General features: G+C 64.3%; 47 protein-coding genes (2 of these 47 only partly in view). 32 read left to right on the top strand and 15 right to left on the bottom strand.

The annotated features are described in order from the left end of the window. The 5 genes from E8L03_RS10475 to pyk form a co-directional block, all read right to left on the bottom strand. A protein-coding gene (locus E8L03_RS10475) for an AMP-binding protein (protein ID WP_171267311.1) crosses the window boundary here: on the bottom strand, positions 1–1154 show its start. It extends 1621 nt beyond the left edge of the window; only the first 1154 of its 2775 coding nucleotides appear in the window; the start codon lies at positions 1152–1154; the stop codon falls past the left edge of the window. 85 nt (positions 1155–1239) lie between these two features. Further along, positions 1240–2604: a YhjD/YihY/BrkB family envelope integrity protein gene (locus E8L03_RS10470; RefSeq protein WP_171267310.1), complete on the bottom strand. Its 1365-nt coding sequence runs from the start codon at positions 2602–2604 to the stop codon at positions 1240–1242. Between the two features lie 58 nt (positions 2605–2662). Continuing rightward, positions 2663–4414, bottom strand: a complete 1752-nt coding sequence (locus E8L03_RS10465) for an aldehyde ferredoxin oxidoreductase N-terminal domain-containing protein (protein WP_171267309.1) — start codon at positions 4412–4414, stop codon at positions 2663–2665. A 2-nt stretch (positions 4415–4416) separates the two neighbouring features. Next, positions 4417–4872, bottom strand: coding sequence for a 4Fe-4S binding protein (locus tag E8L03_RS10460; protein ID WP_144306002.1), 456 nt, complete (start codon positions 4870–4872; stop codon positions 4417–4419). A 12-nt stretch (positions 4873–4884) separates the two neighbouring features. Continuing rightward, positions 4885–6306, bottom strand: coding sequence for a pyruvate kinase (gene pyk / locus E8L03_RS10455; protein ID WP_144306067.1), 1422 nt, complete (start codon positions 6304–6306; stop codon positions 4885–4887). A gap of 310 nt (positions 6307–6616) precedes the next feature. Between pyk and E8L03_RS10450 the strand changes: the two genes are divergently transcribed. The 4 genes from E8L03_RS10450 to E8L03_RS10435 all read left to right on the top strand — a co-directional run bounded on the left by E8L03_RS10450 (position 6617) and on the right by E8L03_RS10435 (position 15029). Further along, positions 6617–9709: a PEP/pyruvate-binding domain-containing protein gene (locus tag E8L03_RS10450; RefSeq protein ID WP_171267308.1), complete on the top strand. Its 3093-nt coding sequence runs from the start codon at positions 6617–6619 to the stop codon at positions 9707–9709. Further along, positions 9700–11403: a hypothetical protein gene (locus E8L03_RS10445; RefSeq protein WP_171267307.1), complete on the top strand. Its 1704-nt coding sequence runs from the start codon at positions 9700–9702 to the stop codon at positions 11401–11403. Before E8L03_RS10450 ends, E8L03_RS10445 begins: the two co-directional genes overlap by 10 nt. Positions 11404–11626: 223 nt before the next feature. After that, positions 11627–13516, top strand: a complete 1890-nt coding sequence (locus E8L03_RS10440) for a hypothetical protein (protein WP_144305999.1) — start codon at positions 11627–11629, stop codon at positions 13514–13516. 202 nt (positions 13517–13718) lie between these two features. Continuing rightward, positions 13719–15029 carry an NTP/NDP exchange transporter gene (locus E8L03_RS10435; RefSeq protein WP_144305998.1) on the top strand — a complete coding sequence of 437 codons (1311 nt, stop codon included), beginning with the start codon at positions 13719–13721 and terminating at the stop codon, positions 15027–15029. Between the two features lie 339 nt (positions 15030–15368). Here E8L03_RS10435 and E8L03_RS10430 read toward each other — a convergent pair whose 3' ends face one another. Continuing rightward, positions 15369–15977 carry a DUF445 domain-containing protein gene (locus E8L03_RS10430; protein ID WP_144305997.1) on the bottom strand — a complete coding sequence of 203 codons (609 nt, stop codon included), beginning with the start codon at positions 15975–15977 and terminating at the stop codon, positions 15369–15371. Positions 15978–16099: 122 nt separating this feature from the next. On the opposite strand from E8L03_RS10430, the gene E8L03_RS10425 reads away from it, so the two are divergent. The 9 genes from E8L03_RS10425 to E8L03_RS10385 all read left to right on the top strand — a co-directional run bounded on the left by E8L03_RS10425 (position 16100) and on the right by E8L03_RS10385 (position 23727). Beyond that, complete coding sequence (locus E8L03_RS10425) at positions 16100–16336, top strand: hypothetical protein (protein ID WP_171267306.1); 237 nt, start codon at positions 16100–16102, stop codon at positions 16334–16336. Positions 16337–16341: 5 nt separating this feature from the next. Beyond that, on the top strand, positions 16342–16608 hold the full coding sequence (locus E8L03_RS10420; protein ID WP_235896678.1) for a DUF493 family protein: 267 nt from the start codon (positions 16342–16344) through the stop codon (positions 16606–16608). A 38-nt stretch (positions 16609–16646) separates the two neighbouring features. Continuing rightward, positions 16647–18182 (top strand): cobyrinic acid a,c-diamide synthase CobB, encoded by a 1536-nt coding sequence (locus E8L03_RS10415; protein WP_171267305.1) that lies wholly within the window; start codon positions 16647–16649, stop codon positions 18180–18182. After that, positions 18172–18855, top strand: coding sequence for a precorrin-8X methylmutase (locus E8L03_RS10410; protein WP_171267304.1), 684 nt, complete (start codon positions 18172–18174; stop codon positions 18853–18855). The genes E8L03_RS10415 and E8L03_RS10410 overlap by 11 nt, the downstream gene beginning before the upstream one ends. A 3-nt stretch (positions 18856–18858) precedes the next feature. Continuing rightward, a complete protein-coding gene (locus E8L03_RS10405; protein WP_171267303.1) occupies positions 18859–19974 on the top strand; it encodes an FUSC family protein in 1116 nt (371 codons plus the stop codon). Beyond that, positions 19971–21134 (top strand): cobalt-precorrin-5B (C(1))-methyltransferase CbiD, encoded by a 1164-nt coding sequence (gene cbiD, locus E8L03_RS10400; protein WP_235896677.1) that lies wholly within the window; start codon positions 19971–19973, stop codon positions 21132–21134. Before E8L03_RS10405 ends, cbiD begins: the two co-directional genes overlap by 4 nt. A 10-nt stretch (positions 21135–21144) precedes the next feature. Then, positions 21145–22377 (top strand): precorrin-6y C5,15-methyltransferase (decarboxylating) subunit CbiE, encoded by a 1233-nt coding sequence (gene cbiE / locus E8L03_RS10395; RefSeq protein ID WP_167512522.1) that lies wholly within the window; start codon positions 21145–21147, stop codon positions 22375–22377. 4 nt (positions 22378–22381) lie between these two features. Further along, positions 22382–23170, top strand: coding sequence for a precorrin-4 C(11)-methyltransferase (gene cobM / locus E8L03_RS10390; RefSeq protein WP_171267302.1), 789 nt, complete (start codon positions 22382–22384; stop codon positions 23168–23170). A 158-nt stretch (positions 23171–23328) separates the two neighbouring features. Further along, entirely contained in the window at positions 23329–23727 is a 399-nt protein-coding gene (locus tag E8L03_RS10385) for a secondary thiamine-phosphate synthase enzyme YjbQ (protein WP_144305990.1), read from the top strand. Between the two features lie 115 nt (positions 23728–23842). Here E8L03_RS10385 and E8L03_RS10380 read toward each other — a convergent pair whose 3' ends face one another. Continuing rightward, the gene (locus E8L03_RS10380; protein ID WP_171267301.1) at positions 23843–24835 is read right to left on the bottom strand and encodes an NAD(P)H-dependent glycerol-3-phosphate dehydrogenase; all 993 of its coding nucleotides are present in this window, start codon (positions 24833–24835) and stop codon (positions 23843–23845) included. A 203-nt stretch (positions 24836–25038) separates the two neighbouring features. On the opposite strand from E8L03_RS10380, the gene ahbB reads away from it, so the two are divergent. The 7 genes from ahbB (at position 25039) to E8L03_RS10345 (ending at position 34390) form a co-directional block, all read left to right on the top strand. After that, positions 25039–25530, top strand: coding sequence for a siroheme decarboxylase subunit beta (ahbB, locus tag E8L03_RS10375; RefSeq protein WP_235896676.1), 492 nt, complete (start codon positions 25039–25041; stop codon positions 25528–25530). A 136-nt stretch (positions 25531–25666) separates the two neighbouring features. After that, entirely contained in the window at positions 25667–26935 is a 1269-nt protein-coding gene (hemL, locus tag E8L03_RS10370; protein WP_144305987.1) for a glutamate-1-semialdehyde 2,1-aminomutase, read from the top strand. 6 nt (positions 26936–26941) lie between these two features. Continuing rightward, positions 26942–28036, top strand: a complete 1095-nt coding sequence (locus tag E8L03_RS10365) for a cobalt-precorrin 5A hydrolase (protein WP_171267300.1) — start codon at positions 26942–26944, stop codon at positions 28034–28036. After that, entirely contained in the window at positions 28033–28803 is a 771-nt protein-coding gene (gene cobJ / locus E8L03_RS10360; protein WP_171267299.1) for a precorrin-3B C(17)-methyltransferase, read from the top strand. Before E8L03_RS10365 ends, cobJ begins: the two co-directional genes overlap by 4 nt. Before the next feature lie 322 nt (positions 28804–29125). Next, on the top strand, positions 29126–33169 hold the full coding sequence (locus E8L03_RS10355; protein WP_171267298.1) for a coiled-coil domain-containing protein: 4044 nt from the start codon (positions 29126–29128) through the stop codon (positions 33167–33169). A gap of 296 nt (positions 33170–33465) precedes the next feature. Continuing rightward, complete coding sequence (locus tag E8L03_RS10350; RefSeq protein ID WP_144305983.1) at positions 33466–33645, top strand: hypothetical protein; 180 nt, start codon at positions 33466–33468, stop codon at positions 33643–33645. Further along, on the top strand, positions 33638–34390 hold the full coding sequence (locus E8L03_RS10345) for a ubiquinone/menaquinone biosynthesis methyltransferase (RefSeq protein ID WP_235896675.1): 753 nt from the start codon (positions 33638–33640) through the stop codon (positions 34388–34390). Before E8L03_RS10350 ends, E8L03_RS10345 begins: the two co-directional genes overlap by 8 nt. Here the strand turns inward: E8L03_RS10345 and E8L03_RS10340 are convergent. Then, positions 34387–34584: a DUF2065 domain-containing protein gene (locus E8L03_RS10340; protein ID WP_144305982.1), complete on the bottom strand. Its 198-nt coding sequence runs from the start codon at positions 34582–34584 to the stop codon at positions 34387–34389. The two genes, E8L03_RS10345 and E8L03_RS10340, sit on opposite strands and share 4 nt — an antisense overlap. Before the next feature lie 59 nt (positions 34585–34643). On the opposite strand from E8L03_RS10340, the gene E8L03_RS10335 reads away from it, so the two are divergent. From E8L03_RS10335 to cydB, 10 genes are all read left to right on the top strand, one after another. Continuing rightward, positions 34644–35960: a nucleotide sugar dehydrogenase gene (locus tag E8L03_RS10335; RefSeq protein WP_144305981.1), complete on the top strand. Its 1317-nt coding sequence runs from the start codon at positions 34644–34646 to the stop codon at positions 35958–35960. Positions 35961–35964: 4 nt separating this feature from the next. Further along, positions 35965–36684 (top strand): futalosine hydrolase, encoded by a 720-nt coding sequence (gene mqnB, locus E8L03_RS10330; protein ID WP_171267297.1) that lies wholly within the window; start codon positions 35965–35967, stop codon positions 36682–36684. 20 nt (positions 36685–36704) lie between these two features. Further along, positions 36705–37748: a polyprenyl synthetase family protein gene (locus E8L03_RS10325; protein ID WP_171267296.1), complete on the top strand. Its 1044-nt coding sequence runs from the start codon at positions 36705–36707 to the stop codon at positions 37746–37748. A gap of 20 nt (positions 37749–37768) precedes the next feature. Continuing rightward, positions 37769–40771, top strand: coding sequence for an AIR synthase-related protein (locus E8L03_RS10320; RefSeq protein WP_171267295.1), 3003 nt, complete (start codon positions 37769–37771; stop codon positions 40769–40771). Between the two features lie 66 nt (positions 40772–40837). After that, the gene (locus E8L03_RS10315) at positions 40838–43189 is read left to right on the top strand and encodes a methyl-accepting chemotaxis protein (protein WP_144305977.1); all 2352 of its coding nucleotides are present in this window, start codon (positions 40838–40840) and stop codon (positions 43187–43189) included. Positions 43190–43392: 203 nt separating this feature from the next. Further along, the gene (rd, locus tag E8L03_RS10310) at positions 43393–43554 is read left to right on the top strand and encodes a rubredoxin (protein ID WP_144305976.1); all 162 of its coding nucleotides are present in this window, start codon (positions 43393–43395) and stop codon (positions 43552–43554) included. 176 nt (positions 43555–43730) lie between these two features. After that, positions 43731–44942 (top strand): FprA family A-type flavoprotein, encoded by a 1212-nt coding sequence (locus tag E8L03_RS10305; protein ID WP_144305975.1) that lies wholly within the window; start codon positions 43731–43733, stop codon positions 44940–44942. 214 nt (positions 44943–45156) lie between these two features. Next, positions 45157–46131: a quinone oxidoreductase family protein gene (locus tag E8L03_RS10300; RefSeq protein WP_171267294.1), complete on the top strand. Its 975-nt coding sequence runs from the start codon at positions 45157–45159 to the stop codon at positions 46129–46131. Positions 46132–46467: 336 nt separating this feature from the next. After that, positions 46468–47772: a cytochrome ubiquinol oxidase subunit I gene (locus E8L03_RS10295; RefSeq protein WP_171267293.1), complete on the top strand. Its 1305-nt coding sequence runs from the start codon at positions 46468–46470 to the stop codon at positions 47770–47772. Between the two features lie 30 nt (positions 47773–47802). After that, positions 47803–48819: a cytochrome d ubiquinol oxidase subunit II gene (gene cydB, locus E8L03_RS10290; RefSeq protein WP_171267292.1), complete on the top strand. Its 1017-nt coding sequence runs from the start codon at positions 47803–47805 to the stop codon at positions 48817–48819. Positions 48820–48932: 113 nt separating this feature from the next. Here cydB and E8L03_RS10285 read toward each other — a convergent pair whose 3' ends face one another. Beyond that, complete coding sequence (locus E8L03_RS10285) at positions 48933–49544, bottom strand: MerR family transcriptional regulator (protein WP_171267291.1); 612 nt, start codon at positions 49542–49544, stop codon at positions 48933–48935. Positions 49545–49796: 252 nt separating this feature from the next. Between E8L03_RS10285 and E8L03_RS10280 the strand changes: the two genes are divergently transcribed. Further along, complete coding sequence (locus tag E8L03_RS10280) at positions 49797–50084, top strand: HU family DNA-binding protein (RefSeq protein WP_144305970.1); 288 nt, start codon at positions 49797–49799, stop codon at positions 50082–50084. Between the two features lie 152 nt (positions 50085–50236). Next, positions 50237–50608 carry a hypothetical protein gene (locus E8L03_RS10275; protein WP_144305969.1) on the top strand — a complete coding sequence of 124 codons (372 nt, stop codon included), beginning with the start codon at positions 50237–50239 and terminating at the stop codon, positions 50606–50608. A 200-nt stretch (positions 50609–50808) separates the two neighbouring features. Here the strand turns inward: E8L03_RS10275 and E8L03_RS10270 are convergent, their stop codons facing one another. The 6 genes from E8L03_RS10270 to E8L03_RS10245 form a co-directional block, all read right to left on the bottom strand. Next, positions 50809–52620, bottom strand: a complete 1812-nt coding sequence (locus tag E8L03_RS10270; RefSeq protein ID WP_171267290.1) for an ABC transporter ATP-binding protein — start codon at positions 52618–52620, stop codon at positions 50809–50811. A 181-nt stretch (positions 52621–52801) separates the two neighbouring features. Next, on the bottom strand, positions 52802–53641 hold the full coding sequence (locus E8L03_RS10265; protein WP_171267289.1) for an MBL fold metallo-hydrolase: 840 nt from the start codon (positions 53639–53641) through the stop codon (positions 52802–52804). An 11-nt stretch (positions 53642–53652) separates the two neighbouring features. After that, on the bottom strand, positions 53653–54474 hold the full coding sequence (locus tag E8L03_RS10260) for an EFR1 family ferrodoxin (RefSeq protein ID WP_171267288.1): 822 nt from the start codon (positions 54472–54474) through the stop codon (positions 53653–53655). A 44-nt stretch (positions 54475–54518) separates the two neighbouring features. Next, positions 54519–54986: a MarR family winged helix-turn-helix transcriptional regulator gene (locus E8L03_RS10255; protein ID WP_171267287.1), complete on the bottom strand. Its 468-nt coding sequence runs from the start codon at positions 54984–54986 to the stop codon at positions 54519–54521. A 215-nt stretch (positions 54987–55201) separates the two neighbouring features. Then, positions 55202–57601, bottom strand: a complete 2400-nt coding sequence (locus tag E8L03_RS10250) for a sensor domain-containing protein (protein ID WP_171267286.1) — start codon at positions 57599–57601, stop codon at positions 55202–55204. Beyond that, positions 57601–57671: the end of an HDOD domain-containing protein gene (locus tag E8L03_RS10245; RefSeq protein ID WP_171267285.1), read on the bottom strand. 1156 nt of this gene lie beyond the right edge of the window; the window shows 71 of its 1227 coding nt (coding positions 1157–1227); its start codon lies off the right edge, out of view; its stop codon occupies positions 57601–57603. Before E8L03_RS10245 ends, E8L03_RS10250 begins: the two co-directional genes overlap by 1 nt.

Raw genomic sequence — 57671 nt, 5'->3', positions numbered from 1 at the left:
TGCGCGCCCATGGGCACTATGCGCAGGGTCACGCCCGGAATGGCCTGGCCCACGGTATCCAGCCGGCCGGCGCCGGGCCGGTTGATGGCGAGAATGGGCGAGGTTTCGGTGAGGCCGTAGCCGATGGCCACGCGCCAGCCCAGGCCTTCCATGGTTTTTGCGAGCTGGGGGTCCAGGGCCGAGCCGCCCGAGGCTGTGATGCGCACGTTCTTGCCGAAGCGCTCGTGCAGAGACTTGAAGAGCACCTTGCCGAGGTAGACGCCGGTCTTTTCCCGCGTCCAGATGGAGAGGGCCAGGAGCTTGTCGAACATGGCCTTGGCAATGATGCCGCGCTCGCGCACGCGGGCTTCTACGCCGGAGATGAGCGCGGCGTAGAGCCGGGGCACGCCGATGACCACGGTGACGCCGCCTTCGCTCATGGCGCGTACGAGCTGCGGCCCGGTGAACGCGCCGGGCAGCACAGTGGTCAGCCCCAGGGAGAACGGCGCAAAGATGCCGATGACAAAGGGGTAGACGTGGTGGAGCGGCAGCGGCAGCAGCAGCCGGTCACCCGGACCGATGAGGCCGGTGTGGGCCACGGCGTTCATCTGGAAGGCGAGGTTGGCGTGGGTCAGGGGCACGCCCTTGGGCGGGCCAGTGGTGCCGGAGGTGTAGAAGAGGGCGGCCGTATCCTCCGGCTGGATATGGGGAGGCTCAGGAGCATTTTCGTCGGCCAGGGCGAAGAAGGAGTCCGGGTGGTCTTCCGGAACATCGAGCCGCAGGATGCGCGGCGGGTTTTCCAGCTCCAGAGCGTCGAGGTGCGCGGCGGATTCCTCCACGCACACGGCCATGATCGGCTTGGCGTCGGACAAAACGTGGAGAAGCTGCATCTCGCCGAACTGCATGTCCACGGGCATGGCCGTGGCGCCGCAGGACATGACGGCCAGCACGGCAGCCAGGGTTTCCCAGCGGGTGGGGGCCAGCAGGGCGACGTGCGTTCCTTCCACGGCGCCGGCGGCGCGCAGGCCGCGGGACAGGGCGTCCACGCGGGCGGCGAATTCGTTGTAGCTCACGGAGGTGGAGTCGTCCTCGCCGAATGCGAGAATGGCCTCGGTCTCTCCGTAGTGCGGCATGGCCTGCACGAGCTCCTGCATGGTGGCAAGCGTTCGGGTCACTGCGTCTGGCTCCTTGGGCGCGTGTGGCGAAAGAGTATGGAGTGCGAGAGTACGGGCGGAGCGGAACGGGCCGGCCGGATCGATCTCAGCCGGCGTTCTTCGCGGTGGACTCGCTGTGCATGGCGGCGAGCTCCTTCAGCGTCACGTTGTGCTCGCTTTCGGCAAGGCAACCGTGCAGAGAGGTGAACGCATCCATGAGGTTCGGGAACTTCTCGTGCACGGCCTCGTCGCTGCCGGCGTAGTTGCGTCGGGTAAAATAGTCAACAACATCCTGTATCCTGATGTTGTCCGGGGACTTGATGAGGCTCACGGTCTCGTCGGAGCCGTTTTCGAGCCGGCCCACGTACCCGGCCTCCACCAGGATGTAGAGGATCTCCTCCACCAGAAAGCGCGGCAGCTCCAGCCTGTCGGCAAGGTCGCGCATGCTGGGCGGCTTGTCCTTGGACAGGAAGTTCTGGGCAAGGGCGATGAGCAGGGCGAGGCCCACGCGCTGGCGCTCCTCCTCGGAAAGGGTCTCGTACTTGGATTCCTTGTCCTGGAGGCGGAAGTTCTGGAAGGTGAAGCACATCTCCGCGCCCAGCAGCACAATGACCCAGCTGGCGTAGAGCCAGACCAGGAAGATGGGAAGCTGGGCAAAGCTGCCGTAGATGGCGTTGGAGCGCGCCACGCCCACCTGGAACTCTACGTAGAACCATTGGGCGATCTGCCAGATGGTGCCGGCCAGGACCGCGCCCATCAGGCTGGGCAGGAGCCGCACCTTGGTGTTGGGGAAGAAGCTGTAGAGGAACGCGAGAGCCGCCCAGACGGCGAAGTACGGCAGCGCCTTGAGGAAGAGCAGGTAGAGCCTGCTCATGATCGAGTAGGAGAGGATGGACTGGACGAACTCGTTGTTCTGCAGGGTGGCGGTCACGCTGATGGCCACCACGATAAGCACCGGGAAGACGAGGCTCACAGAGACGTAGTCGGCGATCTTGCGGCCGATGGGCCGGGCGCGCTTGGCCCCCCAGATGAGATTGAAGGAGTTCTCGATGTTGGAGAGCAGGCTGATGACCGTAAAGAAAAGAAAGCCCGTGCCCACGGCGCCCAGCGTGCTCACGTTGGTCTTGTTGATGTACTCGATGATCGTGTCCACGATCTGCTCGCGGCCGGCGGCCACCTCCAGCAGGATCTCGCGGATATAGGTCGTGTTCTGGAAGCCCAGGCCCTTCAATACGGAGAAGGCCACGGCCAGGAAGGGCACGATGGAGAGGATGGTGGTGTAGGTGAGAGCCGAGGCGCGCAGGAAGAGCTTGTCCTTGTTCACGCCGTCAAAGAGGATGATCAGCCACTTGAGGGTGGCGATGGCGGCGCGTTTCCAGCGCGAGTCCTCCGTGGTGTCGCGCGACCACATATCATAGCGGATGAAGCGTTCGGCGCGGAGCAGGTTGCGTGAGACAAGACCTTTGGGCATGGGCGTCTCGTGGTGGCCGCCGGCCGGCGCGGACCGGCGGGCGGATTTCGGCTCAGGGTCACGAAGCCGCGAGCTTTTTCACGGCAGTGGCGTAGCGTTGCTGCACATCGCGCATGAAGTCCATGTCGATCTTGCCGCGCCAGGTTTCCACCTCGGTAAATCGTTTGGGTATCTTCACCTTGTCCGGGTCGAACCCGGTGGCGATCTTCAGCTTCCAGCGTTTCTGCTGCACGTTGGTCGATGCCTGGGCCAGGTTGTCGGCCATCTCGGTAAGCTCCAGAGAAGCAAGCGCCTCCTGCAGCGCCTCCTGCTTGTATACGGACCGGGCGAAGAGGCACGAGACCATGGAGCACAGCTCCAGGCGGCCCCGCTCGTCCTCCACCAGGAAGTCGATTGCGGCCTCGGCGTTCTGGTCCTTGCGCTTCTGGTCGTAGGAGTACGCGCCGGTGTCCAGGTGCGAGTGGCGGAAGGACGTGGCCTGGGACACGAAGTAGACCTCGCCGGTGGCGTAGCCGGCCATCTCCTGGCCGAGCACGCAGGCGAAGTCCTCGCCGCCGTATTTGGCCGCGGCGACCAGCGAGCCCTGGGCCAGAGTCTTGTAGAACTCGTTGTCGGCGAACCCCAGATGGCGGATGGCCTGGGCATAGCCCATGACGTCGCCGAACTTGAGCGGCACCAGAGTCTCCTCCTGGGAGATAACGCCCTTTTCCAGCGCTTCCGTGGCCCAGGCCAGGGCAACGCCGGCGCTCATCACGTCCAGGCCCACTTTCTCCGTCTCTTCTAGCAGCACCAGCACGTTGGAAGCCGTATCCAGCCCCAGCATGGAGCCCATGGCGAAGATGGGTTCGTAGTCGTAGCTCACCTGGCGGTAGAGGAACTCGTGGTCCTTGGCGAACTGCTGGCGCAGCAGGCCGATGTGGATGCAACCCACCGGGCAGCCGGAGCACGCGGTCTGGCGCAGCAGCAGTTCCTCGGCAAAGGTTTCGCCGGATATCTTGTCCACGGCCTTGTCGCTGGTGGCCTGCAGGTTGCGCCACGGCAGGGACTTCAGCTCGTTGAGCGGAATGATGTTCTGCGGCGTACCCAGGTCGTGGTACTTGCGCATCATGTCCGTGGCCGTGACCTGTTGGAAGAAGTCTTTGTACAGCTTGGCGTAGTTCGTGCCGGCGGGCAGATCGAAGTCCGCGTCACCCTCTACGGCAACGGCCTTGAGGTTCTTGTTGCCCATCACGGCGCCGGCGCCCAGCCGGCCAAAGTGGCGGTATGTATCCACGTTGATGCAGGCATAGCTGGAGAGCTTCTCGCCGGCCGGGCCGATGCGGATGATGGAGCGGTGGCCGCGGGAGTCGGAGCTGCGGGTCAGCGTGCGCAGCAGCTTGCCTGTGGAGAAGACGTCCTTGCCGCGCAGGTAGTGCACGTCCACGATGTTCATGGCGCGTGAGCCTACGTGCAGCACAGAGAGGGTGGACGCTCGGCCGGTGATCATCAGCGCGTGGTAGCCGGCAAAACGCAGGGCAAGGGCCATGCGGCCGCCGGCGTGGCTTTCGGCGTATTGCTCGTGATAGGGCGACTTGAAGGCGCAGACCACCTTGCTCATCAGCGGAAAGCTGCCGGTGAGCGGGCCGATGGCGAAGATCAGGGGCTGGTCTGGATGGTGCGCCGGCTCGGTCGGCAGGCCGTACTCCTCGTACAAGGCGGCGGCCAGGCCGGAGCCGCCCAGCACGTCCACCGGGCTGCCGAACTCCAGAACCTTTGACTTGCGCGCCGTGAGGTCCACATGCAGGACGCGGAAATGCTCTTTGGTCCACATGGCTACTTCTCCTCCATGTGGCCCATGGTGTAGCTCTCTGGCGCCAGGGCGGCTTCCCGTTCCGGTTCGTCAGCGAGCTCCAGGCAGCCCTGCGGGCAAAACGGCACGCAGCGGCCGCAATGAATGCACAGATACGGCAGACCCTCGCCCAGGTAGATGGCCTCCACCGGGCAGGCCTCGGCGCAGGCCCCGCACCTGATGCACAGGGAGTGCTTGACCTTCACGCCGCCGCCGTTGCGCTGGGTCAGGGCGTCGGTGGGGCAGGCCAGGGCGCATGGGGCCGGGTTGCAGGCCACGCAGAGCTTGGCCTCGAATCCGGTGGTCATGCCGCCGGACGAATGGATGCGGATTCCGGCCATGGACCAGGAGAACCGCTTGTGAACTTGCCGCGCGCAGGCCAGCGAGCAGGAATGGCATCCTATGCATCGCTCCATGCGGTTGGCGAGCAGTACTTTCATGGGGGTACGTCCTTACTTCGTGTAAATCTTTATTTCGTTGGTTGATGTGGACTTCTGGCCCGGCGTGGGCTGGCCCGAGGTAATGACGACGCGGTCGCCGGGGCGGAACTCGTCGCACGACTGGATGAACTCCTCCACGCGGTCCACGTGGTCGCGGCCGTTGCCCGGGAAGTACACGGGCCGGATGCCCCAGAAGTAGTTGAGGTACCGCGCCACCTGCTGCTCCGGCGTGACGGCGTAGACCATGTGCGCCGGCCGGCGGCTGGAGATGAGCCGCGCCGTGGAGCCCAGCTGCGAGTGCGAGGCGATGGCCCGTGCGCCGGAGTTCTGGGCGATGAGCGCCGCGGAGTAGGCCAGGTACTTGGCCGAGGACGACGCGTCCGCCGGGAAGTAGGGCTGCTTGAGCCGCTCCCGGAAGTACTGCTCCGCGTGCTTGGCCACCTCGTCGATGAACTTGACCGCGGCAACCGGGTGCTCGCCGGCCGCAGTTTCCTCGGAGAGCATCACGCAGTCGGCTCCGTCGAGTATGGCGTTGGCCACGTCCGTGGCTTCCGCCCGAGTGGGGATGGGGTTGCGGACCATGGAGAGCAGCATCTGCGTGGCCACAATGGAGGCCTTCTGGGCGTGGCGAGCGGCGCGGATGATGCGTTTCTGGATGATGGGCACCTCGCTCAGGGGGCACTCCAGGCCCAGGTCGCCACGGGCGACCATCACCGCATCGGCCAGCTTCAGGATGTCGTCCAGTGTGTCCACGGCGTTGCGGCGTTCCAGCTTGGCCACCAGAGGGACGGTCTTGCCGTGGGCCTTGAGCTCGCGCAGGGCGTCCTCGATATCCTCTGGCCCCTGCACGAAGCTGATGGCCAGAGCGTCCACTCCTGCGTCCACACCGGCCCTGAGGTCGACGCGATCCTTGTCCGTGAGCGCGGGCAGGCGGTGGCGCTTGCCGGGAAAGGCGATGCCTTTGCGCGAGGTGAGCGGTCCGCCGGCCAGGGCGCGCAGCTCATACAGCTTGTTGGTCTCAATGACGCGGGTGACTTCGTACTGCAGCAGGCCGTCGGACAAGGTGACCTGCATGCCGGGCTCCAGGTCCTCCAGCAGCTCGGGCACGTCCAGGGGGATGAACACGCCGTCGCCGGACTTTTCGCGCATCCCCGGCAGGCCGAGGAAAGAATGCTCGTCCTGGTGGATGGTCAGCGGGGAGTTTTCGATGGCTCCGATGCGGGTCTTGGGTCCGCACAGATCGCCCATGATGGTCAGCGGGTGGTCCATCTCCTGCTCCACCTCGCGGATATAGCGGATGACCGGGGCGAAGGAGGCGGCGTCACCATGGGAGAAGTTCAGCCGGAAAACTCGCACGCCATGGGTGGCCATGGCTTTGATGGTTTCCTTGTTATTGGACGCCGGTCCGATGGTTGCGACGATTTTCGTACGCATGTCGAGCAGCATGGCTGGGTTTCTCCTGTGCCTGGGTTCTATAAAGGGTTCGACAATTGCTCAAGATATCGGCTTTCGTTTCCCAAGTCCACACGGGCCGGGATATTATGGAAAATACGGCGAATTGAAGTCAGGGCAGGGATACACTGTATCGTGATGCGAAATATTCGACGCGGCTTGCATATTCTGTAAGAGGTGTCATAGTAAAAGATAATCCCGAATGGTGCCCATTGCCGGCCGCAACGCAAGGTTTGATACGCGAGTTGACCGGTATATGCCAAAAAACATGACACACGAGGTGCTCATTCATATGCCGGATTCCTGGCGGTCCACGCCGTTCCGCACACTCATATCCCTGGCGATGCTCGTTGCCCTGGCCGCCGGCCTCACCCTTGCACCGGCGTCATCCCTTGCCGCAGAAGACGGCGGGCTGGACACCGGGCAGCTCGCATCGCTCAAGAAGCACTGGGCCCAGGTTCGGTCCACCTTCAAGGGACCGTACACCATCAACTACTGTACCTGCACCAACGGCGAGCGCGCTCCGGTGGCGGACAAGGATCTCAACGTGCGCGCCGATCCCTGCGCGTTGGTCTACGGCGCGGGCGAGCTCTTCTGCTCGGCCTACCGCACCGACCTGGCCCAGGAGATGGGCGAGAAGTACGGCCTGTGGGTGGCCAACATCTTTGCCAACGAGGTCTACACCTGGGACGCGCAGCAGGACCACGACAAGATCGCCAAGGGGTTCATTCTCGAGCGCTACTACATGAACACCAACCCGGACAAGCCGCTCACCGTGTTCAAGTCCACGGGGGGCATCTCCGGCGCGGAGTTCGAGGCGCGCTACGCCCCGCAGTTCTTCGCCAGATACTACGCCATGCCGGGCTGGAAGGACTTCACCAACTACCTGGTGCAGTACGAGCTGCAACGGCGGTTCTTCCTGGGCGGCGACGAGAGCGCCATCCACCAGGTGCGCAACATCTCCTCGGCCATCCGCAACAGCTACGAGGACTTCAAGCCCCTGCGCGACCTCATCCACAATCAGATGTCGCCGGGCCTGGTGCCCGTAATCGAGGACTTTCAGCGCAGCCATCCCCAGGCAGGCCAGCAGCAGCGCTTCGAGCAGCTGAAGGACGCCCTGCGCAGGCTCACCTCCGTGGATGTGGGTTCCCTGGCCCGGTACGGCCAGGGCGTCGCCTCGCCCATGGTGCAGACCCTGCTCAAGCAGGCCCTGGCCGCGCCGGCCGGCATCTCCAGGGCCGGAGCGCTGGGCAAGCTCGTGGCCGCCTGCCGCAGCGCGGTGGCTCCGGGCAACATCGCGCCGGAGCAGGCCGTGCGCCTGGTGAACCTGGCGGTGGCCGCCAACGGCGTGCTCACGGCCGAGGCCCTGGCTATGACCCAGGAAAAATCCACGGGTAAATCCCGGCACACCGTGCGCGAGACTCTGGAGCTCATGGAGGCCTTGGCCGACGGCGGCTATGGCGCCGGGCTCATCTCTTCGCGGGAGCATGCTGAGGCCCAGCGCATCTTCGGCGAGCTGTTGGCGCGGGAGTCGCTGACAGTCGGTGATTTCTCCCGCGGGCTGGACCGCGCAGGGCGGCTCGTGGAGTGGGCGCAGTCGACCATCCGCGGCGAGTTCGGCGATGTGCTGGGCGCGTGGGTCGCCGTGTTCCCGGAGGTTGCGCGCTTTCCGGACGACGTCATCCGCTCCTCGCCCCTCTTTGTCTACGCCCGGCTGACCAACGCACTGACCGGCGACGTGCAGGAGGCCATGGGCATGAGCCACATGATTCTGGGCCAGCGCATGAGCGGCGGGGTGCGGCCCCTGAACCCGGGCCTGGCGTACGGGACATTCGAGTTCTTCAAGGAAGGGCGGGCTTACTCGCGCGACACTATCCTGGCGCTGGAGTCCACCAGCGAGAAGCTGGACCCGGTGGCCGGCATCATCACCCGCGACGAGGGCAACGCCGTGTCCCACGTGCAGCTTCTGGCCAGGGCGCTGGGCGTTCCCAACGCCGTGTTCCGTGGCGAGGCCTGGAACCGGCTCCACGGGCTGGACGGCTCCACCATGTTTTACGCCATCTCGCCCAAAGGCCGGGTGGTGCTCAAGCTGGAAGCGCAGATGGACAGCGAGGACCGGACCATCCTGGAGGAGTACCGCCGCAACGAAAAGCGCCGGGGGGAGGACGGGAGCGGCCGCCGGACATCCGTGCTGAGCATCGACGCGAACCGGCTGGACCTGTCCGTGGACGAGCCCTTGCCCCTGAGCGAGGTGCGGCGCAAGGACTCCGGCGTGTTCTGCGGTCCCAAGGCCGCGTTTCTCGGGGAACTGCGCCATTTTTTTCCGGATAATGTAGCCCGCGCCGTGGTGCTGCCGTTCGGGGTGTATGCCGAGAACTTTGGCAAGGCCGAGGTCACTGCGCCGCCGGACGCCGGCGTGCGGGTCCCTAAAAACATGCCGCTGAAGATTTACGTGCGCGGTGTCTACGATACGTACTTCGGCGAGATGCTGACCGATCCCAGCCTCTCGCAGGAAGATCTCGCCAACTGGATCAAGCCGCGGCTCGACGTGATCCGTCACTCCATAGAGTCCATCCGCCTGGACCCCGGCTTCGTGCGGGAGCTGCGCAAATCCCTGGAAAAGGCAGGGCTCATCGACGCCAGCGGCAACTCGCCCACCGGCATCTTCGTGCGCTCGGACACCAACGTGGAGGACCTGCCCAACTTCAACGGCGCGGGCCTCAACCTCACGCTCTTCAACATCCGCACCTTTGACGGCGTGCTGGAGGGCATCAAGAAGGTCTGGGCCTCGCCTTTCACCTTCCGCTCTTTTTCCTGGCGGCAGTCGGTCATCAGCAACCCGGAGCTGGTCTACCCCTCCCTGGTGCTGATGGAGGCCGTGCCCTCGCAGAAGTCCGGCGTGCTGGTCACGGCGGACGTGACCACCGGGGACCGGAACGCCATGACCGTGGCCACGGCCGAAGGCGTGGGCGGCACGGTGGACGGCTCCCCGGCAGAGACCCTGCTGGTGGAGGAGGGCGCGGTGCGGCTTCTCAGCCAGTTCAAGTCGCCGTACCGGCGGCTGCTCTCCAGGGATGGTGGTTCGTACATGGCCCCATCCACGGGTAACGAATGGGTGCTGAGCGGCAAGGAGCTCGTCGCGGTCACAAAAGCAGCCAGAACCATTGACGAAAAGTTTGAGCCGGCCACGTCCTCCGACGGCCGCCGGCTCCCCTGGGATATCGAGTTCGGATTCGTGGACGGCAAGCTGTCCTTGTTTCAGGCGCGTCCGTTCGTGGGCAACTCCGACATCAGGAACCTGCCCGCCCTGGCCGCCCTGGACGACGACCTCACCAAACGGGAGAACACGCCGTTTTCTCTTAAGGAGACTCTCTCATGGCAGTAAGAATGGTCTCGCAGATGCTATTTTATTCCGGCAAACCAGAACGAAAGAGACGCCTCGGTCGTCATGGCGTCAAATCCCTAGCACTACTCAGGCAGGCCGCCGTAACCCTCGCGCTTGTCACGGCGCTTCTCGGACTGGCCGCGCAGGCCTGGGCCGATGGCGTCTGGCAGCCCATCGGCAAGCCCGGCATCTGGTTCGTCTGGTACGCGCCGTCCTTCTATACGGGCTATGCGCCGCGCACCCAGCGGGCGGACAACGTGCACGTCCACCTGGGCCGGGGCAATCAGGTGCGCATCACCGTGGTCATGGACGATGAGCTCATCGACAACTACCCGCAGGACCTGATCACCCGCGAGGACATGATTGCCGAGCTTGTGCAGAAGGACATCATCCAGCTCTATATGAACAAGAGCTGGGAGCGGTTCCAGAAGAAGCTGGCCGACAACGGCGCACGGGAGCTGGCAAGCTCGAAGCAGTCCATGGACCCGGCCGAGTACCGCCGCAAGAGCCTGGAGCTGATGAGCACGCTGAACCCGGACCAAGTGTGGCATATCGAGCTCAACGCCGCCGGGCTGTGCTCCGGCTGGCTGGAGCGGCACAAGGGCGCGCAGCCGGCTGATATGGGCGACAAGCTTGCCCTGGTCAACGACATCATCCCCACCAGGCTGTGGCACACGGAGATGACGCCCGAGCTGGAGCAGGCGCTCTCGTCCGCATTGTCCGCGCAGAACGCCGACGGCGTGATGCCGTTGCTCACTGCCGCGGCAGGCAAGCTATACCCGGTGCAGGACGGCCGCATCGACGTCTGGGAGTACACCACCATCTATCCGGCCGGCACCCACGACAGCTACACCACCGTGGACGGCAACCGCATCCCCAACTACCCGGTCACCGGGGTCTGGCCGCTCGTTCCCCGCGACTACGGCAAAAACCAGAGCAAAAGCCAGCTCGGCATGGTGGACTACCTTTCCAAAAACCCGGGCTACGGCTTCATCACCATGCTGCCGTACCAGCACGCGGGCAGCTACTACTACAACGCCTTCCACAACGACGGCGTGCGCGTTCCCGTGGGCAAGAGCTTCATCCCGCCGGAGTGGAAGAACGTGAAGACGGAGCGCGAAGGCAAGCAGGCCGGGCAGTTCTGGGTCTGCAGCCGCGGCCCGGTCTCCCACGGCTGCACGAGGCTGCCGTCGGACCTCATGGGCGAGTTCCGCAACATCCTGCCCTCCGTGGCCAGCAAGGCCGAAGGGCTGCCGACCTTCCGGAACAACCCCGCGTACTTCGACGTCTACGATATCGACGGCGACGGCACGCCGGAGGTCATGGGCATCAAGTACTACATGGCCTACCGCTGCGCCGGTGACCGCGATCCGGTGGAGATTCGCGTGGAAAACACCCGCGAGGCGTACTACCCCTGGCTGTACGGCAAGGGCGTCTTCGAGTGGAACCAGGACGGCTCAATCAGCTTCCCCAAGGTCCGCGACGGCCATTTTGTGGGCAGAAAGGCCGTGGCCGGCAAGACGTACGAGAATCTGAAGCTCTTCGAGCCGGACTACCACGGCGGCGACAAGCTGCAGTTCTACCTGCTCAAGCCGGACAACTTTGAGAGCGCCGCCGGGTTTGAGTTCAACCGCGAGCTCAGGAATGTAGGCTGGGGTTACAATCCGGACAGGAAAAAGCTCTTTTTGCAATAATTGTTGACAGGCGGCGGTTAACGTCGCAAATGCCATCCAATCAAGACCCGTTCCGTATGAAAAATGACGGAGCGGGTCTTGCCAACCTCACAGCCTGACTTAAACTCAAAAACATCGCAGCCGTAAACCCGGCGTTCGCTCAGCCTTTCCTTGCGTTCGCCCTCCACTCCCCGGCGGCCGGCTACCGACCTGCCGCCACAGACGTATCACCGAGGTGTACTACATGACCCATTCCATCCGTTCCGGTCGGTCCGTGGCCATGCGCATCGCTTTGTATTCCCTGTCCGCGGCCGTGTTCCTTGTCGCCTTGTTCCAGCTGAACGACGGCATGACGGCGGAGCACTACGAAGCACTGAAGCAAGAAGCACAGCAAGTGGCGCAGAATGCCTGGGCGTATGACCAGGTCCGTCCCAAGGCCGGAGCGGCCGAGGTGGACATGCAGGCCGAGCCGGCCATGGTCGATCTCACCAGGCCGGGCCTGCTCAAGGTGGATTCGACTGTTTGGAAGGATACGAAGAGCAAAATTCCGGGCATCTTCTTCTACAGATTGGAGCCCATGTTCTACACCGGGTTCGCCCCGCGCATCCAGGACCCCAAGAGGGTCCACACCTTCCTGGGACGCGGCAACCAGCTCCGCGTCACGGCCGTGCTCTCCAATGAGGCCATCGAGGAGTACCTGCAGGACATCGCCCTGCGGTATCTGACCGTGCAGGAGCTGCTGGACGAGGGCAAGCTGGAGCTGACCCAGAACACGCAGTGGGAGCGGTTCAAGAAGATTATCAACGAAGAGGGCATCATGGCCCTGGCCGGCGGCGCCGACTACATGGACCCCGAGGCGTACCGCGCCATGGCCATCACCAAGATGGCCGCCCTCAACCCGGGCCGCGTTTTCCATATCAAGATGGACATGCGCGACCGGCTGCGCACCTGGGCCGAGAACGAGCTGCCCAAGGCCAAAAACGCCGATCCCGGCACCCAGCTCGTGGTGGTCAACGACATGCTGCCCACCCGCCTGGAGCTGACCAGCATGACTACGCCCATGCACGAGAAGCTGGTGGCCGCAGAGGCCGCCTGGGATGCGTACAAGCAGAGCCAGACCGACGCCGGCTTCGAGACCTTCTTCACCGCGGCCGCCGACCTTTTCCATGAGGCGGCGGGCGATGTCTACACCATCAACGACAAGGGCTACGTGGACCATTGGGAGTTCACGGCCATCTACCCCGTGGGCACGCTGAACCAGTACGCCAAATACGAGGGCAACCAGATTCCGCTGTATCCCTGCCCCGGTGTGCGGCAGGTGTGCTATCACCAACGCACCAAGATAGCGGACCATATTTCCGAAAAGGGCACCTACGGCTTCACGCCCTGGATTCCCTACATGCACGTGGGTTCCAAGCTGCACAACTCCTTCCACTCCCTGTGGTTCCGCATCGATGCGCGCTCCTACTCCGAGATTCCGGACTCCTGGCGCCATATCGAGACCGGTGCCCGCGAAGGCAAGCCGTACCCCTATCTCTGGCTGGTCAGCCGCGGCCCCATGTCCCACGGTTGCACCCATGTGAACGCCGGCTTCCTCAACGAGCTGCGGCAGATCTTCCCCTCCACCGAGGAAAATCTCCGCCAGGTCATCACCTTCCGTAACAAGTACCAGGACTACGACATCTTCGACATCGACGGCGACGGGCAGCCCGAGGTCATGGGCGTGGCCTACTTCCACGCCTACGCCCTGAAGGGCAAGCAGCCGGCCAAGCGCCGCGCCCCTGCCGAGCGCAAGGCTTTCTACGAGTGGCTGTACGGCAGCGGCTACCACTACGACGCCCAGGACCGTGTGGTCTTTGACGAGGCTGCCGGCTCCCGCTTCGTGGGCACCAAGGCCGAGGAAGGACGCGTCTACCACAACATCCCCTTGTACGAGGCGGAGTACTTCGGCGAGTCCATCCAGTTCTACCGCACCAAGCCCATCGACTTCATCCGCGAGCTGCGCCGCGTGGCCGTGAACTACGACCTGAACGAGGCGGCCCTGGGCCTGACCAAGCCGGTTGAGCCGCTGGTTCTGCGCGCCCAGGCCTGCTCCGTGTCTCCCGTGTCCAAGCCCCGGACTTCGATCGAGTAGCGGGAGCAAGGCGACACGATCATGATGCACAGGCGGCCTTCGTTTGCGGGGGCCGCCTTTTTTCATGACGATTGCCGGGAATTTCTGCTAGGATGTAGGCACTCTTGTCTCTTGTCAGGGGGTAACTCGATGCGGCATGCCCGGGACCCGCACGCCGCGCGCGCTCGAACGGTCCTAGCTCCTGCTCATTTGTGAGAGGTCCATGGTTTTTCTCAAGCAATGCATGCTCTACGCCGAGAAGGCGAAGCCGTTTCTGTGCAGGCCCATGGTGCGGTCGTGCTTTCTCTTTGCCGACTTCTTCCTCATCATCACCACGCTCTACCTGCTCAAGCCCACCAGCCGCTCCTTTTTTCTGGAGAACCTGGGCGCGAGCATGCTGCCGTATGTGTGGATCGGCACCGCCCTGACCATGGGCACCTTTATCGGCTACTACAACCGGCTTATCGTGCGGCACTCCCGGCTGAACGTGGTCCTCGGCTCCTGCCTCTTCTTCGCCGTGCTGCTCATCTGCTTCAGCACGACCCTGGCCGGCGCGGTGGGCATCCACTCCCTCAAGGTGGCCTCGGCCGCGGCGTACTACATCTTTGTGGACATCGTGGGCGTCATCCTGGTGGAGCAGTTCTGGTCTTTGTCCAACGCCGTGCATACCGAGGAGGAGGGCAGGCACTACTACGGTTTCATCGGCACGGGCGGTCTGGTGGGCGGCGTCACCGGCGGCGGCATCTCGGCATTGCTGCTCAAGCGGGCGCATCTGGACAGCGCGGACATCCTGCTGGTGGCGGCCGGCTTTCTCATGCTCATCTTCACGCTCACGCTCTTTCTGGGCTGGGTGGGGGTGTATGACGAGGTGAAGAGCAAGGACGGCGCCCGCGGCAAGGAGGCGGGCCGCGGCTGGCGCGCGCTCTTCAAGAACCGCTACATCGGGCTCATTGCGCTGCTGCTGCTCCTGGCGCAGCTTGCCTCGCCTCTGGTGGACTACCAGTTCCTCTCCATCGTGGAGAAGGCGTACACCAACCTGGACCAGCGCACGGCCTTTCTCTCCATGTTCTTCAGCGTGATGGGGGGTGTGGCCATCGCCATCAACCTGGCCGTGACGCCGCTGGTGCACCGCTATCTGGGGGTCATCGCCGGGCTGCTGGTGCAGCCGCTGCTGATGGGCGTTGCTTCCTTCGCCTTCTTCCTCCAGCCGGTGGCGCTGATGGGCGCCATCTCCAAGGTCTCGGACCGCGGGCTGAACTACTCCATCAACCGCGCCTCCAAGGAGATTCTCTACGTGCCGGTGGACCCGGTGCTCATGTACCAGGCCAAGGCGTGGATCGACATGTTCGGCTACCGGCTCTTCAAGGTACTGGGCTCCATGGTCATTTTGCTCTTTACCCAGTGGCTGCCGTACAAGGTGCCGCTGCCGAACTTGAGCTTCCTGATCATGGGCATCTGCGGCATCTGGATCGCAGTGATCTGGGCCATCCGGCCGGAGTACTACGCCCTGGTGAACTCCAGGCATCCCAAATGAGATAGGAGCTCAGGCTGCTGATAAAGGCCCGATAGCTGCGTTCCTGCGAAAAATTCAAACCCTCGCGTATGTCGGAATACGCGTCGTTCTTGAATTTTTTTTGCGCCTTGCTCTCAAGCCTTTCTCAACAGCCTGCCGGGTTGCGCGTTGTAATCCATTGGGAGGTGCTGATAAAGGCCCGATAGCTGCGTTCCTGCGGAAAATTCAAGCCCTCGTGTATGTCGGAATACGCGTCGTCCTTGAATTTTTTTGCGCCTCGCTCGCAAGCCTTTCGCAACAGCCTGCCGGACAGCGCCTAGTAATCTACCGGACCGTTGTGTGCGGAGAAGGGGCGGGGCGCTATCCGAAGTACCAGTAGTAGAGGGCCTGCAACAGGCCGATGAGCGCGCCCAGCACGCCGCCCAGGTATTCGATGAACCGGAACTCGCGCTTCATGATCGATTCGAGCAGGGCCTCCAGCTCTTCGATGGAGAACTCCTCCACCTTCTGGCGGACCATCTCGCCCACGTCGAGCTGGTCTTCCAGCTCCTCGGCCGCGATGTCCAGCACCTTGGGGATGAAGCGCATAAGCTGCTCTGAGATGAGATCGCGGATCTTGCCCTTGACCTGGTCGTTGAGGAACATGGCCGCCATGGGGATGGCCGCCGGCAGCCGCTCGCTGATGAGCTTGTCCACGTAGGCGTCGCCCACCTGGTGGAAGCGCTTTTGGAACGAGGGGTCGCGGATCAGCTCGGTGATGTCCTCGTGGGAGATGAGCTCGGCCTCCACCATCTCGCCCAGGTTGGCGGCCAGGGCCTTCTGCCGCTTGGGAAAGACGCCCTGCACGGTGAAGCCGAGGATGCGCACCGGCTTGCGCGGGCGGAAGAGCATCTTGACCGCGAGGTGGTTGGTGAGCCATCCAATAAGGCCACAGACCAACGGGGATACGAGAAAGATCGTCCAGGACATGTCTGATTCTATGGGTGGTCGAAGGTTCACGGGGGCGGCGCAGCTTTCCCGCGTGCGGCGGGTGGACTATGCCACCGAAAGATCATATTTTATCCAAAGTTTCCAACAAGGAGCCCATGCGAATGAAATACATAATTTTTGAAGATCAATCCGGCCACGCCGTACCTATCATTTTTCCCGACAAGATCGGCCACGCCGAGATGCGCGAGCAGGTGCCCTACGGCAGGGTGCTGTCCTGCGGGTACGTGGAGCTTGCGGGGAGCGGCTTCCACTGCCACGGCGAGTGCCACGAGCTGGAGGCGCAGTCCGCGGAGGGCGACGCCGAGATGCTCGCCGCTGCGTTCGGCCGGGAGGAGTAAACGACGTGCTTTCCGACGAATCCCTCGAATCCCTGAAACAGAAGCTCCACGAATGCCACGACTGGCCGTGCCGGTATATGTTCAAATTCATCGTGCCGCAAGGGCAGAGCAACCAGCTCTGCGCGGTTCTCGACATGACGCCCTGCATCGAGCGCGCCTCGCGCACCGGCAAGTATGTGAGCATCACCATCGAGGAGCACATGTCCTCGCCCGACGAGGTTGTGATGATCTACCAGAAGGCGTCCACCGTGCCGGGAGTGCTCGCATTGTGAGCAGCCAGGCGGCCCGCGGACCAGGGCGGGGGTAGGGCATGGCCATTGATTCGGCACTGTCCGGGCGGCCGTTGCGCGGCCTTGTAGTTGCAGCGCCGCGTTCCGGCTCGGGCAAAACGCTTTTCACCTTGGGGCTGCTTGCGGCCCTGGCCCGCCGCGGCCACACGGTGCAGGCCTTCAAGGCCGGACCGGACTTCATCGATCCCGGCCACCACGCCGCCATAACCGGACGTCCCAGCCACAACCTGGACGGCTGGATACTGGGCCGCAACGCCAGCCGGGCCATCTTCTCCAGCGCCGTGCGCCAGGAGATCGACGGCCGCACGCCCGACTTCGTACTCGTGGAAGGCGTCATGGGCCTGTTCGACGGCGCCTCCGGACGCGAGGAGACAGGCTCCACGGCCGAGCTGGCCAAGTGGCTGGGGCTGCCCGTGCTGCTGACAATGGACGTACGCTCCATGGCGCGCACGGCGGCCGCCCTGGCGTACGGCCTTGCCGCCTTTGATCCCGACCTGCCCATGGCCGGCGTGGCGCTCAACCGCGTCAGCTCCGCCAACCACCGCATCCTGCTCGAAGAAGCGTTTGAGGGGCTGGACAAACCGCGCCTTCTGGGCTGCCTGATAAACGACCCGGAGCTGGAGGTCCCGGCCCGGCACCTCGGCTTGGTCACGGCTCATGACAGACCCCTGGACGAAGAGTTCACCACGCGCCTGGCGGACTGGGTGGAGTCCTCGCTGGACCTGGATGCGCTGCTGGAATCGCTGCCGTCGCTGTCTACTTTTCTGGACGATGCGGAGGCTGCGGACGAGGAGGGCGAAACGGTCTCTGTCGAATCGGAACAGAGCTCCGGAGATGCGGATGAATCGTCCAATAATCTGGACATCACGCCCACCGGTGGAGCCGTGCGTATCGCCGTGGCGCGCGATGCCGCGTTCTGCTTTTACTATGAGGAAAATCTTCGCCTGCTGGCCCGGTCTGGCGCGGAGATCGTCTTTTTTTCGCCCCTTACCGACGCCGCCTTGCCGGACGGCGCGGCCGGGCTCTACCTGGGCGGGGGCTACCCCGAGCTCCACGCCGAGACCCTGTCGCACAACGTGCGCCTGCGCGAGATGATCCGCAAGCGCGCGGCAAAGGGCATGCCCGTGTACGCCGAGTGCGGCGGCTACATGTACCTGATGCGCTCGCTCACGGACACCGAGGGCCGGCGGCAGCTCATGGCCGGCGTCTTCCCCTGGGCCTCGCGTATGGATACGCGCCGCCGCGGCCTGGGCTACCGCGAGGTGACCACCACGGAGGACACCATCCTGGGTCCTGCCGGAACGGTTGTGCGCGGCCACGAGTTCCATTACTCACACGTGGCCGAGGCTCCGGACGAGACAACGCTGCTGGACGCCGGGGTACAACCGGTCTACCTTGTCACCGACCGCAAGGGCGAACCCGTATCCGTCACCGGATACCGGGCCGGGGACGTGCTTGCCTCCTACGTGCACCTGCACTTCGGGAGTAACCCGCAGGCAGCCGAAGCCTTTGTGACGAAATGCCGCATTCATTGGAACGAGAACAATGCCAGATGATACAATATTGCAGGACCTCCGCACGCCGGAGGCTATCGAGTCCGGCTCCATGGCCATCATTGACGCCGAGGTGCCGGAGCCGCGCCCTTTTGCCGGCAACGAGTGGGTCGTTGTCCGGCGCATGATCCACGCCACGGCCGATTTCGAGCTGCTCGACCTCGTGCGCTTCCACCCGCAGGCTGTGGCCGCGGCGCTCGCCGCTTTGAGCCAGGGCGGGTTGGTGCTCACAGACACGGAGATGGCCCGCGCCGGGCTGCCGCTCAGGCGGTTCGACCCCTTGGGCTGCCGGGTGGAGTGCCTGATGAACGATCCGGACGTGCAGCGCCGCGCCAGGGAGCAGGGCTCCACCCGCGCGACCGTGGCCGTGGACGTGGCCGCGGAGCGTTTCGACAGCCTCAGGAACGCCATCCTCCTGGTGGGCAACGCGCCCACCGCGCTCCTGCGCATCCTGGAGCGCTGCCGCGAGGGCTCCATCGCCCCGGCCCTGGTGCTGGGTATGCCCGTGGGCTTTGTCAACGCGGCGGAGTCCAAGGCGCTGCTTGTGGAGCAGTCGCCTGCGCCGTACATCACCATCACCGGCCGCAAAGGCGGCTCGGCCCTGGCTGCGGCGGCGCTCAATGCGCTAGCCCAGATCGCGCTCGACACACGGGCGGCCGGTTCCGGCAAGGAGTAGCCCGTGGAGTTAGCCAAGCATTGGGAACCCGCTCAGGTGCGGCATGCTCTACGCGTCGGCGTAGCCGCCGTCCTGACCTATGTGATCGCCGAGGTGACCCAGATGGAGGAGGGCTACTGGGCCGTGATCTCCGCGATCATCGTCATGCACGCCACCATGGGCCGCTCCCTGAACGCCGGATGGTCGCGCATCATCGGCACGGGAATCGGCGCCTCCCTGAGCGCCATTGCCGTGTCCATACTCGGGCAGACGCCGCTCTCCCTGGGCCTTGCCATTTTTCTCACGCTGCTGGTCTGCGGCTACCTGACCTACCTGCACGAGGCGTTTCGCATGGCCTGCATCACCGCGGGCATCGTCATCCTTGTGGGAGCCGACCAGCACCATGTGGCCCACACGGCCTTTGTCCGTTTTGTTGAGATATCCATGGGCGTGTCCGTGGCCATGGTCGTGTCCATGTTCTTTCTGCCGTCGCGAGCCACAGCCGGCCTGATATCCGGCATCGCCAGCAACCTGCGGACCGAGGCGCAGCTCTACACGGCCCTGATTACCGGCTGCCTGGAAGGCGTTTACGACAACAACCGCGTCGGCGAGCTCAAGACCCGCATCCATACCAAGCAGAGCGCCAACGCCACATTGCTGAACGAGGCGCGCAAGGAGCCCACCGGGCTTTCGCGGCGCCGCCTGGTGGTGGCCGCGCTGGTGGACTGGGATCTCAGGGTTTTCGAAAACCTTTTGTCTTTGGACCATGCCGCGCGCCAGCTTGCCACCGAGGAGCTGCACAAGCGCCTGCGGAAACCGCTGCTCGCGCTGGCTCACGCCACGGAAGAAGCGCTCCGGTCCATGGGTGCGTACGTGGCCGAGGAAGGACCCAGGCCGCGCCACAGCGGTCCGGAGGCGGACGCTATCCGCTCGGCCCTGCACGAGGTGGAGCACGCCCTGGTGGAGCTGCGGCGGCGCAAGGAGTCCTTCTCCTTCGGCCTTTCCGAAGTCTCGCACTTCTTCTCCCTGGTCTTTGCCATGCGGGAGACCGCCTCGGAGTGCCTGCGCGGATTCGAGCTCCTGGCCAGGCTGGAGCAGTCCGACAGCAAGCGGCGCAAACAGGCTGTGGAGAGCGCATGATGCGCGGCGACAAACCGTTGCGCACCGGATTCACCACCGGCACGGCGGCATCCGCTGCGGCCAAGGCCGCGACCCTGGCGCTTCTGGGAGCAGGTGCGTCCGAGTCCGTCGTGGTCACGCTGCCGTCCTCCTGGAACGAAGCCGACGCGCCCCACCAACTCGTGATTCCGATCAGCGAATGCACGGTGCTGGACGGCCATGTCCGCGCCGGCGTGATCAAGGATGCCGGGGACGATCCGGACGCCACCGACGGCGCGCTCATCGTGGCCGAGGTCATGCCGGTAAAGGAAACAGGCGAACCGGCCGATCCTTCCCCACAGATCATCATCGAGGGCGGCGTTGGCGTGGGCCGCGTCACCCTGCCGGGCCTGCCCGTTCCTCCGGGGCGAGCGGCCATCAACCCGGAGCCCATGCGGCAGATAGAACTCGCCGTGCGCGAGGCCGTGGACATGGCCGGGGCTCGGGACATCGGCGCACTCAAGGTGGTGGTTTCCGTGCCCGAGGGCAAGCGCCTGGCCAAGAAGACCATGAACCCGGCGCTGGGCATCCTCGGCGGCATCTCCATCCTGGGGACGCGCGGCACGGTCAAGCCGTTCAGTCACGAGGCGTACCTCGCCACGGTGCGCCAGGCCCTGGATGTGGCCAAGGCCACCGGCGTGCGCCAGGTGGTTCTGGCCACGGGCGGCCGCAGCGAACGGTTTGCGCGAGGGCTCTGGCCCGATCTGCCGCCTACCGCCTTTCTCCAGGCCGGCGACCTGTTCGCCGCCGGGTGCGAGGAGGCCGGAAAACGAGGTTTCGACAAGGCCCATTGGGCCGTGTTCTTCGGCAAGCTGGTCAAGATGGCCCAGGGGCTGGCCTCCACCCACGCCAGGGAAGGGCAGCTCGATCTTCCGGGCCTGGTGGACAGGGCCTGTGCGGCCGGTCTGGCCGGGGAGTTTGTGGCAAAGGCGCGCGAGTCCGCCACGGCTCGGGGCGTGCTGCGGGCTATCTCCGAGTGCGACGGCAGCGGTGCCATTGGCCGGCGTCTGGTCGAGGATCTGGCGCACGACGCCCTGGCGCATGCCTGCCGGTTCGCCGGCGGCACAATGCCGGTGGGGCTGGCTGTCTTTGATGAGAGCGGGCGCATCGTCTGTCTGGTGGAATCTGACGCAACGTCGTAAGGAAAACTCTATGGCTTTGTACGTGGTTGGACTCGGTATGGACCCGGGCACGCTGCCCGAGGAGCACGAAGAGCGGATCTATCTGGCGCAGGTGCTGGTGGGCGGCGAGCGGCAGCTCGCGTGGTACGACGACCACCCGGCCGAGAAGATCGTGGTCAAGGCGCCTGTCGACCCCATTCTGGACACCATCGCCGAACGGCTGAAGGAGGGCAAAGAGGTTGTGGTCGTCGCCTCGGGCGACCCCCTCTACTTCGGCATCGCCGACACGCTCGTCCGGCGTTTCGGCCAGGGCGAGGTGGATATCCTTCCCAACATCTCCAGCCTGCAGGCCGCGGCGGCGCGCATCAAGATTCCGTGGCAGGAGGTCGTCTCCGTCTCCCTGCACGGCCGCGAGAACATGGGCGAGCTCCTTTCCATGCTCATGCTGCACGACCGCGTGGCCGTGCTCACCGACCGGCGCAACATCCCCTCGGCCATCGCCCAGACGCTGCTGGAACGAGCCGTGGACGAGGATGCCCCGCACAAGCAGCCCTTTATGCTCTGGGTGTTCGAGGACATGGAGAGCGACAGGGAGCGCGTGACCCGCTACACTCTGGATGAAGCGGCGCAGACGAGCTTTTCCCGGTTGAACATGGTGCTCGTGGAGCGGACCATGCCCCCGCCGGACGAGCTGCGCATCGGCATTCCGGACGAGGAGTTCAGCTGCGAGAGCCGCGTTATCACCAAGTGGCCGGTGCGCGCCGTTGGCCTGGCCGGGCTGGGACCTGTGCCGGGCGATGTGATCTGGGACCTGGGCGCGGGGTGCGGCGCCGTGTCCATCGAGGCTGCGGCGATCATCCGCCGTGGCAGGATCGTCGCCGTGGAGCGACGGGGCGGACGGGTGGCCGACATCCGCCGCAACGTGGCGCGCTTCGGCGCGCTCATCGTGGAGCCCGTGCACGGCACCGTGCCGGAATGCCTGGACGAGCTGCCCGATCCGGACAAGATATTCATCGGCGGCGGGCTCTCCACTACCTCGGAGATGCTGGAGCACTCCGCGGCGCGCCTTTCGCCCGGAGGCCGCCTGGTCATCCACTGCGTGCTGCTGGACACCCTGGCCCTGACCAAGGCGTTCCTCAAGCAGAACAACTGGCCGCACGAGGTCACGCTGATCCACCCGAGCCAGTCGCGGGAGCTTGCCGGCGACATGCATTTCAAGGCCTACAACCCCGTGTTCATCATCAGCGCAAACAAGCCGGAGTAGGGCCGTGGCCGATCCGCATCCCAGACCGGCCGTCTCCTTTGTGGGCGCAGGCCCCGGCGATCCGGAGCTTGTCACCCTCAAGGCCGCCAGGCGCATCGCCGAGGCCGACCTGGTGCTCTATGCCGGCTCCCTGGTGCCGCGCGAGACCCTGCAGGGAACCAAGGCAGGCGCACGCATCGCCGATTCCGCGTCCATGACTCTGGAAGAGACCCACGCGATGATCATGGAGACCGTGCGAAACGGCGGCGTGGTGGCCCGCGTGCACACGGGCGATCCATCGCTCTATGGCGCCGTGCGCGAGCAGGCCGCGCTGCTGGATGCGGAAAACGTGTCCTATGAGATTGTTCCGGGCGTGACAGCAGCCTTTGCCGCGGCGGCCGCCGCCAAGGTGGGGCTCACCGAGCCGGAGCGGACCCAGACCGTCATCATATCCCGGCTGGCCGGCCGCACCCCGGTGCCGGAGCGCGAACGACTCGCGGCCCTGGCGGCGCATGGCTGCACCATTGCCGTGTATCTGAGTGGCGAGAAGCCCGAAGAGCTGCAGGAAGCCCTGCACGCCGCCGGCCTGGATGACGACACGCCCATCGTGGTGGCACACAAGGTGGGGCAACCCGAGGAGTCCATCCACCACGTCCGCCTGGGCGAGGTGGCAGAGCTGGTGCGCGGTCGCAGCCTTACCCGGCAGACCGTCTACCTGGTCCTGCCCTGGCAGACCGGCAATGCCGAGGCGGCGCGCTCCCGGCTGTACGCCCCGGAGTTCGGCCACGGCTGCCGTCCGGCAGACGACGACTGATTCGTCTCCCGTATTCCTTCCTCTCCCGGCGCGGTCGCTCAGCCTCGCCGCGTTCTCCATCCTGTGGTATACGGATGCAATCCGGCCCGGACCGCCGTGCCTTTGCGCGCTGGCCGTGCCGGCCGTCCCACAGCAATACATCCGCAAGGAGAGCGACCATGCAGCAGATCGACGTCAAAACCGGCTCGCGCGAAGAGCTGGTGGACATTACGGACAAGGTGCAGCGCATCGTGGCGGAGTCCGGCCTGGAGGAGGGCGCGCTGCTCCTGTTCTGCGCCCACACCACCGCCGCCCTCACCGTGAACGAGAACGCCGACCCCAGCGTGATGCGCGACATCGTGGTCAACATGGCCACGCTCGTGCCGCACTCCGGCGACTACCGCCACGCCGAGGGCAACTCCGACGCGCATATCAAGTCCAGCCTCTTCGGCCCCTCCCTGCTGCTCGTCGTCAGCCGCGGCCAAGTCGTGCTCGGCACCTGGCAGGGCGTCTACTTCTGCGAGTTCGACGGCCCCCGCTCCCGCAAGGTCTGGGCCCAGCTCCTGCCCGCTGCGTAGTGTCGATATAGTCCGAGGGCTTTGCCCTCGGGCTCCCACCAGGGAGCGGTGCTCCCCTGGCAGGGGCGCGGGGGACAGAGTCCCCCGTTGCCGGCTGCAAACAAAATATAGCTTATTACTCTTCCTTGAGCGGGCGGTTCATGAGGTCGCGCACGGCGCTGTCCGGGTCTTTATCCTCGTAGAGGATGCGGTAGACCATGTCGGTGATGGGCAGGTCCACGTCGAGCTTGTCGGCGAGGAGGTGGACGGCCTCGGTGGTTTTCACGCCTTCGGCCACCATTTTCATTTCAGCGAGGATGTCGGTGAGCTTCTGGCCGTCGCCGAGCATGAGGCCCACGCGGCGGTTGCGGGAGAGCTCGCCCGTGCAGGTGAGCACGAGATCGCCCAGGCCGGCCAGACCCATGAAGGTATTGGCCTTGGCGCCCATGGCCTTGCCCAGGCGGCTCATCTCGGCCAGGCCGCGGGTGATGAGCGCGGCGCGGGCGTTGGTGCCGTAGTGCAGGCCGTCGGAGATGCCGGCGGCGATGGCGATGATGTTCTTCACGGCGCCGCCCAGCTCCACGCCACGGACGTCGGTGTTGGTATACACGCGGAAGTATGGGGTATTCAGCGTTTCCTGCAGCTCCTTGGCCAGCTTCTTGTCGGCGCAGCCCAGGGCCACGGCCGTAGGCAGCTCCTTGCAGACCTCCAGGGCAAAGGATGGGCCCGAGAGCATGGCGAAGGAGGACTTGAGGCCGCCGAGCTCTTCGGAGACGACCTCGCTCATGGTCTTGAGGCGTTCCACCTCGATGCCCTTGCTGGCGCAGAGGATTATGGGCTTGTGTGGCAGGAGGTAGCGCAGGTCGCGCAGCACGGAGCGGACGAACTGGCTGGGCACGGCGACGAGGAAGATGGACGCGCCGTCCAGAACCTGTTCGATCTCCAGGGAGGCGACGAGGTTTTCCGACAGTGTGATGCCCGGCAGGTACCAAGTGTTCTCGCGCTTGGAGCGGAACTGGGCGAGCAAGGTCTGCTCCCGAACCAAGATGGAGACGGGAAGGCCTTTTTTGGCCAGCATGTTGCCCAGGCTTGTTCCCCAACTGCCGCCGCCGATGACCGCTATCTTCATGAATCCTCCAGTGGTTCGTGATATCGAGACGCAAGGCCCGTGGCATGGACGAGCGCCGCGCCGTAGCATCTGGTAAGGTACCGCCTCCCGGCATATGGAGGCAAGAGGAGAGAGCAGGGAACTTGCCAGTTGCCGCTCGGTCCTGGTAGTCCGTATTGCTTTCTGTAAGATGAGAGGGCGGCCATTCGCCCATGGAGCATACCATGAGAGAGTTCAGCGAGAAGGAACGCGCGATACTGCGCGAGGTTCAGGGCGTGCTGCCGGACGACCCGGCGCCGTTCGCACGCATTGCCGAGAAGGTGGGCGCCACCGAGGACGAGGTGCTGCAGCTTCTGCAGGAGTGTGTGGAGTCGGGCGTCATCCGCCGGTTCGGCGCATCGCTCAAGCACCAGAAAGCGGGCTTCGGCGCCAACGTGATGGTGGCGTGGCGCGTTGAGGACGACGCCGTGCGCGACGCGGCCGGCACGCATATGGCCAAGAGCCGGCACGTCTCCCACGCCTACTACCGCAAGCCTCCGGCATCGGGCGAGGCGGCCGAGCGCTGGCCGTACTCGCTGTACACCATGGTGCACGGCAAATCCCGCGAGGAGTGCCTGGCCACGGTGGAGGAACTGTCCAGGGATACCGGCATCGAGGATTACGCGCTCCTGTTCAGTCAGAAGGAGCTCAAGAAATCCTCCATGACTTATTTCTAGAAGCGTTCTTGCCACGGCGTGCGCTGTCCGGGCTCCGGCCGAGGAATCAGGCCGTGGGGCCGCCGCGCGCGGACAGGTTGGCGGGAACGCTTCCCATTATGCACATCTGCAGCCATTTCAGGAGAGGACATTTATCATGGAGACATCGCGAGCACTGTTCGAGCGTGCGTCCCAACGCATCCCCGGCGGCGTGAACAGCCCGGTGCGCGCCTGCCTCGGCGTGTCGGCGGAGCCTGTGTTCATCGAGAAGGGCTATGGTTCGCACATTACCGACGTGGAAGGCAAAGAGTACATCGATTTTGTCATGAGCTGGGGCCCGCTGCTGCTGGGCCACTGCCACCCGCAGGTTCTGGACGCCGCGCGCGAGGCGCTGGACAAGGGGTCGAGCTTCGGCGCGCCCTGTCCGGGCGAGGTGCTGCTGGCCGAGAAGGTCTGCGAGGCGCTGCCTTCCGTTGACATGGTGCGCATGGTCAACTCCGGCACCGAGGCCACCATGAGCGCCCTGCGCCTGGCGCGCGGCTACACCGGTCGCACCAAGGTGGTGAAGTTCGAGGGCTGCTACCACGGCCACGCCGACGCCTTCCTGGCCGCGGCCGGCTCCGGCCTGGCCACGCTTTCCATTCCGGGCACGCCCGGCGTGCCGGCGGCCACGGTGCAGGATACGCTGCTCGCCCCGTACAACGACCTGGAGGCCGTGCGCTGCCTGTTCGAGAAGTGCGCGGACGACATCGCCGCGATCATCGTGGAGCCCATGGCCGGCAACATGGGCCTGGTGCCCCCGGCCGAAGGATTCCTCCAGGGCCTGCGCGACATCTGCGACGCCTACGGCGCGGTGCTCATTTTTGACGAGGTCATCACCGGCTTCCGCCTGTCCTATGCCGGCGCCCAGGGGCGCTTCGGCATCACCCCGGACCTCACCACCATGGGCAAGATCATTGGCGGCGGGTTCCCGGTGGGCGCCTACGGCGGCAAGCGCGAGATCATGGAGCGCATCGCACCCTGCGGCGACGTGTACCAGGCAGGCACGCTTTCCGGAAACCCGGTGGCCATGGCTACGGGCCTGGCGACTCTCAACGTGCTGGAGCAGGCCGACTACGCCGGTTTGGAGGCGCGGACCAAGGCCTTTGCAACGGAGCTTGCCGCCATTCTGAAGGGCAAGGGCGCCCCGGTCACGCTGAACACCATGGCCTCCATGTACACCCTGTTCTTCACGGACGGCCCGGTGACGGACTTCGAATCGGCCAAAAAGGCGGACAGCGAGATGTACGCCAGCTATTACCGCCAGATGCGCGACGCCGGCGTCTACCTGGCGCCATCCGGCTTCGAGTGCACCATGGTTTCCTTTGCGCATACGGAGCAGGACTTCGAGCAGGCGCTGGAAGCGGCCGGAAAGGTCGAGTTCTAGCTGGCCATGGAGAAGTTTCTGAACCAGAAGACGTCGGGCACCAGCGGGAAGTCCGAACGCGCGCGGCTGGCGGTCTGGGCGCTCACCCCGGACGGCGCGGCGCTTGGCCGGCGGATAGCGGACAGCCTGGGCGGTGTGCTCCACGTAAGCAGCAGCGTCGCCGAACGCGACGGCGCAGTGGCTGACAACGCCCAGGTCTTTGAAAGCCTGGGCGAGGCCCTGGCGCAGGAGTTCCGCGCCAGCGACGGCCACGTGCTCATCTGCGCGGCCGGCATTGCCGTGCGCCTGCTGGCGCCATTGCTGGTAGATAAACAACACGATCCGGCCGTGGTGGTCTGCGATCAGGCAGGCCGCCACGCCGTCAGCCTTGTCTCCGGCCATCTGGGCGGGGCCAACGCCCTGGCGCGCGAGGTGGCCGGCGTCACCGGCGGCGAAGCCGTTATCACTACCGCCACGGATACCGCCGGTCTGCCGGCCGTGGATGTGCTCGCGGCAGCGGCCGGTCTGGCCATCACGGACATCGCCGGTGTCCGCGCCGTGAGCGCCGCGCTGTTGACCGGCTCCAGGCCGCAGCTCTATGACCCGGAGAACCGCCTCGGACTGGATGCGGACCACGGGGATTTCTTCGAGCGGGTGGACTCTCCGGAAGGGCTCGCGGCTCCGGCCGTGGCCGTGGACTGGCGCATCCAGCCGACGTACGCGGCAGAGGGCGTGCTCCATCTTGCGCCGCCGGTGGTCTGCGTGGGCGTGGGCTGCAGGCGGGGAACCATGGCCCAGACCCTGGACGCGGCCCTGCAGCGATTCCTTACCGACAACGCGATTGCGCCCGGCGCGGTCCGCGGTCTGGCTTCCATAGACGCCAAGGCCGACGAGGCCGGCATCATCGAGACCGCCCGCCGCCGGGACCTTTCGTTCACCACGTATCCGGCGCGCGAGCTGAACAGGATGACGGTGCCCAATCCATCAAAATGCGTGTGCAGGCACATGGGCGTTGAAAGCGTCTGCGAGGCCGCGGCGAAGCTGCTGGCCAACGAGGGGCAGCTGATGGCGCACAAGACTGTCTGGAACGGCGTGACGCTGGCCGCGGCGGTGCTGAAGTGACGCCGCTGTGGGTTGTGTCCACCGGGCCGGGCGACCCCTGCCTGCTGCCGCCCATGGCCGTGGATGCGCTGGAGCGGTCCGAGGTGATTGCCGGCTACGGCCGCTACCTGGATCTGCTGCCGGCCGGGCTGCTGGAGGGCAAGGACATTCTCCAGACTGGCATGACCGGCGAGGTAGCGCGTTGCAGTGCGGCGCTGGAGACAGCCTATGCCGGCCGGCCCACGGCCGTTGTCAGCGGCGGCGACGCCGGCATCTACGGCATGGCGGGCCTTGTGTATGAGCTGGCCTACGACAAGGGCTACGCCGACCGCGTCGAAATCACGGTGGTACCGGGCGTCTCTGCGCTGAGCGCGGCGGCCGCGCTTCTGGGCGCGCCGTTGATGCACGACTTTGCGGCCGTGTCGCTGAGCGACCGGCTGACGCCGTGGGATGTGATCGAACGCCGGGTTGCACATGCGGCGCAGGGCGACTTCGTGCTGGTGCTCTACAACCCGCGCTCCAAGGGCCGGCAGTGGCAGCTTGGCCGGGTGCTGGAGCTGCTGCGGCAGTGGAAGCCCGCGGAGACGCCGGTAGGCGTGGTGCGGCAGGCCTATCGAGCCGGGCAGGAGGTGCGTGTGGAGACCCTGGGAACGCTCGATCCGGATACGGTCGATATGCTGACGGTGCTGGTGATCGGTTCGGAAAGCACACGCGTTCTGGGTAAACATCTAGTCACACCACGTGGTTATATGAAGAAGTACGGCCTGGACAGCCAGGAGGACTCTTGAGGCCCGGCAGGGGTGCCATGTCCGCTGAATTTCAAAATGCCTTGCATACTTACGATTTTTGTGTTTCCATATCAGGTGTTGTAGATTAGACAAAACCATAATGTTTGGGACGCAATTGCATCGCGAGTGCATTGAAGAACGTTGTATGAGTCCGTCACGCAACAGGCCATGCGAGATGCGCGTATGAACGGACGATATCGCGCCAGTGAGTCGCCAACTCCCTGCATTGCCGGATGCGCCGTAACCCGGTTCGCAGACGGCGGCGATGCGATTCTTTCCTTCCTGCTTTCCGACCACACAAATCACGAACGGAAGGTGACGTATGTCCAAGGTTCCTGAACTGGACCTGCAAGACGAAGTTCTCGAGCTGACCGATGTCGTAGAGAACCCGTCAGCCGGCAATTCCGGGGATGATGCATTCGATATGGGCTCCTCCGATCTCGACATGAGCTTTGAGCAGGAGCTGGAAGATCTGTTTTCCGGGTCGGATGTGGACGACGAGTCCGCCACCCAGGCCCCGCCCCGTGCAGGGGCCTCCGCCCGGGACAACGCGCCGTCCGTGGATCTGGAGCTCGAAGGCGACGCCCTCGACCTCAGCGGATTCGAGCTGGAAACAGAAGGCGAAGACGACATCCTCGACCTGGGCGCGCCTCTGGCCGCCACAGCCGATCTGGACATCTCCGAAGACCATGACCTTGCCGCCACCACGGTGCTCAGCTCCCGCGACAGGGACCTCGACGATCTGGACGACCTGGGAGACTTCGCCATCGGGGATCAGGAAGAAGACGATGACCTGGCCGCCACAACAGTCATGACCGGCCAGAACGAGGGCGTCGCCGACGTGGGCGGTTTCGAGCTGGAGGCCGAGGACGAGCTGACCCTGGACCTGGGCGAGGACGACGATAATGAGGACCAGGCCGACGCCTTTGTGGCCGACGAGGACTTCGACATATCCGGTCTGGACGATCTGCTCGGCGCTGACGAGGGCGCGGCCGACGACATCGGCCCCATGTCTTCCACGGCGGACATCGAAGCGGCAGAGCTCGGCCTGGACGAGATGGAGTTCGAGAGCACGGCTGTCCAGGGCATGGCCGAACCAGAGCCCGAGGCAGCCCGGCCGGCGGATGATGATCTCGATGTGCTTGGCCTGGAAGAGCTGATTTCGGATCTGGAGCTGCCGGAAGAGGGCGGCGCCGAGGCCGAGTTCAATATGAGCGATTTCGCGGTCGAGGACGAGACCGCGCTGGATCTGGAAGACATCACCGAGCCCGCTCCCGGCGGCGAGGGCGACGATCTCATCGACCTGGGCCTGGAGGACATTATAGAAGCCGGCGAGCCTGCGCCTGCCCTGGCCAACGACGAGGCCGTGGATTTCGGGGAGGATCTGGTGGACCTTTCCGATACCTTTGACGAGTCCCTGGGCGGTCTTGGGGAGCTCGGCGACGTCATGGGCCTGGGCGAGACCGGCGAGCAGCTTCCTGCCGCCGATGCCGGCGGGGAGTGGGACATCGAGGTGCCGGAGGCGGAAGAGGCCGCCGGTACTCCCGAGGAAGAGCCGGGCTTCGAGCTGGAGGCTCCCGAGGTGGAGCTGGAGTTCGAGGAAGAGGCTCCGGCTGCAGAGTTCACCCTGGAGGAGACCCCTGCCGAGGGCGGCGAGCTGAGCCTTGAGGAAGAGACCGAGCTCGGCGAGTTCGCGCTGGAAGAACCCCCTGCCGACGAGTTTACCCTGGAAGAGGAGATCGAGGCCGGCGAGTTCCTGCTGGAAGAGGAAGCACCTGCAGCCGAGGAGGATTTCGGCTTCGAGGCGGAGCTGCCGGAAGAGGCGGCGGTGGCGGCCGAGGAGTTTGCATTCGAGGAGCCTGCTTCGGAGCAAGCTGTTGCCGAAGAGGCGGCCATCGAGGAAGAGGTGGCGGCCGCTCCCGAACCCGCGCCCGAACCTGTGGCACAACCAGCCTTCGACCAGGAAGCAGCCGAGCAGCTTATCGCCACGCTGGAGGCCATGGAGTCGCGCATCAACGCCCTGGAAGACGTCGCTGCCGAGCGGGAAGGGCTCATGGAGCGCATCTCCACACTGGAGGGCGAGCTCGACCGCATTTCGCAATCCGCCGGAACACTGGAGCATTCCCTGCGCGACGCCATGAAACGGCTGGACGAGAACCTTGGCGAGAACGGCGCCGTGGTTGCGCTGGTGACGCAGCAGCTCGACGCGTTCCGGGAAAGCCTCGGCGAGATGCAGCCGAGCCGGGACGAGGAGCTGGCAAACCGCGTGGCAGGACTGGAAGCCTCGCTGGAGCAGGCCCGTGCGGCCAATGCCGAGCGGCTGGATACGCTGGAGCAGAAAGCGGGGCAGCTTGACGCGCTGGAACAGAAAGTGGCGCGGCTGGACGAGCTGGATGCGCTTTCCGAGAAAATTTCCCAGGCCCCCACGCAGGATGCCGTAGAGAGCGCCGCGACGCAGAAGGCGCAGTCCACCGTGGACGAGGCGCTGCAAGGCGCCGTGGCCGACGACGGCTCCATTGCCGCGAAGATTGCGGAGAAGATCGAACAGGCAGTGGGCACCCTGAAGAGCGAGCTCTCCGGCGAGATGGAAGCCATCCGCAAGACAGCGGAGGAGACCGCGGCGGCGCAACCTGCCGAGGACGCGCTGGCCGAGACCACCCGCACGACCCTGCGCGAGGAGCTGGACAAGGAGCTTGCCGAGAACGGTTCCATTGCCGCAGCTCTGACTGCGAAGATCGAACAGGCAGTGGGCACCCTGAAGAGCGAGCTTTCCGGCGAGATGGATGCCATCCGCAAGACAGCGGAAGAGACCGCGGCGGCGCAACCTGCCGAGGACGCGCTGGCCGACTCCACCCGCACGACCCTGCGCGAGGAGCTGGACAAGGAGCTTGCCGAGAACGGTTCCATTGCCGCAGCGCTGACTGCGAAGATCGAACAGGCCGTGAGCAATCTGAAGAGCGAGCTTTCCGGAGAGATGGATGCCATCCGCAAGACGGCGGAAGAGACCGCGGCGGCGCAGCCTGCCGAGGACGCGCTGGCCGAATCCACCCGCACGACCCTGCGCGAAGAGCTGGACAAGGAGCTTGCCGAGAACGGTTCCATTGCCGCAGCTCTGACTGCGAAGATCGAGCAGGCTGTGAGCAATCTGAAGAGCGAGCTCTCCGGCGAGATGGAAGCCATCCGCAAGACGGCGGAAGAGACCGCGGCGGCGCAGCCTGCCGAGGGCGCGCTGGCCGAATCCACCCGCACGACCCTGCGCGAAGAGCTGGACAAGGAGCTTGCCGAGAACGGTTCCATTGCCGCAGCGCTGACTGCGAAGATCGAGCAGGCTGTGAGCAATCTGAAGAGCGAGCTCTCCGACGAGATGGAGAGCATCCGCAAGACGGCGGAAGAGACCGCGGCGGCGCAGCCCAAGGAAAGCGGCGTGAGCGAAGAAGCTGTACGCACCGCCCTGCAGGACGAGCTGGGCAAGGCGCTGGCTTCCGGCGGGGCCATTGCGTCCCGCATCGAGGAGCGCATCGGCTCCATGGAGGAGTCGGCGCGGCTGGACAACATGGCGCTGGAGTCCCGCCTGAGCCAGGTCATCGAGCGGTTCGGCGATCCGGATACCGTGCCCGATCCGGTCATCAACGCCATCAGCAGCGGCATCGTGGAGGCCATGGACGAAGGCGGTCCGTTCCACAGCCGGCTGGAAGAGCGGCTGGGCGAGATATCCAAGGAGCGTCAGCACGAGCTGGAGTCGCTGGCGGACAAGCTGGACGAGGCGTTGCGCAGGTTCCGCGAGGAAGGCGTCTCCCGCAGCGACATGGCGGCCGTGGTGGACGAGCGCATGGCCCCGGCCATGGAGAAGGCCCTGGGCACGCTCCAGGCATCGATCGATCAGCGCGTGGGAGCGGCCGCGACTGCGGAGCACGAACGACTCGACGCGCATCTGGAAGAGCTGGCCGCCAAGGCCAGGCCCACAGCCAAGGAGCTGCGCACCGCCGCTTCCGAGATACTGGAAGAGAAGCTGCCTGGGTTCCGCGAGTCTGTCGCGGCCGACGTGGAGCAGCGTCTGGGTCAGATGCCCATTGGCGAGGATGCGAGCCAGGCCATTGCCGACGCCGTGGAGTCCAGAATGCGCGATTCGCTCTCCGAGGACTCCGACATCTACGAGAACCTGGTGGGCAACCTGACCGGGCAGCTGGAACGCGTGATCCGCGAAGGTGTGGAGCAGCTGGAGCGCAAGACAGTGAGCCACGAGGACTGGAACGTGATGGCTGCACGGCTGCGCCAGGAGATGACCGCGACCATAGAAAAGGAAGCGGCCAAGTCGGCCGCGCGGATCATCCGCGAGGAGATCAGCAACCTGCTGGCGGAGGAGTAGCCGCAGTCAGCAGCTTGAAACTCATGACAATTTCTGAGGGCCGCGTTATGCGGCCCTTCTTCGTTGCAGGGGCAATTCACGCTCTCGACTGCACGGGCGGACAGTGATAACGAACCAGAAAAAAGAAGGGGCCTCTCGGGTTTTTTCTTTTTTCCCGTCCGGCGAGCTCTCTGACGCGGTCGAGGCCATTTCCCCCCGGACGGGTTTTTTGTATGCGCGGCAAGGTGCGCCAGACGATTTGAAACCAGCGAAACCGCGGCCGGACAGCACCGGTGCGCGGCGCGGAGGCATACGACGTGGACAAGGAGAAGGCGCAAGCACTCCAGGTGACCAAGGAGATTGTGGTCAAGTTCATCGAGGTGGGCCGGGTATCGCCCCAAAACTTTCAGGAGTTCTTCCCCGCCATCTACGAGAAGGTGCGGGAAACACTGCGCGACGACGCAGGCGGTCCGGTCCAAGGGGAGGAACGTGACTGAGGAGTCGCTGCAGGAAGCAGAACGCAAGGAATCACACGCCGGGCGGGTGCGCTCCATGTTTGGCCGCATCTCGCGCTGGTACGACTTTCTCAATCATTTTCTCAGTCTGGGGCTGGACATCCACTGGCGCAAGGTGCTGGTGCGCGAGGCCGAGCCGCCCGGGGGCCGGGGCCACATCGTGGACCTTGCCGCCGGCACGCTGGACGTGACGGTGATGCTGGCAAAGCGCTACCAGGCCACGCGCATCACGGCTGTGGATTTCTCCAAGCCCATGCTGGACCAGGGCGCCTCGAAGATTTCCAAGCGCGGGCTGGAGAAGCGCGTTTCCCGTGTGGTGGCGGACGGCAGGCGGCTGCCCCTGGCCGACGGCTCGGCCCAGTGCATGACCGTGGCCTTCGGCATTCGCAACATCGTTCCCAGGCAGGACGCCTACGCCGAGGTGCTGCGCGTGCTGGAGCCGGGCGGCCAGTTCCTCATCCTGGAGTTCGGCAGCGGCAAGAAGCGCATCCTCCGCGGCATCTACAACCTGTACCTGAACTATCTGCTGCCGCTGGCCGGGCGCATCGTTTCCGGGGACAAGGCGGCTTACCAATACTTGGCCGACACCATACGCGCCTTTCCGGATGAGCGGGCCCTGGCGCGCGAGCTGCTGGACGCCGGGTTCGAGACGGTCTACTGCCTGCCGCTCAGCTGGGGCATCGTGAACCTGCACATCGCAGAGACGCCGCGGCGCGCGGAAGGCTAGGCGCGAACGACAAGAAGCACGGCCAGGCCGATGATCATGGCCATGAGCCCCATGCCGCGCAGAAAGGACGGCGGCCGTTCGGCAAGCATGGCAAGGATCTTCGGCATGCGTTCCGCAAACAGGAAGTAGGGCAGTCCCTCGATGACGAACGCCAGGCCAAGGGCCGTGATGAAGGTTTTCCAATTGAAGTCCATCCCGCATGCATAGCCGGGATACGAACCATATGTAAAGAAGTACACACAAGGGCTCTGATATGATTGTAGATTTTGAATCATTACAGAACAGGGAGCGCGCTGTCGCCGTGGTGGGCCTGGGGTATGTGGGCCTGCCGCTGGCCGTGGCCATGGCCCCCCACTTCAAGGTCATCGGCTTCGACATCAACGACAGCCGCATTACCGAGTTGAAGGGCGGGCACGACCACACCCGTGAGGTGGACGATGCGCGGCTCCAGGGCGCGGACATCGACTTCACCAGCGATCCCAAACGCCTGGCCGAGGCTGGCGTCATCATCGTGGCCGTGCCCACGCCCATAGACACCTCGCGCAACCCGGATCTCACGCCGGTGCGCTCCGCGTCCATCACCGTGGGCAAGCACATGGCCAAGGGCTCGGTCGTGGCGTACGAGTCCACGGTCTACCCCGGTCTGACCGAGGAAATCTGCGTGCCCTTGCTGGAGCGGGAGTCCGGCTTGAGCTGCGGCCCGGACTTCACCGTGGGCTACTCACCGGAGCGCATCAACCCCGGCGACAAAGTCCACACCCTGGAGACCATCGTGAAGGTGGTGGCCGGGCAGGACGAAGCCACGGGCGCACTGTTGGAAAAGCTCTACGGCACCGTGGTCAAGGCCGGCACCCACCGCGCCTCCACCATCAAGGTGGCCGAGGCCGCCAAAGTCATCGAGAACACGCAACGCGACCTGAACATCGCCCTGATGAACGAGCTTTCGCTGATCTTCGACCGCATGGACATCGACACGCGCGAGGTTCTGGAGGCGGCCGGCACCAAGTGGAACTTCCTCCCGTTCTCACCGGGTCTGGTGGGCGGCCACTGCATCGGCGTGGACCCGTACTACCTGACCTTCAAGGCGCAGATGCTGGACTACCACCCCGAGGTCATCCTCGCGGGCCGGCGCATCAACGATGACATGGGCCGGCACGTGGCCCAGACCTGCATCAAGATGATGGTGCGCAATGGCGGCTGCACGTGTGCCAGCCGGGTCGGCGTGCTGGGCCTTACCTTCAAGGAGAACGTGCCGGACCTGCGCAACACCCGCGTCACCGATGTGATCAGGGAGATCGAGGAGTACAACTGCCAGGTTCTGGTGCACGATCCGCTCGCGGTTCCAGAGGAAGCGCGGGAGGAGTACGGCCTGGATCTGGTGGGCATGGAGGCCATGACCGACCTGGACGCCGTGATCGTGGCCGTGTCGCACCAGGAGTTCGCCGCGCTCACGCCGGACAAGGTGCGCGCCATGTTCCGCAACCCGGACGCCGCCGTGGTGGTGGATGTCCGCGGCTTCCTGGACAAGGAAACCTTCGAGTCCGCGGGGCTCGCCTACTGGCGCCTGTAGTCGCATGGCCTTGCTGATCGCATCCGCCACAGCCATGGAGCTGGAGGCTGCATTGAGCCTGTGCGAGGGCGCTGCCGGCGCGCTCCCTGGGCCGGGTACGATCGAACGCAGGACGATTCTGGGCCAGGAGACAGCGCTGCTGGTGACCGGCGTGGGGCCCGTGAACGCGGCCCTGGCAGCCGGCGCGGCCCTGGCCTCTGGTACGATAGCCGGCGTGGTTCTGGTAGGTGTGGCCGGTACGTTCGATACGTCGCGTGCTCCCATCGGCAGCCTTGCCCTGGCCGACAGCGAGATATTCCCGGAGTACGGTCTGCGCACGCCGGAAGGTGTGGACCCGCGGGGCCTCAAGTTTCCGCAGCACGCCGGCAAAGGCGTCGAGGTCTGGGACACGGTGGCGCTCGACCCGGAAGGCGACGCAGCGAGGATAGGCGCGGAGCTCCCGCAGTGCACGGCCGGGCCGTCGGTCACCGTGGCCGGGGTCACTGCCTGCAGTCAGACACGCGAGCGCATCGTGGCGCAATATGCGCCGCTGACCGAGAACATGGAAGGCTTTCCCTGGGCGCTGGCCGCCATGCGCGCGGCCGTCCCGTTCATCGAACTGCGCGGCGTGTCCAACGAGGTCGGGAGCCGTACCGGTTGGAATCTGCAGGCCGCGCTGGAAACCCTGGCAGCCGCGGTGCCACGCCTCATCAGGCCCGGACGGACGCTTGCTAAAGGGACGTAAAAGCAGCTATCAACCCACCCATGCACGCCCTTATCGCCTATATGGGGAATGAGCTCCCCACCATCAACGAGCATCTGGACAGCTGTGTCCGGCGGCTCGATCCCTTTGTCCAGCCTATCGCGCGCCACGTGTTGAATGCCGGCGGCAAACGTCTGCGCCCCTTGCTCACGCTTATCTCGTTCCGCGCATTCGGCGGACAGGGCGATCCCTACCCCATGGCCTCGTCCCTGGAGCTGTTGCACTCGGCCACGCTGCTGCACGACGACATCCTGGACCGCGCGGACCTGCGGCGGGGGCGTCCTTCCGCGCATCTCGTGTACGGCAGACACGCCGCCATCCTGGGCGGCGACGCGCTACTCGCACTGGGCAACAAGATCGTTGCCGAGTACGGAGACGCGCGGCTGACCAACGCCATTTCCGAGGCGATCATGGCCACGGCCACGGGCGAGATCCGCGAGATCGCCCAGGTGGGCAACATGAGCCTGACCAACGCGGAGTATCTGGAGATCGTTACCGGCAAGACCGCCTATCTTATCGAGGCGGCCACGCGCTGCGGCGCATTGCTGGCCGGGGCGGACAATGCCGGTGTAGAGCAGGCCGCACAGTTCGGCCTTAATCTCGGCATCGCCTTCCAGCTGGTGGACGACGTGCTGGACTACGCCTCCAGCGAGGAGGAGGCCGGCAAGACCGTGGCCGCCGATTTGCGCGAGGGCAAGGCCACGCTGCCGCTCATTCTGTACCTGGAGTCGGCTGCTCCGGAGGAGCGGAACGAGCTGCAGGAGCTGGTCCGGCGCATCGGGATTACTGACATGGGCAACACGGGCGCCGGCACGCAGAGCGACGACGTGCAGAACAACAAGGGCCGGGCCATGTCCCAGCAGGATCTGGATTTGGTCATAGCCGCCGTGCAGCGTGTACGGGAAACCGGCGCCGTGGAGCGCGGCCGGGAGATAGCCGCCGGCTACGCCGAAGCGGCGCGGGCAAGCCTGCAGGGGCTGCCGCCTTCCCCGGAGACGGAACTCCTGGGTGAGGCGCTGGAGTACGTGGTACGCCGCAACAAATAAGTATCTGGAGACAAGCTTTCATGCTGCAACGTATAGAAGTCGCCATGCGGCCCGACCGTGTGGACCCCATGGGCCATAAGACCGTCAGGCGAATCAAGGAATTTTTGGGGCTGACCGTGGAGGACGCACGCGTCGCCACAGTATTCACCGTGGAAGGGCTGGAGCCCGCCGAGATCGACGAACTCATCGCCGGTTCCGCGCTGCACGACCCGGTGCTGCACGTGGCATCGCTCGAACCCGTGGCCAGCGATTTTGACTGGTGCCTGGAGGTGGGCTTCAAGCCGGGTGTGACGGACAACGAGGGCCGCACGGCCAAGGAGACCATCGCCCTGGCCCTGGACCTTACCCAGGATCGCAAGAAGAGCCTCAGCGTCTATACGTCCAAGCAGTATGCCGTCCGCGGCACATTGACCCGCGAGCAGGCGGAGTCCATCGCCTCCGGCCTTCTGGCCAACGAGCTCATCCAGCGCACGGCCGTGAAGTCGGCCGGGGAGTGGGCAAAGGAGCCCGGCTTCCAGGCCCAGGCGGCCCGAGTCTCCGGCAAGGCGGACGACACCGTGGTCACGGCGGCCATCTCGTCCATGAGCGACGACGAGCTCATGGCCTTCAGCAAGGAGCATGTCCTGGCGCTGTCCCTCAAGGAGATGCGCGCCATCCGCGACCATTACGCCAAGTCCGAGGTCCAGAAGGACCGCACCGCGGCCGGCCTGGGCTCCGAGCCCACGGACGCGGAAATGGAGTGCCTGGCCCAGACGTGGTCCGAGCACTGCAAGCACAAGATTTTTACCGCGGCCATCGACTACGAGGACGTTGAGAGCGGCCAGCGCGAGCAGGTCAACAGCCTGTTCAAGTCGTACATCATGGACTCCACCCGCGTTATCCGCGAGCGCCTGGGCGACAAGGACTTCTGCCTCTCGGTGTTCAAGGACAACGCCGGCGTCTTCCGCTTCACCGAGGATCACAGCCTGTGCATCAAGGTGGAGACGCACAACAGCCCCTCGGCCCTGGACCCGTACGGCGGCGCGCTCACCGGCATTGTGGGTGTGAACCGCGACCCCATGGGCACGGGCATCGGCGCGAATCTCGTCTGCAACACGGACGTGTTTTGCTTTGCCTCGCCGTTCCACGATGGCGAGCTGCCCCCGCGCCTGCTGCATCCCCGGCGCGTGTTGGAAGGCGTGCGCGAAGGCGTGGAGCACGGCGGCAACAAGTCCGGCATCCCCACCATCAACGGCTCTCTTGTTTTCGACGAACGCTACCTGGGCAAGCCCCTGGTCTACTGCGGCACCGTGGGCATGATGCCCATGACCATTGCCGGCAAGCCCAGCCACGAGAAGGCGGCCAAGCCCGGCGACGCCGTGGTCATGGTGGGCGGCCGTATCGGCAAGGACGGCATCCACGGAGCCACGTTCTCCTCCGAGGAGCTCACCGAGGAGTCTCCGGCCACGGCCGTGCAGATCGGCGACCCCATCACCCAGCGCAAGATGTACGATTTGCTGATGCGGGCGCGCGACGCCGGCATGTACAGCGCCATCACCGACAACGGTGCCGGCGGCCTGTCCTCCTCCGTGGGCGAGATGGCCGAGGACCCGGGCGGCGCAACGCTCGACCTGGCCAAGGCCCCGCTCAAGTATGACGGTCTCCAGCCCTGGGAGATTCTGCTCTCCGAGGCGCAGGAGCGCATGACCCTGGCCGTGCCCCAGGACAAACTGGACGCCTTTATGGCCCTGGCCGAGGAGATGGACGTGGAGGCCACGGTGCTGGGCGAGTTCACCGACTCCGGCTACTTCCACATCACCTACGGCGGCAAGCCTGTGGCCTATTTGTCCATGGAGTTCCTGCACGAGGGCGTGCCGCAGATGGAGCTTTCCGCCCGCTGGCAGAAGCCGGCGGTGCAGGACGCCGGCCTTGAATCGCTGAAAACGGTGGGCGACCAGGCTCTGATGCTGCGGCGCATGCTCGGCCGCCTGGATATTTGCAGCAAGGAGTACATCGTCCGCCAGTACGACCACGAGGTGAAGGGCGGCAGCGTGGTCAAGCCCATGACCGGCGTGGAGGCGGACGGCCCTTCGGACGCCGGCGTGATGCGTCCGCTGCTGGACCGCCAGGAAGCGCTGGTGCTGGCTCACGGCATCTGCCCGCGCTACTCGGACCTGGACACCTACTGGATGATGGCCGGCGCCATTGACGAGGCCGTGCGCAACGCCGTGGCCACGGGCGCGACCATCGACCACATGGTGGGCGTAGACAACTTCTGCTGGTGCGACCCGGTGCAGTCCGAGAAGACGCCGGACGGCGAGTACAAGCTGGCGCAGCTGGTGCGCGCCAACCGCGCCCTGGCGCATTTCTGCATGGCCTACGGCGTGCCCTGCGTCTCGGGCAAAGACTCCATGAAGAACGACTACATGGGCGGCGGCCGCAAGATTTCCATCCCGCCCACGGTCCTTTTCACCGTGGCAGGCGTTATTCCGGATTCTTCCAAAGCGCTGACGTCCGACTTCAAGCGCCCTGGCGACGCCATCTACCTGCTGGGAACCACCCGGCCGGAGCTGGGCATGAGCGAGCTGGCCGAGGAGCTGGGCCTGAGCTTCGACTCCGTGCCCCAGGTTGCGGCAGTGGAGGCGCGGGAGCGCTACCGCTCGGTGTTCCAGGCCGCACAGGCCGGGCTTATCAGCGGCTGCCACGATCTTTCTGACGGCGGTCTGGGCGTGGCCCTGGCCGAGATGGCAATTGCCGGACGGCTGGGTGCCACCATCGATCTCGATATGGTGCCGCGCGCGGGCATCGACGCTGGCATGCCGGCTGCCGCGCTGCTGTACTCCGAAAGCCACAGCCGTCTGCTGGTGACGGTGCGGCCGGACGATGCGCCGGCCTTTGAGAAGATCTTTGCCGGACAGGCCATGGCGCGCATCGGCGAGGTAACGGGCGAGGGGGCGCTCGTGATCTCCCAGGCCGGCGCCAAGGTGCTCGAACAGCCCGTGGCGGAGCTGACCCGGGCCTGGAAAGAAACCCTCAACTGGTAATTGGGAGAACGTACCACGGTTCACGAATAAGCCAACAGCCAGATAGCCCAGACAGGGAGCGCGTGCATGCTCAGCCTCAAAAAGTCGCTCGGCGCCAAGGTTCTGCTTCTCGTCTGTCTCGTGTCGCTCGCCGCGTTCGGCGGGTTGTTCTTCGCCAACTCCTATTGGCAGCGCACCTCGAATCTCGAGATCATCCGCCGGGGGGCGGAGAAGACCGCTTCGCTCATTTTCGAGGCTATCAGTGAGCCCATGTCCGTCGGCAACAATGCCGCAACCACCAAACAGTTCGAGCGGATTCACAAGAAGTTCGCCGATGTCCGCGCCTATCTGACGGACTTCAACGGCAACATTACCTACTCCACAGAGGACAAGACGCTGCGCAAGGACGTGAACGCAGTGGTCGAGTCCGACGCCCTGAACGCCATCCTGAAGGAATCGCTGCAGGACTCGGACGAGGTGTACACGCACGGGCGGGTCATGCCGCTGGGCGATACCCCGTACTTCCTGGAGGTCAGCAGAATCCGCAACGAGAAGGCCTGCCACCACTGCCATGGCCCTAACAGGAAGAGCCTGGGCGCCATGGTGGTGATGCAGGACATCTCCCCGGCCATGGCCGCCATGCACGGCCAGCAGATCAAGAGCGGGGCCATCTCCCTTGCCGGCCTCGCCGCCCTTGTGGTGCTTCTCTACTTCCTGCTGCGCATCGGCGTCATGGATCGCGTGCGCGGCCTCATGACCACGGCCGGCCGGGTGGAGAAGGGTGATCTGGACATCAGCTTCGACTCCCGCGGCTCGGATGAGCTCGCCCAGCTCGGCCATCATCTCGAATCCATGGTCGTCGCCATCAAGGACCAGCTGGAGTACAACAAAGGCGTACTCCAGGGCATCATCGTGCCGCTCTACGTGGCGGACGGCAATGGCGTCATCACCTTCTGCAACAAGCCGCTGGCCAACATTCTGGGCACCGGTTCGTGCGAACAGTTCGAAGGCCGCAAGGCCGGTGAGTACTTCCGCGATCCCGAAGGCGGCGACGTGACCGAGCAGTCACTCACCGAGTGCGGCGTGCGCTCGGGCTTCATCCGCTTCAAGAAGGACGACGGCACGGTTACGCCCCTGCGCTACGAGCTTTCCCCGCTGTGCGACGCCGAAGGCCGCGTAACCGGCGCCATCGGCGTGATGATGGATTTGACCCAGGAGGAGGCGGACAAGGAGAAGATCCGCCAGCACGGCGAGAATCTCCAGCAGGTGGCCGAGCAGGTCATGGACGTGGCGCACAGCTTGGCCGACGCGGCGCGAGAGCTCTCCATGCAGATGGACGAGCTGACCGGGAGCGTGGACAGCACGGCCCGGCAGACCGACGACCTGGCCGCTTCCATGGAGCAGATGAACGCCACGGTGTTCCATGTGGCCAACAACGCCGGCGAGGTGGCCAGCGCCTCGGAGCAGGCGCGCGACGTGGCCCATCAGGGCGGCAAGGAGGTGGAGTCCACTCTGCAGACCACCCGCGAGGTGGCCCAGCGGGCGGAGCGGCTTGCCGGCGCCCTGGCCACGCTGGACACCCGGGCCGAGAACATCGGCGCCGTTGTCGCCGTGATCAACGAGATCGCCGACCAGACCAACCTGCTGGCGCTGAACGCGGCCATCGAGGCGGCGCGGGCCGGCGAGGCCGGCAAGGGCTTTGCCGTGGTCGCGGACGAGGTGCGCAAGCTGGCAGAGCGGACCATGCAGGCCACCAAGGAGGTGGAGGGCGTGGTCGTGGAGATTCAGCAGGGCACCCGCGACGCGGTGCAGGAAATGGGCGCGACCAAGGATATGGTGGAGGAGAGCTCCACCCGCGCGGAGAATGCCGGGAATGTTCTGGAAAAGATCCTGGAGCAGGCCGGCTCCATCGCGGAAAAGGTCCAGTCCATCGCAGGGGCCTCGCAGCAGCAGTCCTCGGCCAGCGAGAGCATCAATGAGAGCGTCTCGCGCATCAACAACCTGTCGCAGGAAGGAGCGCGGCGCATCGAAGAAGCCAACGACGCCATCACCCGGGTCTCGGAGATGGCCGGCAACCTGGCCAGCCTGGTGGAGCTCTTCCGGGAGGACCGGCGCTCACACAGCCGTCTGGACGTATCCGGCGCGGGCATCACCCACACCGTGGGCGTGCGCGTGGACGGCAGCACCGTGGAGATGAAGCTGATCAACATATCGGCTGGTGGCGCGCGGCTGGAGGCAACCCAAAGTACGCGAACGCTGATGGACCAGGAGGCGGTCGCCTTCCTGCCGCGTATGCCCAAGGGGTCGGGCGTGCCGGAAACGGTTCCCGCGCAAGTGCGCTGGGCCGGCGGCCGGCTTGTGGGCATCCAGTTCAACACGCCGTGGAGTCTGGGGCCGAGTGAATTGGAACGGCTGGTGCACTCCCTCAAGAGGCGTTAAATTCATGTGCAATTTTTCCCAAGATGTGATTGAACTGCCCCAACAAAGGGTGTACCCTGAATATTCGAGCCTGCGGGCATATGCTCGCGTTGCGCCTTTGGACGGTGCGCCGGCGTGCGGTTTGGAGAGCCGCTGCCGTGGGGCTCGCGCTTAACGTACAACGAAACGAGCAAAACGCCTTTCAGAACAAGGAGACACACCGTATGGACAAGTATATCTGCAATATCTGCGGCTATGAATACGATCCCGAAGCCGGAGATCCGGACAACGGCGTGAAGCCTGGCACCCCCTTCGAGGACATCCCGGACGACTGGGTTTGCCCTGTGTGCGGCGCTCCCAAAGACGAGTTCTCGAAAGCCTCCTAGCAAGCTGTTGAATATCTCCCGCTGGCTGATGGTGCGGCGAAAAGTTCAGAGCCTCACGCATGAGCACCCTATGGCCTTGAACTTTTTCTTGCGCCTTGCCAGCGTGACTTTTGAACAGTCTGCTGGAAAGAGGGCTTTTCAATAGTCTTCCAGACTCATACGTAAGGATGAAGCAAATGCGTGCATTGAAGTTACGTGACGATATTTACTGGGTTGGCGCTGTCGACTGGGCCTCCAGGGATTTCCACGGCTACTCCCGTTCTCCCTGGGGAACCACCTACAACGCCTACCTGGTCAAGGATGAGAAGGTAACGCTCTTCGACACGGTGAAGCGCGAGTTCGCCGGCTCCCTGATGTGCTCCATGAGCCATGTGCTCGATTCCCTGGAGCAGGTTGACTACATCGTAGTGAACCACCTGGAGCCCGACCACGCCGGCAGCCTCGACGAGCTGGTGGCCGCCTGCAAGCCGGAGAAGATCTTCTGCTCGCCCATGTGCGAAAAGGCCATGGGCACCTACTTCCCGCAGTACAAAGACTGGCCTGTGGAAGTGGTGAAGACCGGGGAGACCCTGAGCCTGGGCAAGCGCACCGTGGAGTTCGTGGAAACCAAGATGCTCCACTGGCCGGACTCCATGTTCAGCTACATCCCGGAAGAGAAGATGCTGATCTCCAACGACGCCTTCGGCCAGAACATCGCTTCCTCGGAACGCTATGCGGACGAGGTGGATCGCGGGCTGGTGGACCGGCTGATGCGCGAGTACTACGGCAACATCGTGCTGCCGTTCTCGCCCATCGTGCTCAAAACCCTGGAGCTGGTCACCGAGCTCGGCCTGGAGATCGATCTCATCGCCCCGGATCATGGTCTGATGTTCCGCGGCGACGATGTGCAGTACGCGCTCAAGCGCTACCAGGAGTTTGCAGAGCAGAAGCCGACCATGAAGGCCGTGGTGTTCTACGACACCATGTGGCACTCCACGGAGCAGCTCGCCGGGGCTATCACCCAGGGCCTGCAGGAGGAGGGCGTCTCCGTGCATCTGCTGGGCCTCAAGCAGAACCACCACAGCGCGGTGATGACCGAGGTCATGGACGCCGGCGCCGTAGTCGTGGGCTCGCCCACGCACAACAACGGCATCCTGCCCTACGTAGCCGCCACGCTGCAGTACATGAAGGGCCTCAAGCCCAAGAACAAGATCGGCGGCGCCTTCGGCTCCTTCGGCTGGTCCGGCGAGTCCACCAAGATCCTCACCGACTGGATGGAAGGCATGGGCATCGAGATGCCGCAGGACCCGTTGCGCTTCAAGAACGCGCCCACGCACGAGATGCTGGCGCAAGCCTCGGAGTGGGGCCGCAATCTGGGCCGCGCGCTCAAGGAAAAGGTCGGCGCCTAGCACACGCGACACAACGACCCGAATGCAATAAGCCGCTTCCGTGTATATGGAGGCGGCTTTTTTCTTTGTATTTTCAGGATGGCTCCATGTCCCGCGGGCGCGGAAAGGGCGATTGTGCTGCCAATGGCGCAGACAGGAGCGGCGCCGGTGTGGTATTTTGGTCGGTAACACCATGAACCCGGCGCGCGCTGCGCGCAGGACGAGGAGAATATCCATGAGCAAGGCGATAGTTATCCATGAGACAGGCGGACCCGAGGTGCTGCACTGGGAAGAGCACAACCCGGGCGAGCCGGCCCCCGGCGAAGTGCGGCTCGTTCACGAGGCTGTGGGCCTGAACTTCATCGACGTCTACTTCCGCACCGGTCTGTACCCGCTGCCGTCGCTGCCGGCGGTAATCGGCATGGAAGGGGCAGGAATCGTGGACAAAGTGGGCGAGGGCGTGACCGAGCTCAAGGAGGGCGACAGGGTGGCCTACGCCGGCGTTCTGGGCGCCTACGCCCAGGTGCGCTGCATCCCGGCGGACAGGCTCGTGCCGCTGCCGGACGCCATCTCCACGCACGACGCCGCAGGCATGATGCTCCAGGGCATGACCGCCCGCTACCTGCTCAAGGGCTGCTACCCGGTGGGACCCGGCACAACCCTGCTGATCACGGCGGCGGCCGGGGGCGTGGGCTCCATCCTCTGCCAGTGGGCCAAGCATCTGGGCGCCACGGTTCTCGGTCTGGTCGGCTCGGAGGAAAAGGCGGAGACGGCGCGCAAGAACGGCTGCGATCATCCCATCTTATACAGGGAGGTAGACTTCGTGGCTGCCGTGCGCGAGCTGACGAACGGCGAGGGCGTGGACGTGGCCTATGACTCGGTGGGTCAGGCGACGTTCCTCAAGATGCTGGATTGCGTGCGGCCCATGGGCACCATCGTCCCCTTCGGCCAGTCCTCCGGGGACATCGAGCCGTTCGACCTGCGTCTGCTCTCTTCCAAGGGCTCCTTGTTCCTCACCCGGCCCAGCCTGATGGACTACACGAGAAAACGCGAGGATCTGCTGGCCCACGCCAAAGACCTCTTTGACGTGGTGACCGCCGGCGTCGTGACCATGCGCATCATGCAGGAGTACCCCTTGAGCGACGTGCCCCAGGCGCATAGGGATATGGAAGGCAGAAAGACCAGAGGCAGCACGGTGCTCATACCGTAATCTGTCTGTCGTCCGCCCCGGTCTGTATCGTGTCGGCCGGGGCGGATGGCCGGAATGGACAATAGTTTATTTCTACCCGAACGCCGCCCCGTGCAGTTCTGCTTTGCACAATACGAATCTGTATATAGTCCAGGGTGTTGAGATGGACACTGGAGAGGTGGCGGCGCATGGATCTACGAAAAGAAGTCAGAAAAGAAACATCTTTCCTTTCCAAAAAGTAATAAAGGGGGTATTCAGGCCCTATCGTGGAGGTTCGTCCCGTCCGCAGGGACGACGTTTGTGGAGGGGCCAGCGCGGTTTTTTTGCTCAGCCACTCGAATAGTCAAGGAGAGAGATATGGATGCCCTGTTGTTATCGCGGCTGCAGTTTGCGGTGGCGACCTTTTTCCACTTCATCTTCGTCCCACTTACTTTGGGTTTGTCCATCATGATCGCGATCATGGAGACAAAATACGTCAGGACGGGCGATGAAGAGTATAAGCGCATGACCAAGTTCTGGGGAAAGCTGTTCCTCATCAACTTCGCCATCGGTATCGTCACCGGCATCACCCTGGAGTTCCAGTTCGGCACCAACTGGTCCCGCTACTCCGCCTATGTGGGCGACATTTTCGGCTCCCTGCTCGCCATCGAGGCGACGGCGGCGTTCTTCCTGGAGTCGACGTTCATCGCCGTGTGGGTGTTCGGCTGGAACCGGATCGGCAAGAAGTTCCACGCCGTCACTATCTGGCTTGTGGCCATCGCATCCAACGTCTCGGCGTTCTGGATCATCATGGCCAACGGCTTCATGCAGCATCCGGTGGGGTACGTGATGCGCAACGGACGGGCCGAACTGGAAGACTTCATCGCCGTTATTACCAACCCGTTTGCCTGGCAGCAGTTCCTGCATGTGCTCTTCGGCGCGTGGATGACCGCCGGCTTCTTCGTGCTGGGCGTTTCCGCCTACCACCTGATGAAGAAGAACGAGGTCTCGCTCTTCAGGCGCTCCTTCAATATCGGGCTGGTCTTCGCGCTGGTCTTCTCCGTGCTGGTGGCCACGCAGGGGCACCTGCACGGCAACGAGGTGGCCAAGACCCAGCCCACCAAGCTGGCGGCCATGGAGTCCCACTGGGAGACCCAGACCAACGCGCCCATGTACCTGATCACGGTCCCTGATCCGGAGAACGAGCGCAACAGCGTGGAGCTTCTGGGTATCCCGTCCCTGTTGAGCTTCCTGGCGTACAGCAATCCCGACGCCGAGGTCGTGGGCCTCAAGGACTTCCCCAAGGAAGACCGGCCGCCGGTATGGATATCCTTCCTCAGCTTCCGGCTCATGGTTGGCCTGGGCACGCTCTTCCCGCTGGTATGCCTGCTTGCCTGGTTCTGGCGTGACAAGCTGCCCGACAAGCAATGGTTTGCGCGGCTGCTCATCTGGTTCATACCCCTGCCCATTATCGCCCTGGAGGCGGGCTGGACCCTGGCCGAAGTTGGACGCCAGCCGTGGATCGTCTACGGCATGATGCGGACGAGCGATGCGGTCTCACCCATCGATACATCGCAGGTGGCCATCACCCTCGTCGCCATCACCCTGCTGTACACGTTGCTGGGATTCGCCGAAGTTTATCTGCTCAAGCGCGTCGCCGAGCGCGGACCCGTAACGCACTAGGCGCATCAAGCGCACAAGGAGTACAGACACATGCTCGAGACAATATGGTTCATACTCTGGGGCGTCCTCTGGGCCCTCTACTTCGTCCTCGACGGGTTCGACCTGGGCATCGGCATGCTCATGCCGTTCCTGGCCAAGGACGAGCGTGACAGACGCATCATGTACAACGCCCAGGGCCCGTTCTGGGATGGCAACGAGGTCTGGCTGATCACAGCCGGCGGCGTTACCTTCGCCGCCTTCCCCGGCACCTACGCCGTGCTTTTCAGCAGCCTGTATACGCCGCTGCTCCTGCTGCTGTTCGCGCTCATCATCCGCGGCGTGACCTTCGAGTTCCGCCATCTGGGCGAGACCGCCAGGTGGAAGCGGCTGTGGGACATCTGCCACTTCCTGGGCAGCTTCCTGGCCGCGCTGCTGCTGGGCGTGGCCTTTGCGAACATCTTCATGGGCATTCCCATAGACGCCCAGGGCGTCAACGAGGGCAACCTCCTGTCCCTGCTCAACTCCTACGGCCTCATCGGCGGCATCGTCTTCGTCCTGGTGTTCTGCTTCCACGGCAGCCTCTGGCTCTCCGTGAAGGCCTCCGGCGAGATGGAGCAACGCGCCAAGGCCACGGCCCGCGGGCTGTGGTTCATCGTGGCCATCGGCGCGGTGGTGTTCCTCTTCTTCTCCGCCGTGTTCACCAAGCTCTATGACAACTACCTGGCCAACCCGGTGCTTTTCCTCATTCCCATCGGCGCCGTGGTGGGGCTCTTGCTGTCGCGCATGGCCCTGGGCCAGAACAAGCAGGCCCAGGCGTTCCTCTGGTCCGGCCTGTTCATCCTCTGCGTGGCCTTCTTCGGCATTGCCGGCATCTATCCGGCCCTGCTGCCGTCCAGCCTGAACCCGGCGTATTCCATGACCATCACCAACTCGTCCTCCAGCACGCTGACCTTGCAGATCATGCTCGGCGTGGCCCTGGTCATGGTGCCCATCGTGCTGATCTACCAGCTCTGGGTGTACAAGCACTTCAGCTATAAGCTGGAGACTGACGAGGACCTGTACTACTAGCCGGCTCACCTGATAGCCAATAAGAAAGCCCCCGCGCCGGACAACCGACGACGGGGGCTTTCTCGTGTGGAGGAGAGGGAGGCCGGCATTTTGCCGGCGAAATATGTCCGGGGCTACTCGCTTTGCGCCTTGTGAAGCTCCCCGGCCAGGTGGCCCAGGTGGCGACGGAGCTGCTCCATATCCTGCTGGTGGGTGCTCTCGGCGTCGTCCTGCAGGCTGCGGATGCGCGCCAGCTCGTTGCTCATTCGCTCCAGGGCGTTCTGCTGCCGGGCCACGAGCTCCTTGAGCGCTTTGATCTCGCCCTGGGCCGAGGCGAACCTGGCAAGGGCTGAAGCGATGCCCTGGAGCGCCTCGTTCTGGCGTTCGATGGCGGTCATGAAGGCGGCGCCGTCGATGTCCGCGGCAAAGACGGCGCCGGAGCCCCTGTGCGACAGGGCGCTCTCGGTGTCTGACTTATCCACGACGACTCGGGAAAATGATTCTTCGAGCACGGCTTCCACGGCTGCCGCGTCCTTGCGTTTTTTCATCTCAGGCAAAATAATCGCAAAGACATCCATGGCTTCGGGGCGATAGCGGCGCCGTTTGCCGTGGCCGGAGTGCGGCAGAAAATCCAGAAAGCGTTTGCAGTAGTACCGCGCCGTGGATTCAGGAAGATCGTAACGCTTGGCTATCTCAGCAATGGTCAGCAGCCCTGGATCATGGGGCCGTGCTTCTGGTTCGGCCATGGCAATGCTCCGATGGGAAAGGTATTAGAAATACTCTAGACCTGGTGTTACAGTAACCGCAATGACGGTTTCTGGCAAGACCGTAACTACAGAATAGCATGCGAGATGCCCGGAGCTCAGGAATAATCAGCGTTCAGCGGCTTGAAGCCATTGACAAGGGCCACACTTGCTTGCCATAGAATCATGAACAACGGTCTTTGGCCGTACATCGGGGGGAAATATATCCGTTTTCAATATCCAAAGGAGGGATCCATGTTTACCAAGGCTCAATTTGTTGATTCGCTGCGTGAAGCGCTTCCTGAAGTGTTCCCCACGAAAGTCAGTGCGGACAAGGCGTTTGACGCGTTCTGCAAGATCCTTGGCGATGCCATTTCGTCGGATCAGGGCATCCGCCTGCCCAACGTCGGCACCTTCAGCCTGACCAAGCGCGCCGCCCGCACCGGCCGCAACCCCCAGACCGGCGACACCATCCGTATTCCGGCCAAACGGGTCATTCGCTTCAATCCGGCGAAGACCCTCAAGGAATCGCTGAACAAGTAGCTGAGTTCTTCATATGGCCGGCGCCGTCACAGAGCGGCGCCGGCCCTTTCGTTTTCCAGGACCGCGCCCATGGCGCCCCGCCACGCGAACGGCCTGTTCCATGTGCCGTTCCCAATCCTGCAAAGCCGGCAACGGCGCAAAGCCAGAACGTCATGCCCATATCCAATGCCTTGACCGCACTGCTCGATGACACGGCGAAAGCCGTCCGTACGTATGAAGCCGAAGCCAAAGCCGCCCTGGACAGGGACGACAGGGACGCGCACAGCAAGGCGCTCCAGGCCAAATGCGAGCTGCTGGAGGACCTTCCGGCCGGCATCGACGCCTTGCCCGCCGAAGAGACCACGCCGGGTTTGGCGCGCGCCAGAAAAGCGGCCAGCAGCATGTCCCAGCGCGCATCCCAGGCCCTTTCGCTGAACAGCCTTTTCTATATGGCGAACTTGCTTTATCCCGACGATTACGAGGAAGGCCAGCCCAACGAGCTGGAACGCCTGGTTGCCGCCATCGTCGAAACCGAAGAAAGCTGATTCGCCGAAAGGCGAACAGCGCCTCCACGACCGGCTGGCCAGTATCTACGCTACGCCCCAGCCGTTTCCTGTTCACTGGCGAGCGATTCCGAAGATTCTTTGGAGCGCAGCCGTCGCTGTGGAATTCAAACGCCTGGCGCATATGGCCCATTGCAATTCTTTCGGATTGCGTTCCGGTTGTTGATCGGCATTGCGGCGCGTCAGTGTCCGCCGGTGCCGTTGTTCTGCGTCGCCTCTCCGCTCTGCACGGCCCAGAGGTTGGCGTAGGCCCCGTTTTGGGCCACCAGGCTCTCGTGGGTGCCGTGCTCCACCACCACGCCGTCCACCAGCACGAGGATGGTGTCGCTGGCGCGGACCGTGGATAGCCGGTGCGCCACGGCCAGGGTCATACGGCGATTGCGGAAAGTGCGCAGGTTCTCCTGGATCAACGCCTCGGTGCGGGTGTCCACGGCAGAGGTCGCCTCGTCCAGCACGAGCAGCGGCGGGTCGCGCAGCACGGCCCGCGCCAGGGAGATGCGTTGGCGCTGGCCGCCGGAGAGCTTGAGCCCGCGTTCGCCCACCGGCGTCTCATATCCCTGGGGCAAGCTGGTGATAAACTCGTGCGCCCCGGCAATGGAGGCCGCCTCCTCGATAGCCTCGCGCGAGGCCTCGGGCGCGCCCAGGGCGATGTTTTCGGCCACGGTGCCGAAGAAGAGAAAGGCGTCCTGTGAGACGTACCCCACCTGCCGGCGGTAGCTCTCCATGTCGATGCGGTGCACGGGCGCGCCGTCCACCAGGATTTCGCCTGAACCCGGCTGATAGTAGCGCAGCAGTAGCTTGACCAGCGTGGACTTGCCCGCGCCTGTGGGGCCCACCACGCCGATCATCTGCCCCGGCGCCATGGCAAAGGAGATGTTGGTGATGGTGCGGTCCCGGCCTGGATAGGTGAACGAGACCTTGTCGAATTCGATGCGCTGCGGCGGTTTTGTCAGCACGATGGCGTCCGGCTCGTCACGGATGCTGGGCTGCACGGCCAGGATCTCGCGGATGCGCCGCGCCGAGGCTTCGGACTGCTGAATCTGGTTGATGAGCATGCCGAAGACGAAGAGCGGCAGCACGAGCCGCATGGCCAGCAGGATGAAGGAGGCGTAATCGCCGATGGAAGGGCCGAGCCCGGCGAATGTGAGGTAGCCGCCCCCGGCGATGAGCAGGGCAAAGGCGATGCCGGCGATGGTGTACAGAAGGGGTACGAAGCGGGCGCGCTCGAACGCGGCGCGGACCGTGACGTCGCGGTAGACGGCCGATTCCTCGCGGATGCGCTCGGCTTGGTGCGCCTCAGCCGTGTAGGCCTGGATCACGCCCATGCCCTGGATGTTGTTCTCCAGCATGGAGTTGATGGAGCCAACGGCCTGGCGCGCCGCGCGGTACTGGGGTGAGACGCGCGTGGCGAAGAACCGTACCGCCAGAAAGGCAAAGGGCAGCGGCGCCATCAGCAGCAGGGCGAGCCGCCAGTCCAGATAAAACAGGAAGCCGAAGGTGCCCACAAAGGTGATGACGAGGCGCACCATGGAGGTGGTCACGTCGGAGAAAAACCGCTCCAGGTTGTCCACGTCGTTGGAGACCACGGCGAGGATGTCGCCGGTCTGGCGTTCCTCGAAGTAGGCGATGTCCAGGGTCTGCAGGTGCTCGTACAGGGTCGTGCGCAGGTCGTGGCGGACCTTCTGGGCCATGGAGTCCAGCAGGTAGTCCGAGGAGGACTGGAACAGCGCGAGGCAGAGGAAGGTTCCCAGCACGAGACCGCCGTAGAGCAGGAACTCCCAGGGATCGATGGCGCGGGAGCCGGATGCCGAGGCGTTCACCGCATCCACCACCCGGCCCACGATGACGAGGGGCAGCAGGTCGAAGAATCTGGCAAAGGCGTTGAACACCAACCCCAGGGTGATGCGCTGCCGATACGGTCTGGCAAAGGCGAAGATGCGCCAGAGGTGCTTGCCGAAAAGCAGGGATGGATCGAAGTGAGGAAGGAGTCGCATCTATGCAGAATAACGCGCAGGGCCGAGTGAGGGCAAAGGAAAATGATGCGTGGTGCTGAAGGCGTCCTGCCGCCGCGCTTAGGGACTCGTCATATGAAATGCCCGAAACCACGAGCAGACGGGGGAGGCGCAGAGCAGGCGCCCCCTGCAAATACAGGCCAGCGCACAATGGGGTGGTCTATTAGACAACAAGTTGGTGCCATGCAAAGCCGGCATCATCCCTGGAAATTTTTCCCGCGTGCGGCAGGTGGAAACCAACAAAGACCGCGCGGTTGTCGGCAGCTTCGGACAACAGGCGGTTTCTCGTCCGTGTCGACTCGTCCGGCAGGACATCCACAAGGGGGCTCCACTGCAGGTTGCGGATGTGGATTTTGTGGATCACCGCATCCCCTGCGTAGATCAGATGTTCTCCCCTGGAAGCTGCGAGCAGAGCCATGTGCCCGGGCGTGTGTCCAGGCGCTTCGACCAGACGGATGCCGGGCGCGATTTCCGTGTCGCCGTCCACCAGCTCCACCCGCTCTCGCAGCGGGGCGAGAAGGGATGAGACCATGCCCGTCAGCAGGTTTCTGAAGTCATCCGGCAGGCGCGGCAGCGTCGGACTTCCAGTCCAGAACTGCCATTCCCTGTGGCTCATGACAATCCTTGCATCCGGAAAATAGCCGGCGCCGCCTACGTGGTCGGGGTGGGCGTGGGATATCAGTACGCAATCCACGGATTCCGGGCTGATGCCTGCCGCCCGCATGTTCTCCACCACCTTGCCGGCCTCGGGGAGCATCTCGCCCGCTCCGGTGTCCAGCAGAATCTTACGCTTTCCGGTGTCGATCAGTAGGCAAGTATAGTCGCTCACCCAACAGGGCCAGTTGTCGGCAGATATACCGTGCATCGCAAGCTCGCTGGCGAGCTCTGCCTCCGGAGCGTCCGGGAAGAGCAATGCTTTTGGATCGGCATACGCGTGCTTCCCGTCGGTGATGAGGGTGCACTGGAGATTGCCGACAGTGAATTGGAAAAACCCGGTTTCCATACCGCTCTCTCTTACAGATAGATTTTTCCCGTCTGGGCGTTGAGCTCCGCCTCGGTGGTGTTGCTCATGGAGAGCTTGGGCTGCCAGGACTCCCTGGTGCTGTTGATGACGAGTGCGTTTTCCGGGCAGGCGGCCACGCAGCCGAGGCAGGCGATGCAGGCGTGGGGATCAGCTATACCGGTGGCGTGGTTCATGGCGCCGGACGGGCAGATTTCCTCACACAGGCCGCACAGGCTGCACTCGGTTCCATCCCTGGTGGGCAGCTTGCTCACCATTTTGAACCTGAAGGACTCGAAGTGCGTCAGCTCCGCCTCGCTGAAAGGCCCCTGGGGCAGGTCGGAGAGCTCGCCAGGATCGTTCCCGGCAAAGCGGTTGTACGCGGCCTCTGCATACCGGGCGGCGAGGTCGCGTTCTCTGTCGTCCGGGCGGTCCGGAAAAGCACGCCAGCCGCCCAGGTTGTAGGTGTGCTTGCCCGGAAACTCCGCCGACGCGACCACCGTGAAACCGCGGCGCTTCAGTATCTCGGCGGTTGAGTGGTGGGCGGGATGGGCCATGAACCCGCCGAAGGTGAAGAACATGGCGCAGCGCATGCCATTCCCGTCCAGGGTGGCAAGCCAGTCGCGCATCAATTGGGGGGCGCGAAGGGAGTGGACCGGGGAGCCGAAGACGGCTGCGTCGTAAGCCGACAGATCAACGCCCTTTTGTCTGGCAGCCGGAACGGTTACATCATGAAGGTCCACCTTGGCGGAAAGGGCCTTGAAGTTGTTCCGGATGATCCGGGCCATGGCCCTGGTATTGCCTGTGGCAGAGAAAAACGCGATGGCGATGTTCATAGCGCCTCCTTGTTAGTGATGCTAACAATCTGGTTAAAAAAAGATCAGTCGTGGCCGTCGGCATCCTTGCCGAACAACATGAGTTCCTGGAAGCTTCGGGTGAACAGGTCGATTTTTTGCGATGATTCCTCGCCGAAGTACTGGCGGAAGGTCGCGTACAACTCTTCGTGATGCAGGGTGTGGTGCTGGTCTGCCTTCTTGCCCTCCGGGGTCAGCCAGAGGGTCACCGCTTTCCGGTCTTCGGGGTTCTTCCGCTTTTCCACCAGGCCTTTTCCCACGAGAATTTTGATGCGCTCCGAGAGGGTGGGTTTGGAAATTTTCAGATTCTCGGCAAGCCTGGTCAGACTGATTCCCTGATTCATGCCTATGGCGGCGATGGTGTGGATTTCCGCCGGATGAATGCGGATATCCGTCCCGAAACGCACCCCTCTGGAATGGCTTGCGTTGATAGCGTCGACAAATGCCATCAACGCTTCCAACATCTGATTGAACCGCATTTTCTCATCGCCCATGGTTTGTTTGTAAGGGAGCCGAACAATGCTGTCAATCGATGAAAGCGAATGGGCGCACGGGTTATGATTCGAGCAGGCTTGATGATGCCCCGAGAACGACGGCATCACATCGAGGCCCGGGCACCCCGTACATCCTGGCCTGTGCGTGATCTACCTCGACAGGTTCGGGAATGAGGCGAGGGCTCCCTCGCAGGTTGCACAGGCGTGCGCGGACGCTAGCCCCAGGCGTTGTCGTCGTCTTGCGTGTAGACGGCGAAGCTGTTGCCGCCGCTGCGTTTTGCGACGTACATGGCGGCGTCCGCCTTGCGCAGCAGCTCGTCCGAGGAGTCGCCGTCGCCAGGGAACATGGCGATGCCGATGGACACGCCAATGTGGCAGGTGAAGTCTTCGAAGGTGTATGGGGCGGAGAGTGTGGCGATGATGTGCGTGGCCGCGGCCTGGACGTCCGCGCCGGTGGCCGGGTTGGAGATCAGCACGCAGAACTCGTCGCCGCCGAGGCGGGCCACAATGTCGGTCTTGCGGACCCTGTGGCGCAACCGTTCCGCCGCCAGGGAGAGCACCTTGTCGCCAATGTGGTGGCCGTGGTTGTCGTTGACCAGCTTGAAGTCGTCGAGATCGATGTACAGCAGGGCGATGGAGAGCCCCAGGCGCGAGGACTGCTCGATCATCTCGGCGAAGCGGTCGAGAAAGAGGTGGCGGTTGGGGATACTGGTCAGCTCGTCGATGGTGGCAAGGCGCTTGAGCTGCTGTTCGCGGGCCTTGCGTTCCGTGATGTCCTCGGCCAGTCCCTCCAGGGAGACGACGGCGCCGGAGGCGTCGCTCAGGGCGCGGGCGCTGATGGATATCCAGATGGCCTCGCCGTTGCGTCCGCGGGTGCGACTTTCAAAGTGCCTGACCGTTCCGTCTTCTTGCAGGCTGTGAAAGCACTTGGCGCGGGTTTCCGGGTCCGGAAAAAGCTGCTCCATTGCCGAGGAGACATCTTGGACTATGGACTCCGGAGACGAGTAGCCGAATATGGCGGCCATGGCCGGGTTCACTCTGAGATACGGCCCGTCCACCGGTGCGAGAAAGATGCCCTCCACGGCGTTCTCGAAGATGTTGCGGTAGGTGGACTCCGCGGCGCGCAAGGCTTCTTCCAGCACCTTGCGTTCGGATGTGTCTGAAATCATTCCGATAAGATAGGATGTGCCGCCGTCCATGGTGCGGATGCAGGACAGTGTGGACTGGCCCCAGACCCAGGAACCATCCTTGCGAATGTACTGCTTTTCGCTTGTCAGGGTCGAAATTTCGTCGTCGAGGAGCCGTTGCAGACGCGCATGGAAATCCGGGCCGTGGTCCTCGGGCTTTGTGAGGTCGAAGATGGTCAGCCCTGGGATCTCCTCGCGGGAGTAGCCCATCATGGCGCAGAAGGCCGGGTTCGCATCAATAAACACGCCATCCAGGCCGCCGAGAACGATGCCGAGGCCGGCGGACATGAATACGGCGCGGAAGCGGGCCTCGCTGTCTCGCAGGGCCTGCTCGGCCAGGATCTTCTCGCTGATGTCGATGCCGGAGACGATGAGCTGTCTGGGCTCGCCAACGGGACCGGGCAGGGCGGAGCACGACCATGAGAGGGTGTGGCGCGATCCGTTGTCGTCCACAATCGTGGCTTCGAAGAGCTCCCGGGCCGAGCCGTCCAGGGATTGCGATACGGCGCGGAGTCGGTCGCGGACGTGGTCCACGTCCTCCGGGACAAAGAACTCCAGGAAACGGGCCCCCCCGCACTTCTCGCCGCATGTGCAGAAGTACTCGCTGCAGGTGCTGTTGCAGCGCAGCACCGTGTGGTTGGAGTCCATGACCAGGATGAGCGCGCCCGCCGTATCCAGCACGGCGGTGATGTAGTCGCGCTCCAGGGACAGGGCCTGCTGCGCCTTGCGGCGTTCGCTCACCTCCTCGGTGAGCTGCTCGTTGGCGCGCGTCAGGTCGCAGGTGCGGTTGGCCACCTCCTTGGCAAGCTGCTTGCCGTGGGACATGAGCTGCTGTTCCGATGCCTCCAGCCGCTCGATGGTCGCCTCCAGCGTGGCGTTCACGGACTGGATGTAGCGGTAGGTCTCGAGGCTCTCCATGGAGTTGGCCGTGGAGATGAGCAGTACAGGCAGCAGCGCGAGGATAGTGTCGGCGATGGCAGCATCGTTTTCCAGAACGGCGAGGAACATGCCCCGGATGCGGGATGCCGTAGCCACGCTCTGCAGCACAAGCTGGCAGGAGCGGTCCATGGAGGAGACGACCACCGGCGTTCTGCGTTGTACGGCGTAGGAGAACATCCGGTCCTTGACCAGTGCGTCCATCTCCTGCTGAATCCGGTCGCCGGAGGCGGCGGGGCGGAACGACCGGAGCACGAAGTCCGAGGTCTCCTCGTCCACCATGAAGAAGCCGGAGGCCAGGCTCGGCAGCACAGACTCCAGATGTTCCAGCACGGAGCCCAGAAAGGAGTGCGGGTCGGTGTCGCCGCCATGGAGCGCGCTGATGCTGACGGCAGTCTCCAGGGCGCTCATGGCGAGGTCCTTGTCACGGATAAGGGAGCGCACCCGCTTTTCGAGAATTTTGATCTGGTCGCTCTTGTCCGGCGCGATCATTAAAAGTTTCCCCCGGGCAGGAAGCTGAGGACGATATCGTCGATCATGTGGTCGGCCTGGCTGGCCAGTG

It is taken from the genome of Oceanidesulfovibrio marinus (genome assembly GCF_013085545.1).
Classification (GTDB): domain Bacteria; phylum Desulfobacterota; class Desulfovibrionia; order Desulfovibrionales; family Desulfovibrionaceae; genus Oceanidesulfovibrio; species Oceanidesulfovibrio marinus.
The sequence above is the reverse complement of the archived record's forward strand: the minus strand, read 5'-3'. Positions and strand labels throughout refer to the sequence as shown.

Bases quoted from the DNA above. Each gene is read 5' to 3' on its own strand.
- E8L03_RS10470 (WP_171267310.1), bottom strand. From the start codon at position 2,604: ATGCCCAAAGGTCTTGTCTCACGCAACCTGCTCCGCGCCGAACGCTTC.
- E8L03_RS10465 (WP_171267309.1), bottom strand. From the start codon at position 4,414: ATGTGGACCAAAGAGCATTTCCGCGTCCTGCATGTGGACCTCACGGCG.
- E8L03_RS10460 (WP_144306002.1), bottom strand. From the start codon at position 4,872: ATGAAAGTACTGCTCGCCAACCGCATGGAGCGATGCATAGGATGCCAT.
- pyk (WP_144306067.1), bottom strand. From the start codon at position 6,306: ATGCGTACGAAAATCGTCGCAACCATCGGACCGGCGTCCAATAACAAG.
- E8L03_RS10450 (WP_171267308.1), top strand. From the start codon at position 6,617: ATGCCGGATTCCTGGCGGTCCACGCCGTTCCGCACACTCATATCCCTG.
- E8L03_RS10445 (WP_171267307.1), top strand. From the start codon at position 9,700: ATGGCAGTAAGAATGGTCTCGCAGATGCTATTTTATTCCGGCAAACCA.
- E8L03_RS10440 (WP_144305999.1), top strand. From the start codon at position 11,627: ATGACCCATTCCATCCGTTCCGGTCGGTCCGTGGCCATGCGCATCGCT.
- E8L03_RS10435 (WP_144305998.1), top strand. From the start codon at position 13,719: ATGGTTTTTCTCAAGCAATGCATGCTCTACGCCGAGAAGGCGAAGCCG.
- E8L03_RS10430 (WP_144305997.1), bottom strand. From the start codon at position 15,977: ATGTCCTGGACGATCTTTCTCGTATCCCCGTTGGTCTGTGGCCTTATT.
- E8L03_RS10425 (WP_171267306.1), top strand. From the start codon at position 16,100: ATGAAATACATAATTTTTGAAGATCAATCCGGCCACGCCGTACCTATC.
- E8L03_RS10415 (WP_171267305.1), top strand. From the start codon at position 16,647: ATGGCCATTGATTCGGCACTGTCCGGGCGGCCGTTGCGCGGCCTTGTA.
- E8L03_RS10410 (WP_171267304.1), top strand. From the start codon at position 18,172: ATGCCAGATGATACAATATTGCAGGACCTCCGCACGCCGGAGGCTATC.
- cbiD (WP_235896677.1), top strand. From the start codon at position 19,971: ATGATGCGCGGCGACAAACCGTTGCGCACCGGATTCACCACCGGCACG.
- cbiE (WP_167512522.1), top strand. From the start codon at position 21,145: ATGGCTTTGTACGTGGTTGGACTCGGTATGGACCCGGGCACGCTGCCC.
- E8L03_RS10385 (WP_144305990.1), top strand. From the start codon at position 23,329: ATGCAGCAGATCGACGTCAAAACCGGCTCGCGCGAAGAGCTGGTGGAC.
- E8L03_RS10380 (WP_171267301.1), bottom strand. From the start codon at position 24,835: ATGAAGATAGCGGTCATCGGCGGCGGCAGTTGGGGAACAAGCCTGGGC.
- ahbB (WP_235896676.1), top strand. From the start codon at position 25,039: ATGAGAGAGTTCAGCGAGAAGGAACGCGCGATACTGCGCGAGGTTCAG.
- hemL (WP_144305987.1), top strand. From the start codon at position 25,667: ATGGAGACATCGCGAGCACTGTTCGAGCGTGCGTCCCAACGCATCCCC.
- E8L03_RS10365 (WP_171267300.1), top strand. From the start codon at position 26,942: ATGGAGAAGTTTCTGAACCAGAAGACGTCGGGCACCAGCGGGAAGTCC.
- E8L03_RS10355 (WP_171267298.1), top strand. From the start codon at position 29,126: ATGTCCAAGGTTCCTGAACTGGACCTGCAAGACGAAGTTCTCGAGCTG.
- E8L03_RS10340 (WP_144305982.1), bottom strand. From the start codon at position 34,584: ATGGACTTCAATTGGAAAACCTTCATCACGGCCCTTGGCCTGGCGTTC.
- E8L03_RS10335 (WP_144305981.1), top strand. From the start codon at position 34,644: ATGATTGTAGATTTTGAATCATTACAGAACAGGGAGCGCGCTGTCGCC.
- mqnB (WP_171267297.1), top strand. From the start codon at position 35,965: ATGGCCTTGCTGATCGCATCCGCCACAGCCATGGAGCTGGAGGCTGCA.
- E8L03_RS10325 (WP_171267296.1), top strand. From the start codon at position 36,705: ATGCACGCCCTTATCGCCTATATGGGGAATGAGCTCCCCACCATCAAC.
- E8L03_RS10320 (WP_171267295.1), top strand. From the start codon at position 37,769: ATGCTGCAACGTATAGAAGTCGCCATGCGGCCCGACCGTGTGGACCCC.
- E8L03_RS10315 (WP_144305977.1), top strand. From the start codon at position 40,838: ATGCTCAGCCTCAAAAAGTCGCTCGGCGCCAAGGTTCTGCTTCTCGTC.
- rd (WP_144305976.1), top strand. From the start codon at position 43,393: ATGGACAAGTATATCTGCAATATCTGCGGCTATGAATACGATCCCGAA.
- E8L03_RS10305 (WP_144305975.1), top strand. From the start codon at position 43,731: ATGCGTGCATTGAAGTTACGTGACGATATTTACTGGGTTGGCGCTGTC.
- E8L03_RS10300 (WP_171267294.1), top strand. From the start codon at position 45,157: ATGAGCAAGGCGATAGTTATCCATGAGACAGGCGGACCCGAGGTGCTG.
- E8L03_RS10295 (WP_171267293.1), top strand. From the start codon at position 46,468: ATGGATGCCCTGTTGTTATCGCGGCTGCAGTTTGCGGTGGCGACCTTT.
- cydB (WP_171267292.1), top strand. From the start codon at position 47,803: ATGCTCGAGACAATATGGTTCATACTCTGGGGCGTCCTCTGGGCCCTC.
- E8L03_RS10285 (WP_171267291.1), bottom strand. From the start codon at position 49,544: ATGGCCGAACCAGAAGCACGGCCCCATGATCCAGGGCTGCTGACCATT.
- E8L03_RS10280 (WP_144305970.1), top strand. From the start codon at position 49,797: ATGTTTACCAAGGCTCAATTTGTTGATTCGCTGCGTGAAGCGCTTCCT.
- E8L03_RS10275 (WP_144305969.1), top strand. From the start codon at position 50,237: ATGCCCATATCCAATGCCTTGACCGCACTGCTCGATGACACGGCGAAA.
- E8L03_RS10270 (WP_171267290.1), bottom strand. From the start codon at position 52,620: ATGCGACTCCTTCCTCACTTCGATCCATCCCTGCTTTTCGGCAAGCAC.
- E8L03_RS10265 (WP_171267289.1), bottom strand. From the start codon at position 53,641: ATGGAAACCGGGTTTTTCCAATTCACTGTCGGCAATCTCCAGTGCACC.
- E8L03_RS10260 (WP_171267288.1), bottom strand. From the start codon at position 54,474: ATGAACATCGCCATCGCGTTTTTCTCTGCCACAGGCAATACCAGGGCC.
- E8L03_RS10255 (WP_171267287.1), bottom strand. From the start codon at position 54,986: ATGGGCGATGAGAAAATGCGGTTCAATCAGATGTTGGAAGCGTTGATG.
- E8L03_RS10250 (WP_171267286.1), bottom strand. From the start codon at position 57,601: ATGATCGCGCCGGACAAGAGCGACCAGATCAAAATTCTCGAAAAGCGG.